At 56.0% G+C, this 54281-nt stretch carries 42 protein-coding genes and 4 pseudogenes (1 of these 46 cut by a window edge); 30 read left to right on the forward strand and 16 right to left on the reverse strand.

Translation table 11 applies throughout. From position 1 onward, the window contains the following. Nucleotides 1–608 (forward strand): annotated as a pseudogene (locus tag C3L37_RS07365) (IS4 family transposase) (it extends 667 nt beyond the left edge of the window). 225 nt (nt 609–833) lie between these two features. On the opposite strand, the gene C3L37_RS07370 reads toward C3L37_RS07365, so the two are convergent. Continuing rightward, a complete protein-coding gene (locus C3L37_RS07370; RefSeq protein ID WP_129113944.1) occupies nt 834–2060 on the reverse strand; it encodes a Tm-1-like ATP-binding domain-containing protein in 1227 nt (408 codons plus the stop codon). A 184-nt stretch (nt 2061–2244) separates the two neighbouring features. On the opposite strand from C3L37_RS07370, the gene C3L37_RS07375 reads away from it, so the two are divergent. Further along, nucleotides 2245–2652, forward strand: a complete 408-nt coding sequence (locus C3L37_RS07375; RefSeq protein WP_129113945.1) for a cupin domain-containing protein — start codon at nt 2245–2247, stop codon at nt 2650–2652. Nucleotides 2653–2687: 35 nt separating this feature from the next. Here the strand turns inward: C3L37_RS07375 and C3L37_RS07380 are convergent, their stop codons facing one another. Continuing rightward, nucleotides 2688–3521 carry a phosphoenolpyruvate hydrolase family protein gene (locus tag C3L37_RS07380; protein ID WP_129113946.1) on the reverse strand — a complete coding sequence of 278 codons (834 nt, stop codon included), beginning with the start codon at nt 3519–3521 and terminating at the stop codon, nt 2688–2690. A 149-nt stretch (nt 3522–3670) separates the two neighbouring features. On the opposite strand from C3L37_RS07380, the gene C3L37_RS07385 reads away from it, so the two are divergent. The 6 genes from C3L37_RS07385 (at nt 3671) to C3L37_RS07410 (ending at nt 12243) form a co-directional block, all read left to right on the forward strand. Further along, nucleotides 3671–4861, forward strand: coding sequence for an ABC transporter ATP-binding protein (locus tag C3L37_RS07385; RefSeq protein ID WP_129114014.1), 1191 nt, complete (start codon nt 3671–3673; stop codon nt 4859–4861). Between the two features lie 1091 nt (nt 4862–5952). Then, nucleotides 5953–7443 (forward strand): extracellular solute-binding protein, encoded by a 1491-nt coding sequence (locus C3L37_RS07390; RefSeq protein WP_129113947.1) that lies wholly within the window; start codon nt 5953–5955, stop codon nt 7441–7443. A gap of 22 nt (nt 7444–7465) precedes the next feature. Next, the gene (locus tag C3L37_RS07395; protein ID WP_394345783.1) at nt 7466–8425 is read left to right on the forward strand and encodes a carbohydrate ABC transporter permease; all 960 of its coding nucleotides are present in this window, start codon (nt 7466–7468) and stop codon (nt 8423–8425) included. 1 nt (nt 8426) lies between these two features. Further along, a complete protein-coding gene (locus C3L37_RS07400; protein ID WP_129113948.1) occupies nt 8427–9356 on the forward strand; it encodes a carbohydrate ABC transporter permease in 930 nt (309 codons plus the stop codon). Nucleotides 9357–10080: 724 nt separating this feature from the next. Further along, complete coding sequence (locus C3L37_RS07405; RefSeq protein WP_129113949.1) at nt 10081–11181, forward strand: Gfo/Idh/MocA family protein; 1101 nt, start codon at nt 10081–10083, stop codon at nt 11179–11181. Nucleotides 11182–11274: 93 nt separating this feature from the next. Then, on the forward strand, nt 11275–12243 hold the full coding sequence (locus C3L37_RS07410; protein ID WP_129113950.1) for a sugar phosphate isomerase/epimerase family protein: 969 nt from the start codon (nt 11275–11277) through the stop codon (nt 12241–12243). A gap of 455 nt (nt 12244–12698) precedes the next feature. On the opposite strand, the gene C3L37_RS07420 is transcribed toward C3L37_RS07410, so the two are convergent. Next, entirely contained in the window at nt 12699–14648 is a 1950-nt protein-coding gene (locus tag C3L37_RS07420; protein WP_129113951.1) for a glycoside hydrolase family 127 protein, read from the reverse strand. A 110-nt stretch (nt 14649–14758) separates the two neighbouring features. Here C3L37_RS07420 and C3L37_RS07425 point away from each other — a divergent pair, with 110 nt between their 5' ends. Continuing rightward, on the forward strand, nt 14759–14971 hold the full coding sequence (locus C3L37_RS07425; RefSeq protein ID WP_129113952.1) for a hypothetical protein: 213 nt from the start codon (nt 14759–14761) through the stop codon (nt 14969–14971). Between the two features lie 80 nt (nt 14972–15051). Here C3L37_RS07425 and C3L37_RS24260 read toward each other — a convergent pair whose 3' ends face one another. Next, nucleotides 15052–15291: a hypothetical protein gene (locus C3L37_RS24260; RefSeq protein ID WP_164974658.1), complete on the reverse strand. Its 240-nt coding sequence runs from the start codon at nt 15289–15291 to the stop codon at nt 15052–15054. Nucleotides 15292–15450: 159 nt separating this feature from the next. Between C3L37_RS24260 and C3L37_RS25740 the strand changes: the two are divergent. Continuing rightward, nucleotides 15451–17356: pseudogene (locus C3L37_RS25740) on the forward strand (type B DNA-directed DNA polymerase). Nucleotides 17357–17399: 43 nt separating this feature from the next. Here C3L37_RS25740 and C3L37_RS07440 read toward each other — a convergent pair. After that, nucleotides 17400–18385, reverse strand: a protein-coding gene (locus C3L37_RS07440; RefSeq protein WP_129113953.1) for an IS630 family transposase whose coding sequence is annotated in 2 segments (ribosomal slippage) — nt 17400–17905 and nt 17905–18385 — 987 coding nt in all. Because the reading frame shifts where the segments join, the coding sequence is not laid out codon by codon here. A 989-nt stretch (nt 18386–19374) separates the two neighbouring features. Beyond that, entirely contained in the window at nt 19375–20142 is a 768-nt protein-coding gene (locus C3L37_RS07445) for an IclR family transcriptional regulator (RefSeq protein ID WP_129113954.1), read from the reverse strand. Nucleotides 20143–20306: 164 nt separating this feature from the next. Here C3L37_RS07445 and C3L37_RS07450 point away from each other — a divergent pair, with 164 nt between their 5' ends. Further along, a complete protein-coding gene (locus C3L37_RS07450) occupies nt 20307–21404 on the forward strand; it encodes a Gfo/Idh/MocA family protein (protein ID WP_129113955.1) in 1098 nt (365 codons plus the stop codon). A 48-nt stretch (nt 21405–21452) separates the two neighbouring features. Here the strand turns inward: C3L37_RS07450 and C3L37_RS07455 are convergent, their stop codons facing one another. Further along, the gene (locus C3L37_RS07455; RefSeq protein ID WP_129113956.1) at nt 21453–22628 is read right to left on the reverse strand and encodes an enolase C-terminal domain-like protein; all 1176 of its coding nucleotides are present in this window, start codon (nt 22626–22628) and stop codon (nt 21453–21455) included. Nucleotides 22629–22775: 147 nt separating this feature from the next. Between C3L37_RS07455 and C3L37_RS07460 the strand changes: the two genes are divergently transcribed. From C3L37_RS07460 to C3L37_RS07495, 8 genes are all read left to right on the forward strand, one after another. Then, the gene (locus tag C3L37_RS07460) at nt 22776–24191 is read left to right on the forward strand and encodes an ABC transporter substrate-binding protein (RefSeq protein ID WP_164974712.1); all 1416 of its coding nucleotides are present in this window, start codon (nt 22776–22778) and stop codon (nt 24189–24191) included. 6 nt (nt 24192–24197) lie between these two features. Beyond that, the gene (locus tag C3L37_RS07465) at nt 24198–25142 is read left to right on the forward strand and encodes a carbohydrate ABC transporter permease (protein WP_129113958.1); all 945 of its coding nucleotides are present in this window, start codon (nt 24198–24200) and stop codon (nt 25140–25142) included. Then, nucleotides 25139–26002: a carbohydrate ABC transporter permease gene (locus C3L37_RS07470; RefSeq protein ID WP_129113959.1), complete on the forward strand. Its 864-nt coding sequence runs from the start codon at nt 25139–25141 to the stop codon at nt 26000–26002. Before C3L37_RS07465 ends, C3L37_RS07470 begins: the two co-directional genes overlap by 4 nt. A 72-nt stretch (nt 26003–26074) precedes the next feature. Next, entirely contained in the window at nt 26075–27214 is a 1140-nt protein-coding gene (locus tag C3L37_RS07475) for an alpha-L-fucosidase (protein ID WP_129113960.1), read from the forward strand. A gap of 50 nt (nt 27215–27264) precedes the next feature. Then, nucleotides 27265–28125 (forward strand): SDR family NAD(P)-dependent oxidoreductase, encoded by an 861-nt coding sequence (locus C3L37_RS07480; protein WP_228546151.1) that lies wholly within the window; start codon nt 27265–27267, stop codon nt 28123–28125. Nucleotides 28126–28129: 4 nt separating this feature from the next. After that, nucleotides 28130–29002 (forward strand): amidohydrolase family protein, encoded by an 873-nt coding sequence (locus tag C3L37_RS07485; RefSeq protein WP_129113961.1) that lies wholly within the window; start codon nt 28130–28132, stop codon nt 29000–29002. 68 nt (nt 29003–29070) lie between these two features. After that, nucleotides 29071–29415 carry an L-rhamnose mutarotase gene (locus C3L37_RS07490; RefSeq protein ID WP_228546152.1) on the forward strand — a complete coding sequence of 115 codons (345 nt, stop codon included), beginning with the start codon at nt 29071–29073 and terminating at the stop codon, nt 29413–29415. Nucleotides 29416–29457: 42 nt separating this feature from the next. Beyond that, entirely contained in the window at nt 29458–30627 is a 1170-nt protein-coding gene (locus C3L37_RS07495) for an ABC transporter ATP-binding protein (protein WP_129113962.1), read from the forward strand. A gap of 18 nt (nt 30628–30645) precedes the next feature. On the opposite strand, the gene C3L37_RS07500 is transcribed toward C3L37_RS07495, so the two are convergent. Beyond that, on the reverse strand, nt 30646–32058 hold the full coding sequence (locus C3L37_RS07500; RefSeq protein ID WP_129113963.1) for an alpha-L-fucosidase: 1413 nt from the start codon (nt 32056–32058) through the stop codon (nt 30646–30648). A gap of 785 nt (nt 32059–32843) precedes the next feature. On the opposite strand from C3L37_RS07500, the gene C3L37_RS07505 reads away from it, so the two are divergent. From C3L37_RS07505 to melA (C3L37_RS07520), 4 genes and pseudogenes are all read left to right on the forward strand, one after another. Beyond that, nucleotides 32844–33728, forward strand: a complete 885-nt coding sequence (locus C3L37_RS07505; protein WP_129113964.1) for an aldo/keto reductase — start codon at nt 32844–32846, stop codon at nt 33726–33728. Between the two features lie 14 nt (nt 33729–33742). Continuing rightward, nucleotides 33743–34462 (forward strand): class I SAM-dependent methyltransferase, encoded by a 720-nt coding sequence (locus C3L37_RS07510; RefSeq protein ID WP_129113965.1) that lies wholly within the window; start codon nt 33743–33745, stop codon nt 34460–34462. Between the two features lie 904 nt (nt 34463–35366). Next, nucleotides 35367–36041: pseudogene (locus C3L37_RS07515) on the forward strand (IS6 family transposase). 204 nt (nt 36042–36245) lie between these two features. Beyond that, nucleotides 36246–37568 carry an alpha-galactosidase gene (gene melA, locus C3L37_RS07520; protein ID WP_129114019.1) on the forward strand — a complete coding sequence of 441 codons (1323 nt, stop codon included), beginning with the start codon at nt 36246–36248 and terminating at the stop codon, nt 37566–37568. A 123-nt stretch (nt 37569–37691) separates the two neighbouring features. Here melA (C3L37_RS07520) and C3L37_RS07525 read toward each other — a convergent pair whose 3' ends face one another. Genes C3L37_RS07525 through C3L37_RS07535 form a run of 3 tightly spaced genes read right to left on the reverse strand, consistent with a single transcriptional unit; the run spans nt 37692 to nt 40858 of the window. Then, nucleotides 37692–38588 (reverse strand): carbohydrate ABC transporter permease, encoded by an 897-nt coding sequence (locus tag C3L37_RS07525; protein WP_228546154.1) that lies wholly within the window; start codon nt 38586–38588, stop codon nt 37692–37694. A gap of 34 nt (nt 38589–38622) precedes the next feature. Continuing rightward, nucleotides 38623–39534, reverse strand: a complete 912-nt coding sequence (locus tag C3L37_RS07530) for a carbohydrate ABC transporter permease (protein WP_129113966.1) — start codon at nt 39532–39534, stop codon at nt 38623–38625. Between the two features lies 1 nt (nt 39535). Further along, nucleotides 39536–40858 (reverse strand): ABC transporter substrate-binding protein, encoded by a 1323-nt coding sequence (locus C3L37_RS07535; protein WP_129113967.1) that lies wholly within the window; start codon nt 40856–40858, stop codon nt 39536–39538. A 945-nt stretch (nt 40859–41803) separates the two neighbouring features. Here C3L37_RS07535 and melA (C3L37_RS07540) point away from each other — a divergent pair. Then, complete coding sequence (gene melA / locus C3L37_RS07540; RefSeq protein ID WP_129113968.1) at nt 41804–43138, forward strand: alpha-glucosidase/alpha-galactosidase; 1335 nt, start codon at nt 41804–41806, stop codon at nt 43136–43138. Between the two features lie 184 nt (nt 43139–43322). Further along, entirely contained in the window at nt 43323–44459 is a 1137-nt protein-coding gene (locus C3L37_RS07545) for an ABC transporter ATP-binding protein (RefSeq protein ID WP_129113969.1), read from the forward strand. A 149-nt stretch (nt 44460–44608) separates the two neighbouring features. On the opposite strand, the gene C3L37_RS07550 is transcribed toward C3L37_RS07545, so the two are convergent. Continuing rightward, nucleotides 44609–45583, reverse strand: coding sequence for a deoxyhypusine synthase (locus C3L37_RS07550; RefSeq protein ID WP_129113970.1), 975 nt, complete (start codon nt 45581–45583; stop codon nt 44609–44611). A 92-nt stretch (nt 45584–45675) separates the two neighbouring features. On the opposite strand from C3L37_RS07550, the gene C3L37_RS07555 reads away from it, so the two are divergent. Together C3L37_RS07555 and C3L37_RS07565 are read left to right on the forward strand one after the other, a co-directional pair. Next, a complete protein-coding gene (locus C3L37_RS07555) occupies nt 45676–46413 on the forward strand; it encodes a uroporphyrinogen-III synthase (RefSeq protein ID WP_129113971.1) in 738 nt (245 codons plus the stop codon). Between the two features lie 930 nt (nt 46414–47343). Then, a complete protein-coding gene (locus C3L37_RS07565) occupies nt 47344–48759 on the forward strand; it encodes an ATP-binding protein (RefSeq protein WP_129113972.1) in 1416 nt (471 codons plus the stop codon). A gap of 135 nt (nt 48760–48894) precedes the next feature. Here C3L37_RS07565 and C3L37_RS07570 read toward each other — a convergent pair whose 3' ends face one another. Continuing rightward, nucleotides 48895–49167, reverse strand: a complete 273-nt coding sequence (locus tag C3L37_RS07570) for a hypothetical protein (protein WP_129113973.1) — start codon at nt 49165–49167, stop codon at nt 48895–48897. A gap of 115 nt (nt 49168–49282) precedes the next feature. Continuing rightward, on the reverse strand, nt 49283–49471 hold the full coding sequence (locus C3L37_RS07575) for a hypothetical protein (protein WP_129113974.1): 189 nt from the start codon (nt 49469–49471) through the stop codon (nt 49283–49285). 292 nt (nt 49472–49763) lie between these two features. Here C3L37_RS07575 and C3L37_RS07580 point away from each other — a divergent pair, with 292 nt between their 5' ends. Further along, complete coding sequence (locus C3L37_RS07580; protein WP_129113975.1) at nt 49764–51431, forward strand: acyl-CoA synthetase; 1668 nt, start codon at nt 49764–49766, stop codon at nt 51429–51431. Here the strand turns inward: C3L37_RS07580 and C3L37_RS07585 are convergent. Together C3L37_RS07585 and C3L37_RS07590 are read right to left on the reverse strand one after the other, a co-directional pair. Further along, nucleotides 51428–52753: a hydroxyacid-oxoacid transhydrogenase gene (locus C3L37_RS07585; protein WP_129113976.1), complete on the reverse strand. Its 1326-nt coding sequence runs from the start codon at nt 52751–52753 to the stop codon at nt 51428–51430. The genes C3L37_RS07580 and C3L37_RS07585 overlap by 4 nt on opposite strands. A 1-nt stretch (nt 52754) precedes the next feature. Beyond that, nucleotides 52755–53558, reverse strand: a complete 804-nt coding sequence (locus C3L37_RS07590) for an N-acyl homoserine lactonase family protein (RefSeq protein ID WP_129113977.1) — start codon at nt 53556–53558, stop codon at nt 52755–52757. 250 nt (nt 53559–53808) lie between these two features. Here C3L37_RS07590 and C3L37_RS07595 point away from each other — a divergent pair, with 250 nt between their 5' ends. Then, entirely contained in the window at nt 53809–54162 is a 354-nt protein-coding gene (locus C3L37_RS07595; protein ID WP_129113978.1) for a hypothetical protein, read from the forward strand. 39 nt (nt 54163–54201) lie between these two features. Further along, nucleotides 54202–54281 (forward strand): annotated as a pseudogene (locus C3L37_RS07600) (AbrB/MazE/SpoVT family DNA-binding domain-containing protein); the annotation flags it as partial.

Here is a 54281-nt window from a genome sequence, read left to right on the forward strand (position 1 = left end):
ATTCCCCTGGAAGGCGAGCAGATCCACGATGTGGTCGATGACCTCTCGCGGCAGTACATCGACGTGGAGGTCGAAGCGGAGTTCAAGCGAGGTCAGTGCGAGGGAACGCGGTCGCTGGATACGATGCGGTTCCGTGTCGTCGGCGTCCGCGATGAGGACGCCGACGACTACCATCTGTACATCACGAATCTGCCGAGAGAGAAGTTTCTCCCGTCGGATCTAGCAACGCTGTATCGGTGTCGATGGGAGGTAGAGACGTTGTTCGGTGAGCTGAAGACGCAGTACGAACTAGATGAGTTCGACACGAGGAACCCGGATGTCGTGGAAATCTTGCTGTACGCGGCGTTGCTGTCGCTGTTGGTGAGCCGTGAGTTGTTGGATCTAGTCACCGAGCAGGTGACGACGAGATCGTGTTTCCGCCGGAACGCTTAGCGGCGACCTTCCGGTCGCACGCCCAGCTCATCCTTCATGAACTCAGTGAGTACCTCGGCTACTCCCCACCGCCGCTGATGGAGCGTCTGATCGAAGACGCACAGAAGATCCACCAGCAACGACCGATCTTACAGGAAACGCTCGCCACCGCTACGCAGCCGAGGTGTGAGTCTTAGCTAAAGACGAATGGGTACCGACAGTGAGTCCGATGTGGACGCTCCGTGAGATCATCGCGTTCATCGGTACGAATCTCGACATTGAGATGTCCTCTCGCTCCTCGGGTCGTCGAAATGTAGAAACTCGATTGTGACCGAGGGTGCTCTCGACCGACGTTCGGTTTCACCAACGAGCGACTGCGTCCTATGTTTTTGATAATCGCTCATCCCTCTCGCGAAGTTACGTCATTCGTTGGAGACGACACCGGTAGCGTGCATATACTCGTCAATCTTGTCGACGATCGTCTTGGCGAATGCATCGTCGTTGATCGCCAGGTCACGTTCGAGTAACTCGACGTCATCGCTAAGATGTTCCCTAAGGGAATCGAAGAGGGCTGCATCTGCGTCGGGGTCGTGGAAATCCTCACCTTCGACGTCAATCATCGAAATTCCGGAGAGCGGTAGTACCAGTGCTGTCGACCCCGCCGCTGCGTTGAGCTTCTCGGCGATAATTCGGCCGACTTCCGCGTTCTCCTCGATAGTCGTCCGCATCAGGGTCACCTGTGGGTTGTGGATATGGAAGCGTCGCCCCTCGAACTGGTCGGGAACTGAATCGCGCGGGCCGAAGTTCACCATGTCGAGAGCGCCAGTCGAGACCACTTGCGGAATCCCGAGTTTTCCAGCAGCATCGAGCCGGTCCGGACCGGCGGACAAAACGCCCCCGACGAGTTCGTCGGCCCATTCGGTCGTCGTGACGTCAAGGACGCCGTCGATGACACCTTCGCTAATGAGATTCTCCATCGCTTGGCCTCCGGTCCCAGTGGCGTGGAAGACGATAGTTTCGTAGCCCCGGTCTTCGAGTTCGGCTCTCGCCGTTTTCACGCACGGGGTCGTGACGCCGAACATTGTAATTCCGATCGTCGGTTTTTCCTCCATTTCGATGTCGGGGTCGTTGGCGACCATTCCGACCATTGCGAGGGCGGCGTTCGCGATGACCATCCGCGATAGTCGATTAAGACCTTCGATGTCGGCGACGGAATACAGCATCATCACGTCTCGCGCGTCGACGTACGGTTCCGTGTCGCCGGAGGCCATGGTCGAAACCATGAGTTTGGGAACACCGACGGGCAGCGCCCGCATCGCCGTGGTGGCGATCGACGTGTTTCCGGATCCGCCGAGGCCCAAGATTCCGCTTAGGGTGCCGTCTCGGTGGAGGCGCTCCGCAATAGCGGCGGCACCCGCTCCCATCGTTTCCATTGCCATTCCACGGTCAGCGTTCTCTCGCAACGCATCGAGGTCTGTCTGTGCCGCGTCGGCAACCTCACCGGCAGATGTCTCAGGATCAAAGGGGGGGCCGTTCATGACGCCGACGTCGACGACGTGGACGTCGACCCCTTGTGACTCGATGACGTCCCGAGCGAATTCGATTTCCTCACCCTTCGTGTCGAGCGTGCCGATAATGACGATGGCCATACCACCTTGATATCGTCGAAGAGGAGAATAAATGTTATCAACCTGCAAATCAGAGCACCGTCGCCCGACACCGCTATTCGAATGGTCGTAACCGATCAACCGGCCCGGTGGACCTCGGAAGGTTTCTGCGATCAGACACCCACTTCACGAAAGAATATTATTGTCAGAGATGCCATTTCAATTCATGGCAAAGGATAAGCGCTTCGTCTCGCCGGACGATGTCGAGAGCCTGCAGTTCGATTGGGGTGTCTTGAAATGGATGTCGACTCCGGACAAGACCGGCTCGTCGCGAATGAGCTGCGGTGAGGTTCGCCTCGAACCCGGAAAGGGTCACGAACGACACACTCATACCGAAAGCGACGAGATGCTATACGTCGTACACGGTAAAGGGGAACAAGAGATCGACGATGAAACCAGAGAAATCTCTGCTGGGGATATGATTTATATCCCGAGAGGCATCCCGCACGGGACGGTCAACACGAGTTGGAAACCGCTGACTCTGATCGCAGTGTATACACCCCCAGGGCCCGAGGAGCAATTGCGTGATCTCCCAGACTGCGAGATCATCCCTCCTGGTAAATTCCCGGAGTGAGAGTTTCCAGGTCCGACGATAGAGATCTTTGTCGGTTAGAAATCGATCCGTTTGAACTCCTGAGCCTGTGTCTGGATGGCTTCTTCGGTCGGAAGTCGTTCGAGGCTGGAGGCACCAAAGAACCCGATGACTCCGTCCGTATTATTGAGGACAAATTCGGCATCGTCAGGCCATGCAATTGGGCCACCGTGACAGATGACCATGACGTCTTCGTTGACCTCCTTAGCGGCATCGTGGTGTGCCTGCACTCGGTCCGCGGCCGTCTCCAAGTTGAGGGCAGTTTCCGCACCGATGTCTCCGGACGTCGTAAGTCCCATGTGCGAAACGATCACGTCGGCTCCGGCCTCAGTCATCTCGTGAGCTTGCTCCTCGCTGAAAACGTACGGGCATGTCAGCAACCCCTGCTCCGAGGCCTCTCGGATCATGTCGACCTCTTTATCGTATCCCATCCCGGTCTCTTCGAGGTTTTGTCTGAACCCGCTATCCTCGTCAATGAGACCGACAGTTGGGAAGTTCTGAACGCCAGAGAAGCCACGTCGCCGCAGATCCTCGATAAACACGTCCATCTGCCGGAACGGATCGGTTCCATTCACTCCGGCGAGAACCGGAGTATCTTCGACGACCGGAATGACCTCATGTCCCATCTCGAGGACGATTTTGTTCGCATCCCCGTACGATAACAGTCCGGCGAGCGACCCACGCCCGTTCATTCGATATCGGCCGGAGTTGTAGATGATGAGAAGGTCCACCCCACCGCGTTCGGCGAACTTCGCCGAAATGCCGGTTCCCGCACCAGCGCCGATTACTGGGTCACCGTTTGAAACCGTCTCGTTGAGTCGTGCAAGGGACTCTTGACGCGTGAATTTCATACTTCGCTAGAAACTTCGCTGCGTGAGCCTATCAAAATTTCCCCGGACCCCGAGTCGTTCGTAACGATCGGCGAAAGTGTGCTACTGTCATTTATATCTACAGAAATAGGCGAAGATTTAAATAAAAATAACTGATGATATCGAACGTTATGGGTTCGCTCCGTTTAGACCAAGTGACAAAGCGATACGACGATGTGGTTGCAGTAAACGATATGAAACTTGACATTAGGGACAGCGAGTTCATCTCGTTAGTTGGTCCCTCCGGCTGTGGAAAATCAACCACGCTGAAGATGATCGGAGGATTAACTACTCCGACCAAGGGTTCAGTCCACATCGGAGACCGAGAGGTCACTCATCTCCCACCTAAGGATCGAAATCTTGCAATGGTATTTCAAAATATCGCACTGTTCCCCCATATGAACGTCTATGACAATATCAGCTACGGTCTCCGCGTTCGCAAGAGGGACAAGTCCGAAATCGACGAGCGAGTCAACCGAGCGGTCGGGATTCTCCAATTGGAGGGCATGCTTGATCGAATGCCGAGCGAACTCAGTGGCGGGCAGCGTCAACGTGTTGCCATTGGGAGGGCTATCGTCCGAAACCCAGATATCTTCCTGATGGACGAGCCGCTAGCGAACTTAGATGCGAAACTACGTGTTCACATGCGGACGGAACTCCAGCGCATCCAACGTCAGTTAGATGTGACGACGATTTACGTAACGCACGATCAGGAGGAAGCGATGACGATGTCAGATCGAATAGCTGTCATCAACGGTGGCGAACTCCAACAAATCGCCCCTCCACTGATCTGCTACAACGAACCCGCCAACCTGTTCGTCGCGGGGTTCATCGGTTCGCCCAGTATGAACATTCTTGAGGGAGAGACTCGCGACGGGACCCTCAGGCACAAGTCGTTCGACATCGTCATCGACACTTCGACGGCGAATATCCCACCGGATATCGAGGGCGTCACGCTCGGAATACGTCCGGAGGACGTGTATCCGGCCGCCATCGACTCCGAACTCGCATCACCTTCTCGCCGGTTCAGTGCGACTATTGACGTCCTCGAACCAGTCGGGGAAAAAATCTTTGTGTATCTCAAGGCGGACGACGGTGTTGAGGACTTCTCGGTGGGAGACGTAGACGACATCGAGGGTCGGCACGAATCGCTACTGATGAGCGTCGAACCGGATTACGACATTGAAGAGGGCGAGCGTATCGACGTGGTGTTCGACCGATCGAAGATCCATCTCTTCGAGACGATTTCCGGTAATGCCCTCGACCATGGTATCGATGATCGACCGACTACTGAATCGACACCCAACAAAAATGTATCGTAAGCGTCGGACGGTATGAGCACGTCGGATACCACGCTCGGCGAGTTCGTCTCACGTTTACGTCAGGAAATGTACACGGGATCGAATCGTTGTTGGCCCTGCACGGGGTTGAACGTCGGGTTACTCACCTGTCTTTCGATCCTCAGCAGCATCTTCATCACGCCTTTTTTCGGAATTGTGTCGTTTCTCATCGGCCTCACGGCTATCTGGCTATGAGGGTATCTCGTCCCGTACACGCCACAACTCACTCGTACACTGCTCACAGCACCACCCAGTGTCCGGAATGCTCCAGAACTGCCTCTTCACGAATCGATCGACGGACGCAGTGACGGCAGTAGAAATATCGATGCGCAGACCGTGTCAGGGATCATCGACGAACTCTTGGCAGCTGTCGTCCTCCGAGAGGACGAGCGGGGGTTATCACTGAACCCAGAGTTTCGCAGACAGTGAAGGTCAGAGATCGTCGGGGCACGACTGAACGAAAGGGACGAACTTGCGACAGCGCTACAGACGGCGGTTCCGTGGGTCGCCGAGGCGTCAGTCGTCACCGACGACGGCCGGTACTGGATCATACTCGCCGATGATGAAAATCAAATCAAAAACGAAACCTGGTTGTCGCCCTCAGCTGCTATAGCCGATCTCGCTGCAATCAGTACACTGACAACACGAACCAATTTCACCCCCCGGCGTAAAACGCTTTCTGCGCCACCACTCCGTCAGTTTCTGGAACAGTGTCCGGCGTGCGATTCGACGTTAGAAGTAACATCGCCCCACTCCTGCTGTGGCAGCCCTCGAAGCATTGCCAAGGGGATCGAATCAGTTCTCAGTTGCCCATCGTGCGATGAGATCGTTACCGCCTTCATGATACCAGGCGACGAGGACGCGTGATGTTCGAGGAGTGAGCAGTTTGAGCATTCCGTGAGCGATTTGATGGTCTCCGTCGTCCCGTCGCAACGGTTCCAGTCGGCGCATGAAAATAATAAAATATTTGGTATAGTAAACGAGCTTAAAACGTGTCTTATAAATCACCGCAATTCAATCTCAATCTTAGGACCCCACCCTTTATATACTATTACTAATTGGTAACTATATGCATGGCTTCCGAGAATGATAGTGGTAGGAACTCGATTTCCAACCACCGCTTCGTTCCCAGACGGAAATTTATGAGGTCGATCGGCGCAACAGGAGTCGCCGCGGGCGTCGCCGGCTGTTCGAGCGGGGGTATCGTCGGTAACAACGGCGATGGGACGGGGTCGGATGTCGGCGGTAGTGGCGGAACGACTATCGAATTCATTGTTAACGACGAGTGGGCAACTATTCAAGACCAGGTAAATAAGCAACTCCACAATGCAGGGATGCCCAAGAACATAACAGTCGAAATGTCCACCGCTGGGCAAACCACGGACGATCAACAAGTCCAGTATCGTCAGTGGCTAGCGGCCGGGCGGACTACGCCCGATATCATGTTCTTTGACAGTGGATGGACAATTCCGTTTATTGTCCGTGGTCAACTGCTCAATCTTGAAGAGGAACTCCCACAGGATCTTCTTGACCGAGTCCACAATAGATACTTCCCAGCGAGCGTCAACTCTGCAACGGCACCAAACGGAGACCTCTATGCATTCCCTATTTACCCAGATTTTCCGACAATTCAGTATCGAAAGGATTTAGTTCAGAATGCCGGGTATGACTGGGAGCAATACGCAACTCAACCAATGTCTTGGAAGCAGTTCTCCAACGAACTCAAAGACGTTTACGAACGATCCGACGTCGACTATGGGTTTAATACACAACACGTTGCTGCCGAACAGCTCTCGTGTTGTGTATTCAATGAGTATCTCTCCTCATGGGGAGGAGCCTTCTTCGGGAACCCTCAAAAGAATCTATATCAAAATATTGGAAAGCGGCCTATTACCCTCAACGAAAAACCAGTCGTCGATTCACTGAAGATGGCTCGTACATTCATTTATGGTTCGAATGTAACAAATACATTTGAAAGCTACGGAGGAAATATCGTACCTGAACCAACCCTCCAGTGGGATGTCGAAGCGGCACGGGCACCATTCACGAGTGGGAACGCCGTCGCACTCCGTAATTGGCCGTACTCAATCGCGATTAGCGGAAGTGAAGAAAATCTTGGAGACAAACAGGGCGTTATGCCGATGCCGTACGGGACGTCCAAAGGAAAATACCCCGGAACTGGCGGCTCAATTGCCGCACTTGGCGGCTGGCATGTTGGCGTCAATCCCAATACGGAGAAACTTGATGCAATCATAAAATTTTTACGAGCAATGACGACTAAACAATTTATGAAAGATACTTTCAAGACAGTTGGCTGGATGCCGCCTATCCCAGATGTGCTCACAGATTCGACTGACATTCCCATTATGGGGAAATTCGTCGACACGTTAGCTTACGCAGGCCAACATTCCATGCCTCGCCCAGTTACAGTGCTGTGGCCACAGCAGGCTGACGCAATTGAACAAGCCGCCAACTCCGCACTCTCAAACGATGGAAATCCGAGTGCTGCCATGAACAGTCTCAGTAACAGGATCGCTGCTATCGAAAATGACTTTCAAGGGTGATCTAATGGGGACCAAAAATCGTATGGACATGCTGCCGTACCGTGCAGATAGAGCCCTTCTTAATTGGATTGAGCGGCTCAGTGACACTCAGTTTGTCTACCTGATGCTACTGCCAGTGCTCATCTTATTAGGTTCAATGGCGATCTGGCCACTCGTCGAGACCTTTAGAATGTCTCTGCATGCTGACAATCTCACCAGTTCGAACGCAACCGGTATATTTGTCGGACTGGATAATTATGTGAAACTTTTATCTGGTGATGCGAATATACTCCTGCCAAGCCCCTTCTTAGATCTCTCGAAACCGTTAGCAAGCGCGGTGCCTGTAACGTTGATTTTCACTGCAATCGCAGTCGGTGTCGAGACGATTATCGGATTTGGAATGGCACTAGTCCTCAACAAACAATTCCGTGCTCGTCGGTGGGTAAGAGTGTGTTTGATACTCCCATGGGCAGTTCCGGTTGTCATTCAAGGGATGATCTTCTACTTGATGTTCACGCCCGGAGTTGGTTTTGCTGTTGAGCCACTTCAGCAACTCGGATTAATTTCCGGTGCACCCCTTTCTGACGGACAATCTACACTCATCGTTGTGATTCTATCGGATATTTGGAAACAATCGGCATTCATGGCGCTATTAATTCTTGCAGGACTGCAGAGCGTCGACCGAAGCCTCTATAATGTAGCGAAAGTCACCGGCGCATCGAAGTTCCAACAGTTTAGGACGATCACGTTCCCATTAGTTTTGCCGACACTTCTGATTGCTTTGCTGTTTCGTACGATTGCAGCGTTGAAAGTGTACGGGACGGTCGTAACAGTCGCAAATTGTAACACGCTTCCAACACTAACCTGTCTGGTCGTGACAACGTGGAACGCAAATCGGTTTGCATCGGCAGCTGCCATTGCCTTCATCATGGCTCTAGTCATTGGACTTTCACTACTCGGCTATCTGTTTAAGCTTCGTAACATGGACTACGGAGGGATCTAACATGGCAAAAGGACAAGTTACAGCCGATTCAGAGTCGAATAACGCCATCGAAACGCTCGCACAACGGATGCTCCAGAACCCAGAGTCGGTGTATCGAGTGCTGTTCTACGTCTTTACCGGCTTTTTTTTATGGATGTCGCTTTTTCCCTTCTACTGGCTCATGGTGCTATCGCTCACACCGATGAGTAACCTCTCCAATATGGGACTAGTACCAAATGGATTCAATCCCTCAGTATTCTTGACAGTTTTTGAGACGGTTCCATTTCACCACTATATCTTCAATAGTATGATAATTGCTGGATTGACTACAATTGTAGTTCTATTCATTGGCAGTATCGGCGGCTACGTCTTCGGGAGATACGAATTCCCAGGCCGGACGGTGCTAATGTTAGGTGTTCTGGTGATCTCGTATTTTCCTCCTGCATCGTTCCTGATTCCGTTGTTCAAACTTTTCACAGGTAATGTCGATCTGTTCGGGCTTCAATACCCTCAGATATATTATACTCCGGGAGCGGTCGTCTTTCCTCTAAGTGCATTAATTATGCCACTCGTGATATTCATTCTTGCTACATTTTATGGGCAGATTCCCGATGGCTTAGAGGACGCTGCCCGAATAGAAGGATCGACTCGGATTGGTGCATTGTTTCGAGTAATTGTTCCGCTGTCAGCACCCGGTGTCGCAACTGCCGGGATCTTGACGTTCATTATCGTCTACAATGAATTCTTCTTCTCGTACATGTTCCTCGGAAGCAATCCTCAAGAGTGGGGAGTAATTCTTCAAGGTATTCTCCGCTTCCAAGGGACTCGTGCACAGGCGTACAACATGATGGCTGCTGCGAGCCTGATCGGTGTGCTTCCGATGGCGGCGGTCGTCGCCCTCGCCCAGGACAAGGTCGTCAGTGGCCTCACACAGGGGGCGCTCAAGGAGTAATCCATCCGCAGAAATTTTCTTATCACTGATACCCGAATCCCTTATGACGATGATTGGCACGATGGACGTTATATATTTGGCATTCGGAACGTACCAATTCGGCTTCTGACTTTACGGTATCATCTCGTTCTACTACGACATGAAGCGGCAATACCCCCGTATCTCCGTGCACGTTGAGAACGAAGTCAGCGCAAACGTGAAGAACGGGAAGCAGCCGTCGATAAACTAGCGAAGTTATATGATCCAGCCGACGACGAATGACCGACGGTTATCGAGGAGATGCAGTATCCAGGGAAATAGTGGGCGAGATGTACGATGGTAGTCAGCGTTCTCCCACCGAATGTCGAAGTCGACATTCTCTCCCGAGAAACCAATTGTCGTCGTGTAGGAGACGCCGAGAATGGAGAGTGGGCGGACGCGAAGATAAGATCGACGACGAACTATCGCTTCGATCGGAGGAGTTACGATCACTGCCCGCGTCAGACCGAATCCAGACCCCCCATTGCACCTGGGTCCCGACTGTCCCACGCATATAGAGAATCGCCTTGAGCGGGACGGGCGTCGAGTCCGTCCGTTCTGCCCACGTGTACAACCTATTCGTCCACGACGCGATTGTGAGTTATCGAAGACAACGGTCATCTCGTTTTTCGGCAAACCCAACCGCAGAGGCAGAATAGACAAGAGTTATTAGATACCCATGTTCTGTCTTAGTCGATTTCTAACTATGACCTGTCGAGTTATCCAAGTAGGTACCGGTGGACAGGGCAAACACTGGTGTTCGACGTTCCTCCGCGAAAACGTGGACGACGAGCGTATCGAGGTGGTCGGCGCTGTCGATATCGATCCGAATCAACACGAGAACGCCATCGAACATCTTGGCCTCACCGAGGATCAGTGTTACACGGAGGTCGAGAAGGCCTTCGAGGATGTTAATGCTGATTTCTGTACGGTCGTCATTCCGCCGTGGCTTCACGAGGAGGTGGTAGACGCGGCCATTGAACATGACCTCGACATCCTGAGCGAGAAACCCATCGCGGATACGCTCGAGGCGTCCGTGCGAATCGCGGAGAAGGTCTCCCGCGCCGATGTGAAGATGGGCGTGACAATGAGCCATCGGTTCGACCAAGATAAGACATCGCTCCGTCGCCACATTCAAGGCGACGAGTCCGGACCGCTTGATTATATCGTCGGCCGGTTCACCTGCAATGCGCGATCGTACGGGGCGTGGGGCGCGTTCCGCCATGAGATGGAGGACGTACTCATGATCGAAGGTGCGGTTCACCAACTCGACTTCATCGCCGACATGGCCGGAAGCGACTGTGAGACGATTTACTCGGATACGTGGTGTCCCAAATGGGCTGAGTACGAAGGTGACGTACAGGCGCACGTCCACCTTCGGTTCGAAAACGGCACGCGGGCGATATGGGAGGGCGCGAAGGCGAACGCGGTCGGGTTGAACGGCTGGCAGAGTGACTACGTCCGCGCCGAGTGTCGGGACGAGACGCTTGTCCTCGATGACCGCGAATTGGTCCGGTATTCGTACGACCCCGAAGAGGAGCAGGTCGTCGGCGGACGCACGGCGGACGGCGAACCCGTAGCCCTCGACGAACAGGAAAAGTGGGGCAACACGTGGCTCGTCGAGCAGTTCGTCGATTGGCTCGACGGCGGCGAACCGATGGCGACCAATGTGCACGACAACCTGCAATCGATGGCACTGGTAGAGGCGGCGATACGGAGCAGTCGAACCGGGGAACTTGTGGACGTCCAGTCGTTGCTTGCAGATACTCGGGTCTCTGTGGAAGCTCAACTCCCACAAGTCGAGTAAATCAGGACCGAGACACTCGCCGGACCGACAGACGAGTGGTATTCACTGTTCCGACACCGCAAATTATATGGCTAAACCGTGAGATCCTCCCACATGGATGTCGGAGTCCTAACGGTCGCATTAGCCGACAAATCGATCGAGGACACGTTATCGTATCTCTCCGACCTTGGCGTCGGAGCCGTCGAACTCGCTTGCGGCGGATTCGTCGGCAACACACACCTCTCGAGAAAGGAGTACTTGGATGAAGAGGGTGCCCAGTCCGAACTACAATCATTGCTTGTCGAAAACGACTTGTACATCTCGGCGTTGGCGACGCATAACAACCCGCTGCATCCCGTTAAGGAACGCGCGGCCGAAGCGGACGAAGAGCTTCGTGAGACAATCCGTCTTGCGCGCCAGCTCGACGTAGACGCCGTAACGACGTTCTCGGGTCTGCCGGCTGGGGATCAGGATGACTCCGTCCCTAACTGGATCACCGCGCCCTGGCCCAACGAACACCATGAGGCCCACGAATATCAGTGGCAGGAGGTCGCTATCCCCTATTGGCAGGAAATTGAGACGTACGCAGACGACCACGGTGTGGACATCGCCATCGAGATGCACCCCAACATGCTTGTCTACGAACCGCACGGAATGCTCGAACTCCGCGAGGCCACGGGCGATCGCATTGGTGCAAACTTCGATCCGTCCCACCTACTATGGCAGAATATCGACATTACCAGCGCGATTCGTCTGCTCGGCAAAGAAGACGCCATTCACCACTTTCATGCCAAGGACACCAAGGTGTACGACGCGAACGCCCGCGAGAAAGGGGTGCTTGACACGACACCGTATACAGACGAAATCGACCGTTCATGGATCTTCCGCTCAATCGGCTACGGCCATGGCGAGGCGTTCTGGAAGGACGTCGTCTCTGCCCTCCGAATGGTCGAGTACGACGGTACACTCTCCATCGAACATGAGGATTCACTCACATCATCGACGGAGGGATTGGAGAAGGCAATCGACGTACTGGGCCGAGCGGTGTTCAAATCGAATCCCGGCGACGCGTACTGGGCCTAAGGTAGCGCGATGGAGAAACCACTCTCTATCGGGTCCTCGGCTACCGATTCATTGGCAAAGCCCACGCGAACACGCTCGAACGCCTTCCGATGTTTTTCCCCAACGCCCGGCAGTCAAACAGTCGGTCTTCGTCGGTTGCGACAAAGAGTCAGTCACTGGGACGGCCCCGACCAGCTCGGGTACGAATCGTACGGGACCGACTGAGAGACGGTTGTGGACGATGTCGACGTTTACTATAATATCCGTCATATGGCGGGTTCATCAAGCAGTGGCTTGCCGAGATTGAGAAGTCGTCTCCAGTCACGATATTGAGGCCGAAATCCACTAGATCTCCCGCAAGTGAAGGTATACAACCGCTGTTGCTCCCTCGGACCATGTGCACCTCTTTGAGGAAGACGGCGAAACCGTCCACAATCCGCCCGTCTACACTACCTGAAAGCGGGTCGCAATCGATTTTACGCCGGCTGCAACCACACCGTCATCGCACCGGGTTCGCGGTTATCCCACGCGAAGTACGGGATCGCGGTAATCGCTACATCGTTTTCCTCAACATCATCTCGCGGCCGATACAGCAACTCAGCCCACTTGTCGGGGTCGCTCGCACGACCGTCCGCGGTGAGGACTGTCAGGCCGTCGAGAAGGTCTGCGTCGTACTTTGCTTCGACCGCGGCACTGGCCGGTAGCGCGAGGTGTTCGACGGGGACCGAATGATCGACCGCTTCGACACAGTACACGAGCGGGCCACGCCGGAGCGCTACGCGACCGGCAATCTCGCGAACCTTTGGGTGCGCCGTCAGCACATCGACTGGATGCGAGAATGTAAGTCGGAACTGGTCGCCCGCTGTCCACGAGCGTTTGATGGAGATATACCTATTGTCGTGGTCGGCTTCGATCGGTTCACCGTTAACAGTCGTGTCGACATCGTCTGCCCACTCGGGAACGCGGACACGCAGGTCGAACGCGACTGGGTCCTCATGCGTGAACTCGATGGTTGTCTCCCCCTCCCAAGGATAGTTAGTCGATTGAGTAAAGGAGATGGTCTCGCCGTCGAGCTCCGTCGCTACGTCACTCCCGACGAACTGGTTCACGTATAGCGCGTTCTCGGCGTCGGATCGGGCGTAGAGGTAGCGGCCGAGCGAGGCGAGTAGCCGTGCGGCGTTGGGCGGGCAACACGCAACGTAAAACCACTCCTTCCGGTGGTGGTCCCCCATCGTCTCAAGCGGATTGACATAGAAGAACCGGTCGCCGCTGACACCGATACCAGCTAGGAAACCGTTGTACAGTGTCCGTTCGATTAGCTCAGCGTGCGCCGCGTCTCCGGTCAATTCGAACAGGCGGCGGTTCCAGAAGATGCTCCCGATGGCCGCACACGTTTCTGCGTACGCCGTCTGGTTAGGGAGGTCGTAGTCCTCGGTGAATCCCTCATGTTCGTGTTCGGACCCGACCCCTCCGGTGACGTACATCCGCTTGGTCGTCATGTTCTCCCAGAGACGCGTGACGGCCTCGAACAGTTCATTGTCCGCTCTCTCCTGGAGGAGCGAGGCCACGGCCGTGTAGTAGTAGGTCGCACGCACAGCATGTCCCTCGATGGTCTCCTGCTCCCGGATTGGACGGTGGTCCTGCGCGTAGCTCCCGTCATACTCATGGTCCACGAGAAAGTGCTTCCGCGCGACGTCGGCAGATCGCTCGCCGTGGTGGACGAATTCCGCTCCTGCGATCTGGTCGATGTTTGCAAGTTCGTCCGCCAGCGGGGACGGGTCCTGTCCCCGGGCATCGACGAAGTACTCGGCGAGATCGAGATAGCGCTCCTCGTCGGTGACGCGGTAGAGTTTGATCAGCGCGAGTTCAATCTCCTGGTGCCCCGGCACGCCGCTGTCGGCGTCGGGACCGAACTGTCGGTCGATGAGGTCCGCAAACCCGCTTGCGACATCGAGCAAGTCCTCGGAACCGGTTGTGTTGTTTTGTGCGACTGCGGCCTCGATGAGATGGCCGGCACAGTACAGTTCGTGCATAATACTCAGGTTCTCCCACCGCCGTTCAGGCTCCTCCAGCATGAAGTACGTGTTGAGGTAGCCGTCCTCGGCTTGGGCCGCCGCGATCAGATCGATAACCTCCTGGATCCGCTCTTCCAGATCCGGGTCGTCATCGCACGCGAGAACGTAGCTCGCCGCCTCGAGCCACTTGTATGCGTCTGAGTCGATAAACATTGGCCCTTCGAACCCGCCAGTCTCGCCGTCGACGACGCGACGGAAGTTCTCTAGGCACCCGTTCTCTTGGAGCTGCTCGTACTGGTGTGCAATCGTCACCTCGCGGTTCGTTTCCAAGCGCGCGTTCCAGAACTCATCGTCTATCTCAACGTCACCGAGTGGTAGCGACTCCGCTGTCGCCCGTGGTCCGGCTGGCATAGCGTATGAAAATCACTGGTAACCGACTAATAGCTATCCCATGTACCCGACCCGGTCGAGCGCGAGTGTAAAAATTTGTATTCTTGTGCTATGTGTGTGATTGTTCATCTATGACCGCTCCGCAGGATTCGGTCCGTATCCAAGACGTGGTGATTAACGACGACTTCTGGACACCCGGGGTGACCAGAAACCGCGAGGTGACGATCGAATACCAGTACGACCAGCCTGAGGAGTCGGGCACGCTGGAGAACTTCCATCGCGTCGTCAAGGGGAAGACTGGCGGCTTCCAAGGGTGTGGTTTCAGGACAGTGAGAACGGGGTGATAGACTGCGACATTCAGCCGAGGTATTCGATCAGCCGGTCGACCAAAGCGTCGCAACTGGGACATCTCCGTAGAAGTCGGTCACACGGAAAGTGCAGTAGCAGACTGGACCTGGCCCTGTGCGCGGACGACCAGGGAACTCCCCCAATTCACAAACCACCCCTCGACGGATCCAACATCGACATCGTCCCCGGTGGTGAGATTTCTCACGAGATCAAACGGGAACAGGTCCCTATTCGCGCATTCGAAAATGAGTGGGCAGCCTACCGACGCGGACTCCGTCGCGAAGACCAACAGCAGTTCGACCAGCTGTTCGAGCATATCCGAGCACACGCGGACGCCAGTGGCTATCTGAACCACACGAACCCGTTCTATCCAGCGATGATGTCGATCGCGCTCGCTCACGAGCGTCGACTCGATACCCTTGAAAGACGACTCGCACAGCTGGAAGCAGCGAATGCGCACGAGGAGGAGTGAGCGATGGTCTACGAAATCGATTACCTGGACGATGTGTACGAGTGGTCGCTCACACCCGACGGTCCCGAATACAGACGTGTAACCGACTACACGCCGACGCTGTACGCAATCTACGATGGTCAGGGTGAGGATGGACTCGCTGCTCTCCGTGCTCGACTCACATCTTCTCCACGTGTTGAATTGCTCTGCATCGGAAAGTGGCGACGGGGATTCCGCCACGACCACGAAGATACCCCCACGATTGAGGTCACCAACCTAGATGCAGTACTTCCGATTGCCCACCAGATTCGCAAGCTCGGACGACCGGGCGAGTACAAGTGCTTCAATGTCGACTTCTCGCGCGAATTCCGCTATTGCCTTGAGAACGATCTTGATCCGACTCCAGCACAGACTCCATCGACACTCTCAATCGAGGTCGAGCCAGTTGAATTAGCGAATCCACCGATCACGGAACTCACGATCGACGATGAGACAGTAAGCGGCTCACCGACAGCCATCCTGCACGCTGTTTAGCATCGAATTGAACGAGCAGATCCGGACGTGCTGATCCTCTCGTCGAGCGAACTCATTCCCGTTCTGTACGAGACCGCCGACGCACACGAGATGGATCTCCAACTCGGACGCCTGCCCGGCTGGCAACAGTTAGCCTCGAAATCAACATACGAAAGCTACGGGAACGTCGGCCACTCACCCGCGCGATGCAACATCCCCGGTCGGGCGATCATCGACAAATCGAATACGTTCTTCTTCGCCCAGTCGGGGTTAGACGGCTGTCTCGACATGGTCCGACGCTCAGGCAAATCATTGCAAGAAGTCGCGTGGGCGTCGATCAGCAACGTGCTCACAGCAATCCAGATCCGCGAAGCTCGTGAGCAGGATGTACTCGTCCCGTGGAACTCCTGGCGTCACGAGTTCTTCAAACCACTCACAACGCTCGATGACGCCGATCGGGGGGGCTTCACGTTTTCACCGGAGGTGGGCTTTCACGAAGACGTCCACGAGCTCGACTTTTCGAGCCTATATCCGAACATCATCTGTGAGTTCAACATCAGCCCCGAAACGATCCGCTGTGAGTGCCATGCAGATCGTGAGGATGTCCCCGGGCTCGGGTATTCGATCTGCGATGAGCAGGGGTATCTCGTTGACGTGCTCCAGCCGCTGATCGACGCCCACGACGCGTTCAAACGCGAGATCTGTGAGACAGATGATCCTGAGTGGACCGCAACCCTGCAAGCTGGTCAGATGCAATAAAGTGGATTTTGGTGAGCTGCTTTGGGTATCAAGGCTTCTCAAACGCGAAATTCGGCCGGATTGAGTGCCACGAGGCGATTAACGCCTACGCACGGAAGATTCTCCTCGACGCAAAGGAGATATTCGAGGCGAATGAATGGCGCCTCGTTCACGGAATTGTTGATAGTCTGTGGGTGACCGCAAATGACGATGAAGAGCAAACGCCATTAGAGGAACTTGCTACCGCGATTACTGACCGTGTGGGCACTCGGCTTGAGTATGAGACAGCATTCGAGTGGGTAGCGTTCGTCCCGCTGCGCGATAGCGAGCAAGGCGCGCTCACCAAGTAGGAAAGGTTGCAGAGACGGATGGCGAAGTGCGTCGATGAGTATCAACAGTACACGCGGACGGTTGCCGCCTCGAACGGGCCGACGACGCGGGATTAGATCCGCAGCCTGGCCAAGACGTCTCCTACGATGTCGTCGACGAGTCGAAGCGCTCCCGCGACCGCGTTGCGCTTGCGCATGAATTGCCAGAGGGGTATGATGTGGAGTTTTATGTTGAGCCGTTGCTTCGAGCGGCAGAAAGTGTCTGTTCGCCACTTGGCTGGCGTCGTGACGAAATTGCAGAGTACTTAGCGGAGCGGACGACGTCGACGCTGTCAGCGTTCCACTCGTGATGAGTGCCTCGCCGAGGTCGTCGGATGACTTCTATAGTAGTCGTCAGAAGTAGTTGCTCATATCTGGAATAGAAAGTCGGCCAAGTGCAGTGTCGATCGCTGTGTTGAGTTCGTCGAGAGACTCAAAGAATCGGTTGCCAAGAGCGTCTTTCAGTTGTCTCCAATACTCTTCAACCGGGTGTAACTCCGGTGAGTACGCCGGCAATCTCACGAGGGCGAGGTCGTCACGGGCCGTAAGGTCCGTGACGGACGACGCTCGGAAATACGATGCTCCATCGAGTACGACAATCAAATCTTCTTGGAATTTTTCACACAATGCGAGAATGAAGTGTTTCGCGTGATCGGCAGGTACGTACTCCTCGAATCGTGAGAAGAAGCGATCACCGAGAACGGTGATCGCACCGAGTAAGCAGGTCCAGTCACGTTGCCCAGAGAGTTCGACTGATGGACGCGTGCCGCGCGGAACCCACGCGACACGCGGCTCAACTTGCACGGATTTCTTGGTTTGGTCGATACAAACTACCGTGGCGTCCATCTCTCGTCGCTTTGTTTGAGGTCGTCGTGAAACCCGTCTCGGTCTTCAGGCTCGGCTTCGGCGGCTGTTCGACGAGGTTTTTGGTAACTCAATCCCGCTTCTTTCATCAACCGTCGGCAGCTGGGGGTTGAGCAGTCAACGTCGAACGTTTCTTCGAGGAAATCCTCGAGGAGCGCCGGCGCGTCGATCCCTGCTTCAGTTGGCGGTTGCTGAAGCGTTTGTTCCAACTGGTTCTGTTGTTTTTCGGTGAGCTTACGCGGTCTTCCTGACCAATGATCGTCCTGAACAGCCTGCTTAAGCGGCTCTGTTTCGAGCCGCTTGAGCCAGCTGTAAATCGTTCGTCTCTGCACACTGTACCACTCGGCAAGTTCAGTTTGTGTGACACCGTTTTTGTACGCAATCGCTGCGGTAAGCCGTTGTGTCGGGTTGTTTTCTTCAACTTCGTTGAGCGCCCGCTGAAGTTCCTCGACAGAGAGTTCGTCGAGATGGTCCATGAGTAACCACAAACGCTTGGGTTGAAAGTTCTAACATCTATTATAGTTGCTCATGTTGCTCGTAGACTTGCTCAAAGAGATTTAGACACGCGAAAATGGCTCAAAATTCTCGATGTGCACAGTAAGTGACTCCTTTTCGTATCATGCCGTGTCCGTGTAATCGTCCCATGGAGCACGGTCTAAGTTACGGCCGAAGCTAGTCTATTTCCTAATATAGAACGAGCTGTCTCAAGAGGTGAACCATGTAGAACGAGCTTTGTCATGAAGGTGCGCAGCAAAAATGGCAGAACCAGGGCGCTGAACTGCATGTTGATACTCGCTTCCAACGAAGATGCCACCATCGAGGAACCAGATAGCGTGTATCGAAGTCTTCTGAGTAGAGGACCTGGTTATTTGCTATCGCGCGGATTAGATTTGTCCGGAGACTGTACATCGGTTTTAAACTACCTCTTACAGACATACGGTTGTCAAAGGTTCTTTTCAGGCCAGTTATGTGTACTGATCCTACGAAGCAAGAGCTTACAAGTACAGAATCGTGATAGCAATGATCTGCATATCGTGTTGTTATCTTCTGTATTCCCTTTTCTCCCCCATATCCTCTAGAATTAGACGCCTCGTTCTCATTAACCCTCAATAATAGACCAGCAATTATGGAATTAGGTGCAGTATTAATCGATAAACTCAGTTTCAATACAAATTCGACTTTGTCCTGACTTCCCATTCAAAATTTGCAGATTTTGCTCTAGTAGTTGGTATTATTAGGAATTATTTGCCCAGTTCGCACTCCATACATCTCCCTGGTTGCAAGGGTGAGTGGCGATCAATACTGATCATAGTCCAGTAATACTAAAATAAAGGTTTATTATCGCTTTAGATGTGTTTAGAAGCTTTGAAGATTCCAGTATTACTGGAGATCCGTTGATATATTTGAGATGTCAAACAAGTCTCTGTACCCTGTTGATCATTACTAGAAAGTACTAGCAATATAATTATGTATAATTGATGTTGAGTTCGATCACGTTAGCGGCGGACTTGAGTTTCTCTGGAAACTTTTCTCGGTATAGGTCGCCCTGAAATCGACTCGTCGGGCCCGAGATGCTGATGGCACCTTCAACTTCACCGTCCTTATTAATAATCGGAGTAGCGACGCATCGGAGTCCTTTAAGCCGCGCCTCGTCATCGAAAGCTACCCCTTTTTCTCGTACGTGTTCTAACCGCGAAAAGAGCGTATCACGTTCTGTAATCGTATTCTCCGTCGTTTCCGGGAGTCCATATCGATCAATGATTTCGTTGACGCGTTCACTGGATAAGTGTGCGAGGATTGCCTGTCCGAGGGCCGTATTATGCAGGTAAACGCGATGACCTATGTAAGAATCAGATTTAACTGCGTTTTCCCCGTTCGCTCGGTAGAGGTAGATCCCACGACCGTGTTGTTCAACGAGTAAATTAGTCATCTCACCAGTTTCTTCGGCGAGTTCGGTTACTTCGTCTTTGCTGGTCTGGTAGAGTAGTTCTTTGTGTCGAGCGTATCCTCCGAGATCAAGGAGTCGGAGTCCAACTTGGTACGTATTGCCATTCTTGACGACGTACCCGTCGTGTTCGAGCGTGTTTAGGTAGTTATGGATACTACTTTTCGAGAGCGAAAACACATCTGTCAATTCGGTCACTGTTGCTTCGTCGCGTGCTTTGATCGTTTCCAAGATCTTGAAGGTTGTGCGGGCTGTCTTGACCATTGTTTTGTTGTTTTGGTCGGCCATAGTTACTCTGCAGTGTCAAACCATAATAAATCTTCATTAAGCTATTCTGGATAACAGTGTTTCTTCCCTCGGACGCTTTTCGAGAGATACCACTGTTGTATTACGAGACATTGTGAGACACAATATTGATATTCCCTCAGTGAAAATTGATATTCGAATTACCTATGAGTTATCGCGCAGCGATTATCGGCACAGGCGGAATTGCAGGTATGGGAATCCTTGGTATGCACGACACGGATGCAATTGGCAAGGAGAAGATTCGAGCCAGTCACGCGGGAGGGTACGATGCCACGTCTGATATCGAGTTAGTCGCAGTGGCTGACGTTGACGAGGAAAACTTGACGACGTTCGGTAACGCGTGGGGAATTCCCCCCGACCGGCAGTACCTTAGCCACGAATCGATGCTGAGCGAGGAAAACCTCGATGTCGTCTCGGTGTGTACACCGTCATTCCTTCACCACGACCACGTCGTCAGTACCGCGCGCTCGGCAGCCGCTCCCGATGTAATCTGGTGTGAAAAGCCAATCGCCTCGTCGGTTTCTGACGCCGAAGAGATGATCGATGTCTGTGAGGAGGAGAACACGAAACTTGTGGTCAACCATTCGTTCCGGTTCACAAACAAGCTTCAACAGCTGTACGCCCTGCTCCAGGAGGAGCGACTGCTCGGTGAGGTCCATTCCGTCTCGACCCAATTTCGGATGGAACTGTTGCGCAACTCCACGCATCTGCTTGACACGCTCGTCTATCTGCTCGACTCACGTGCAGAACGTGTCAGTGGCTACATCTCCGGCGAGAATGAGGCAGTCGAATCGCTCAACGTCGGTCTCGAAGTTGACGACTCGGCCGGCGGTGGGTTTGTGCTAATGAACGACGGGACGTTCGCCACCATTGACTGCACTATTCCGCGATCCCATTCATCGATGACTCTCCAGTTCATTGGGAGTGATGGGAAGCTCTATATGAATAACGACGACGGTGAGTGGCGCTACTGGCGACTGGAGGACAGCGACCACATCGAGACACCGCTCCCCGGGATTGAGAGCGCTTGGACGTGGAATGAGGACTACCAGGGCGCGTTCGCCAACGCCGCCTGCCACGTCCAGTCGCTGCTCGACGGGACGGCAACAAATGCGTCGACGGGTCGCGAAGCGTTGCGTTCACTCGAAATCATCGTCGGCTTCTACGTTTCGCACTACACCGGAAGTCAGGTCAATATCCCGCTGGAGCGACCGCTCCGCGATGTCGAAATCACGTCCTGGTGAATCAGTGGTCAGCTAGCTGGTGCGAAAAAGCAGTGTCGTCGCGGAGCGTTACTCGTAGACGTGGACGCTACCGGTCTGGTTGTCCATGATGTAGTCCCAGGCGTACTCGACACCGAGTCCGGGGCCGTCGGGCACCGTGACCATGCCGTCGTCGTCGATGGTGTCGATCATGTCTGAGTAGTCACCCTCGTACACTGGCGGCTGAGTGTTTGGACAGTCGGGGTGAACAAGTGCGAGTTCGTAGTAGTTGGTGTTACGGATCGCGGCGATACATTGACGTTGTGCCGGGCCTAGTGCGTGGAATTCCGTGTCGATACCGAAGGCTTCAGCGACATTCGCACGCTTCATCGCGCCTGTGATGCCTGCGTCGTACTCAGGATCGGCCCGCAGGAAATCCGTCGCCTCGTTGGCGAGGAAGCCCGTGGCTGGCTCCAATCCGCGAACGTGCTCGGTCTGGAGGATCGAAATATCGATATTTTGATAGATCTTTCTGTGAGCGTGTTGTGAGATACCGTCATCGCGGTAGGGGTCTTCATACCAGAAGAAACCGGCCTCATCGAGCGTGTGGCCGAGTTTCAGCGCGTCGACAAGCGTTTCGAGTTCGCAAGCCGGGTCGCACATTAGGTCCACTTTGTCGCCGACACGACCACCGAGCAGCAGTGCGGTTTCAATCTCACGGTCGAGGTCGCGTGAGCCTTCGCTGCCGCCCCAGCCGTGGATCTTGAACGCCTGATAACCCATTTTCAAACACTCCTCGGCGAACTCGGCGAACGCTTCGGGAGAGTCTAGTCCGCCGTTTTCGTCGCCGTGGTAGGTTGAGGCGTATGCGGGGAACTCGGTACGGTAGGTTCCTAGCAGTTCGTGAATCGGCACGTCGTAGTACTTGCCAGCCAGGTCCCACAGCGCGATGTCAATCGGATCCACTCCCATCCGGTCGTACTTTCGCAGCGCACGTTTGATCTCACTCCAGTGTTTCTCACGTTCGATCGGGTTCTTGCCCACGAGGTAGTCGGCAAACATGTTAATCTGAGCTGCGCCAGGGGAGTTGCCGCCGACGTACTCACCCGTGATGCCTTCGTCCGTGTGAACTGTCAATGCGAACAGTTTACGCTCCGTGACTTCGCCCGGCTCGTACACGAGGTTGAAGCCGTGCTGGTCGGTGCCAACGTTTGCGATCGGGTATGCAAACTCCACCGATTCGATCCTGGTAATTTCAGGTGCCATATCAATTCCAGATATAGCACAGGATTAAATCTCTGTGTTTCGACCGGTTGACGACCGGTGTTTTGAGAAAAATCATAGACAATTATTAAATATTAATTACATCTTGGGAAAGCTTCATCTACCACTATGCCGAAGTTTCACACGGTCATGATTGACGAAGAAAGGCGGCGAACCCTCAGAATTATTGGCGCAGCCGGAATGACCGGACTTGCAGGATGCACTGGTGGCGGTGGAAATAATGAAAGCAGCGGCAACGGTGAAGGTGATAATCCCAATGCGATATCGTGGTGGAACATCGACGTCCAGGGCACTGCCAAAGAGGCGGCTGCAAAGCTTGAGAGCATGTTTGAAGAGCAGACGGGCATCCAGGTTGAACAGACAAAATACGAGAACACGCCCTACAAGCCAGCTGTCTCGAACGCGCTGGGAACGGACGATGCCCCGGATCTGTTCTACATCTGGCCCGGCCCGAATCGACTCGGCCGATACGTTCGTAACGGGAACGTTATTCCACTTGACGGCGCCCTTTCAAAAGAGCAGAAGAATGCCCAGATTCCGGACGCGATTCGCGGAGCACAGTACAAGAAAGATGAAATTCTGTCATGGCGAGATAATAGCGGAGAGATGTACAGTATCCCGTACGACCTGGCGGGCATCCCGATCTGGTACAATAAGAATGTACTCAGCGAAGCTGGTGTCGACCCAGAACGACTTAAACACGCGACGGACATCACGTGGAGCGAGTTCCTCGACATCTGTTCGAAGCTGTCCAACGCTGGCTACACGGCGATCGAGTGTGGGAACCGGAACAGCTGGACTATCGGTCACTGGGTCTCGGCGTTCATGATCAAGGCGGCAGGCGTCGACCACTACTACAACGCGGCATTCGGGCTGGAAGGTGCGTCGCTCACCGACGAGCCCTTCCAGACGGCCCTCTCGCGGCTCAAACAGTTGTACGACAATGGCTACTTCAATCAGGACATCAACTCCCTGAATAACAACGAAGCTGCGGCCCTGTTCTTCAGTGGACAGGCCGGCTTCTGGTCCCAAGGAACGTGGGTCAGCGAGGTTATCTCCTCACAGGCTCCCGACGACTTTGCTGGGATTCCTGACGTCATGGACTACATGTGGTGGCCAGCTTTCCCAGACGTATACGAGAACAGCGAGAACGAGCGGATGAGTGTCGTGCCCAATTCCACGGTTGCCATCAGTTCCCAAGCTGCCAAACGTGGCGACGAGCACCTTACCAAGGTCAAAAAATTCGCGAGCTTCTTCGGCAGTCTCGACGCGCAGAAAGCCTTCTTCGAGATTACGGGGTCGCCCGTTACGCGAACCGACGTGTACGACGAGGTGGATATGTCGCCAAGTCAGCAGACGACCACCGCCACGGTCGGCCAGCTTCAGTCTGCCGATGAGGTTGGGATGGTGTTCGACGTTGCCTTCCTCCCCGAGACGACCGAAGCGTTGTTATCGGGCGGTCAGGAACTGTTCACCGGTACCTCCCCGTCGAAGGTGTTGCAGAACGTTCAGAAAACGAACCAGGATGCACTCTCAAACCTCTAGTGAAGCATGAGCACCGAAAAATCACGGAGCGATGTTCGGGTCACCGTCTCTTCAGCGCTAGATGCGACGAGAGATTTTATCGAGGATCATCCCCACTGGCTGTTCCTCCTGCCCGCACTCCTGATCTACCTCCCGTTCCTGGTAATACCAGCACTGGGCGTCTTCGGGCTTAGTACGTTCCAGTGGTCTGGCCTGGGCGACATGTCGTTCACCGGCACCGAGAACTTTATCGGAGCTTTGACTGATTCCGTTGTTAGAACATCGCTGTGGCACAATGTCGAGATTGCATTCTGGAGCCTCATCCTGCAAGCGGGTATCGGGCTGGCGTTGGCACTCGCCATCTACCGCCTCTCGGACCGCCTTCGGCAGTTCTTCCAGGTCGTGTATCTACTCCCGATGACGCTCATGGCGGTGGCCGTCTCAATGATCTGGGGATATATGTACAACCCGTCATACGGGGTTCTGAACACAGTCATAGAGGAGATCGGTATCAACTGGAATCCGCTGTGGCTCGGCAGTAAGAGCCTCGCGTTGTACGCCATCATTATCGTAGCGACGTGGCAGTGGACCGGATTCCGAGTCGTCCTCTGGCTCGCTGGACTCGATAGCATCGACAAAAGCTTGCTCGAAGCGGCACGTATGGACGGTGCCGGCCCACTACAGCGGTTCCGTTACATCACGCTGCCCCTGCTTAAGCCGGTCGCCATCTTCATCACCATCTACACCGTTATTGGCTCGTTCAACTCATTCGTGTATGTCTGGGTCATGACCAGCGGTGGTCCCGGACACGCCAGCGAAGTGATGGTCACGTGGATCTACAAGAACGCGTTCCTCCAGTCGAACTTCGGGCAGGCCGCGGCCATCAGCGTTCTGCTGTTCGTAATCGTCCTCGTACTCTCTCTGGTGAACATGCGCCTCGGTGATCGCGAGGCTGGAGGCGTGAACCCATGAGTGTAGGTTCCGACTACGCAGATCCGATTCGAGAGACCGCCGCGGAATTGTCCGGTAAGCTCTCGGCCCTGTTCGTGTTCGTTGTGGCGGGTGTGTTTCTCGTCCCGATACTGTTGTTACTCGTAACGAGTGTCAAATCGAAAACCGAGATTTTCACCAGTCCGCTGGCGTTACCTCAAGAGCTTCAGATCGAGAATTACGCCAATGCCTGGACGACCGGCGGATTTGACCAGTACTTCATGAACAGCGTTATCGTCGTCTCGATTAGCCTCGTGTCGATCCTGCTGTTGGCGAGTCTGGCAGCGTACGCGCTCGTCCAGTTCGACTTCCCGGCAGACGACTTCATGCTGGTGTTCTTCCTGGCAGGGTTCATGATCCCGCCTCAGGTGTTACTCGTTCCGCTATATACCATCATGAACGCGCTGAATCTATTGAACACTTACTTCAGCCTCATCTTCGCGTATGTGGCGTTCGGGCTTCCGTTCTCGGTGTTCCTGTTGCGGCAGTTCTTCGTTACGATTCCGGACACCTACGCCGAAGCCGCGCGCATGGATGGCTGTACCGAGTTACAAGTATTCTTCCGCATCTACCTGCCGCTGTCGATGCCGGCACTGGCTGCCGTCGCTATCTACCAGTTCGTGTTCCTCTGGAACGAGTTCCTGTACGCAATTATCTTCATCACCGACGACGCGAAGCGGACATTACCGGCCGGTCTCATGGCTTTCCAGGGCCAGTACGCCGGTGACTGGGCGCAACTCGCTGCTGGGATCGTCATTGCGGTCACACCGACCGTACTCTTCTTCCTGGTCTTCCAGCGGCAGTTCATGCGCGGCATCTCGATGGGGGCGACGAAGGGATAGGCCTCCTCGGCGTCTCGTTATCGACGTCCTTCGTTCTTCGCTTCTCGTCTCTCAATTAGCTGCAGAACCGGAATGACTATTGAGACCGCCTCACATTATTCGGACGTGACTTCGTCAGCCCCAAGTTACCTCGACGAGTACGAACAGCAGTATGAAGAGGACCCACGACAAGCAGCGCGCGAGTGGTTCGCCGACGCGAAGTATGGTCTCTTTCTTCACTACGGATTATACTCGCTGCTGAGCAATCATGAGTGGGTCCAGTATCACGAACGAATCGAACCCGCCAACTACGCGCAACTCCAGCACCACTTCACTGCGGAGTCGTTCGACGCCGAGCATATCGTCGAGTTTGCACAGGATTGCGGGATGAACTACATCACGTTCACCGCACGCCATCACGAGGGATTCTGTCTCTTCGAAAGCGACTACACGACCTACTCAGCTGTCGAGGCTCCGGCGGGCCGCGACCTCGTAGCCGAACTGTCTGATTCATGTCAGGAAGCTGGCCTAGGACTCTTTCTATACTACTCGCACGGGTACGACTGGCATCATCCGCACGCCCCGAACCGTGACGAGTGGGGTGATCCGGTCCGCCCCGCCTACGACGAGCAACCTGGATGCTATGCCGACGCTGGCCACGATCTCGACATCTACCTCGACTACCTCGAGTCCCAGGTCGAGGAATTGCTCACCCAGTACGGTCCAATCGCCGGCATCTGGCTCGATCCGTCCTATCTTCCGCAAAGAGATCCAGAGAGATTCGCCAAGGCGTTCCACCTCGAATCGTTGTACAAGACGGTCCGCGACTCTCAGCCCCAGACGCTGATCAGCTACAAGGAAGGCGTCACTGGAACAGAAGACTTTGTCACGCCAGAACATGAGACGGGTGCACGCGACGTACTCGGCGAGGTGTGTACGACGATGATTCCCGGTGAGGCATACCGCGACGAGATGGCCGGACAGTGGGGCTACGGCGGCGAGGGCGGCCAAAACCAGCAGCAAGTCTCGACCTCGTGGGGCTATGCGAAGGCGGCTGAGGGGATACATCGCGACGCTGATGAGGTCTGGGAGAAGCTTTCGGCGACGCTGGCCGATGGGTACAATCTGCTATTGAACGTCGGGCCGCTCCCCGATGGCCGTCTCGACCCGGAAGATGTCGAGACGCTTCGTGCGGTCGGCGATCGAATCGAGTGCGAGGGGTATCCTGACTGATTGCCACGCGTAGCTTCCACTGGCGACCCTGTTGTATCGCAACTGACACCGTGTTCGACCGGCCGCACCGGTGGATTCTTGGAAACCCACACTATGCATTCAGTATGGTCGGCCACACTACGTACGACTACCGCGGTGAATCGGCTATCGTCACTGGCTCAACGAAAGGAATCGGTCGTGGGATCGCAGAGGGGCTCGCAAACGTGGGCGCGAACGTCGTCGTCAATTCTCGGACGGAAGACGACGTGACCGCGGTCACCGAGGAACTCGATGAACGAAGCGAGGGCGAGGTAATCGGCGTCACGGCGGACATGGCCAAGCTAGACGAGATCGAGAACCTCGTCGAGACGGCCATCGACGCGTTCGGTGAGATCGACCTGTTGGTCAACAATGCCGCTGTATGGCCACGGGAGGAGTCTTTCGCCGAGGCGTCGATCGAGGACTGGGACTTCACCATGAACGTGAACGTCCGGGCGCAGTACTACGCCTCGAAGCTCATCGCGGCTCACATGATCGACCAGGGCGTTGAGGGTTCGATTATCAACCACACCAGCCAGACTGGAGACCGACGAACAGGTCACCGTGGCTTATACGGTATTTCAAAGACCGCGATCAACGGTCTTACTTGGCGGATGGCCCACGAACTCGCCGAGCACGGCATCCGGATGAACGCCATCTCGACGGATGTGACTAAGACCTACCAATTACGCTACGAGGCTGAGATGATCGCCGAGAACGATCCCGATCGGACACCCGAGGACGTACTCAGAGAGTGGGGCAAGGCGCGCCCGATTGGCCGGCTCGGCCAGCCCGAAGACCTCGCGAACGCGGTGCTGTACCTCGCCAGCGACGCGTCGTCCTACGTCGTTGGTACGATCCTGCGTGTAAGCGGAGGCGGCAATCTGGAGTGATCCAATGCGATTTATTGACACACATACGCACGCTTGGGGCGTGAACACCGACGAACTCCCGTGGCAGGCCGAGGTGTTACCACCGGGGTGGAACGGTCCCTACACTGGACGTGATCTGGTCACGGATATGGATGCAGTCGGCGTCGACGAGAGCGTCGTTGTTACGACGCCACTGTACGGACGTGGCGTTCGCGCCAACGAGTACACGATGCGAGTAATCGAGGCCTTCCCTGACCGACTGTGGGGTGTCTGCCTCATGGACTTCTTTCAGGACAATCCCGAGCAGGTACGCGCGGACCTCCGGCGCGTCACCGGCCATGATCGGATATTGGGCGTGCGTATGCACGCCTGTCTCGAATACGCCAAGTACCCAGCCGAGTTGAACCGGACGGCCGACTGGATCCTCGACAATGCGCTCGAACCGGTCTGGGAGGAAGCTGCGGCACTCGACGCGGCCGTGTTCATCTTCCCGAAGGCAGAGCAACTGCCGATGGTCGCAGAAATCGCCGATGAGCATCCGGGCGTGCAACTCATCGTCGATCATATGGCGTTCCCGGACGAGATGACCGCGCCTGACGAGGCTCCGTGGAGGGCCTTCGAATCGGTGGCCGAGTGCGAAAACGTCGCCGTCAAGGTAAGTTCCCTTCCACGATCGGCCGAACGCGAGTGGCCCTACGAGGACTTGCACGGTTATGTCCGCGCTCTCGTCAAGTGGTTCGGTCCCGAGCGAATGATGCTCGGCTCGGACTACCCGTGGATGGACGACTGGGCAAGTTACGAGGACTGCCTTTCGTGGATCGAGGAGACGCCGTTTCTCTCCGCGCGCGATGTCTCGTATCTCTCGCACCGGACGTTTGAACGAATTCATGAGGTGTAGTTCGGCCGGACGAATTGTATTTATTGCCCAACATAATCTTCTTTAGCGACTCTACCGTTACCGTTGGTATGTCATCAGACACAGAACGAGCGGTGTATATTCAGCACATCGACTCCGAGCACAGAGACGAGTACCTCAAAGCACACGAGGACGTTCCTAAGGGTGTCTCACAGGCGATGAAACGAGGCGGGGTCACGGAGTTCGAACTGTACGTTAGAGACGATCTTGCCGTCTGTATTCTCGAAGCGGAGGACATTGGTGTCTACCTCGACGAAGTCGACGGCGACGAGGCGGTGGAGGAGTGGGAACGCTATGTCGCCCAATTCAAACGCGAGGGCGTCGACGTGGATGACGATGAAGAACCGATTCCGTTCATGGAGCGCATCTGGACGCTTTCGCGCGCGTCGGTGTAACAAGGAACAAGATTTATCATCGAATACGGTCACCTGTTTTCTATGGGCGACCTAGAGATAGCGAACCTGACCAAACAATTCAGTGACGGGTCCGGGACAGCGATCGTCGCCGTTGACGACCTCTCGATTTCGATCAAAGACGGCGAATTTCTTGTCCTCGTCGGTCCCTCTGGCTGTGGAAAATCGACCACGTTGCGCTGTATCGCCGGTCTCGAATCAGCGAGCGAAGGCACCATCTCGCTCAACGGGACCGATATCACACACCAGCGCTCTCGTAACCGAGACATCGCGATGGTGTTCCAGAACTACGCGCTGTACCCCCACATGACCTCGCGCAAGAACATGGGGTTCGGGCTAAAGATGGGGACGGACCTTTCCTCCGATGAGATCAACGAGCGCATTGAGAAGACTGCCAAGATGATGGGAATCGAGCAATTGCTCGACAAGAAGCCCAGGGAACTCTCCGGCGGCCAGCAACAGCGCGTGGCTCTTGGGCGCGCTATTGTCAGAGATCCGGAGCTGTTCCTGATGGACGAGCCACTGTCGAACCTAGACGCCAAGCTCCGCACCCAGATGCGGACCGAGTTACAGAATTTGCAGACAGATCTCGACGTAACGACGATCTACGTCACCCACGACCAGACGGAGGCGATGACGATGGGCGATCGGATCGCCGTTCTCAATGACGGTGAGCTCCAGCAGATTGGGACACCCTTGGAGTGTTATCACCTCCCCGCTAACCGCTTCGTCGCCGGATTCATCGGGTCGCCGTCAATGAACTTCTTCGAGATGATTCAGGACCGAGACGTAGGGACACTGGTCAACGACGAGTTCGAGTACTCCCTTGACGCCACGACCGCCAAGTTCATTGCTGAGGTCACGGACACCCTCACGCTGGGCATCCGTCCCGAGGACATCCGCGTCGCAGCCAGCGGGGACGAGAATGTCCTCACCGTCGAGGTCGATGTCGTGGAGCCACTGGGCGACCAGTCGTTCGTCTACTTCAAGGTCGGCGACCAGACGTACACGGCGAGTATCGACGGCGAGGAGTACATTCGAGAAGGGACAGAAATCAACGTGGTGTTCCCCCAAAAGCGGGTTCACGTCTTCGACCGCCAGACCGGTGAAGCAATCAAAAACCGTGAACCACCTGAGGCGGCCCAGGCCGAGGCGGTTGAGTTCCAGGACTCAACTTCGTTCGCCGTTAAGTAGTGCGACGGTTGGGTCGTCTCAGTGCGTGTTTTCAACGCTATTCAGTCGGATTGTGTATGCATGGTCGTGGTCGGGACGTTCCTGGAGTTCGATCGCGAGTCGGTCATCCGCGAGAGTGACGGTGAGTGAGCGATGTCCGTCAGCGGTCAGCAGTGTCGTTTCCGGTGCGTCGTCAAGGTCGATGTGGGCCGGCACCGACAGAGTTAGTTTGTCACCGGGCCAGCCGAGCGCGATTGCATAGAGATCACCGTCGTGGTGGGTGTAGCGCACTTTGGTGTCGCTGACATCGTCCTCGGCAACGAGCCAGGGGCGTGATCCGAAAATTGCCTCGCCGTTCACGTCGAGCCACTCACCGAGTGCCTGAAGGCGGTCCTTCTGTATGTCCGGAATCGTCCCGTCTGCTTTCGGACCGACGTTGATGAGGAGGTTGCCGTTCTTCGAGACGATGTCGACGAACGATTGGATCAATTCTTCGCGCGAGAGGTGATCGTCCTCGTCTTCCCCGGCGTTGTAGCCGAAAGAGTGGCCGATACCGCGATTACCCTCCCACGGCTCGTCTCGAAGTTCGTCGAACGTCGCGTACTCGGGCGTGATGAAATCGCCGTGCGTGTCCTCCGTCTCACGATTTTCGAGATCGATGGTCGGACCGATGGCGTCAGTCGAAGCTCGGTCGTTGACGGCGACTTCCTGGCCACGCTCGGCGGCGCGGTTGTAGTAATCGGCGATCAGCTCCTGAGTGTGCAGATGCTTGCCGTCAGCCTTGGGTACATCGAACCAGAGCATGTCGGGGTTGTATTTCCGGATCAACTCTCGATGCTTGGCGTTCATGAAGGCGACGTACTCCGAACCCGGTCCGCCCCGTTCTTCGCTAGGTCCACCTTTCTCGTAGTCGGGGTGTCCAAATTGGCCGTCGAAACCGGGCTGATAGTAGTTATAATTGGCGTGGTAAGAGGCAGCGAATCGAAGTCCCTGATTGCGAACAGCATCCGCGAGGTCGCCGACGAGGTCGCGCTCGGGTCCCATCTCAACGGCGTTGTACTTCGTGTAGTGGCTGCCCCACAGCGGGAAGCCGTCGTGGTGTTCGCCCGTGAGAACGACGTAGCCGGCTCCGACCTCGTCGAAGAGTGACGCCCATTCGTCGGGATCCCAGTTTTCGGCAGTGAAGTCATCGACGAAGTCGATATATTCGGCGTCTTCGCCGTAGGTTTCCTCGTGATACTCTTTCGTCGGCGACCCCTTCTCGTACATGTAGTAGGGGTACCACTCGGCGTACGGTGAGGCGTTCTCGCCACCGATTTCGGCGCCGGTCGGAGCCCACGCCGGGACCGAATAAATTCCCCAATGAATGAAGATACCCAATTTTGCGTCACGGAACCACTCCGGTAGCTCGTGAGAGTCTAACGACTCCCAAGACGGCTCATATTCAGCCATGTGATGAAAATCCACGCGGTGCAGGAAGTAGCTTTCGTTCGCGGTTTATTTCTCGATGTCGGTAAACTCACCTGGGAGACAATCTTTGAAGTGATCGCCGATATCACGAAGACCGTCTTTGGACCGACGTGTTTACTCACACGGAACATAGAGTTTTAAGAATCCTATTAATTGAGATTGGTGAGATGATGACGCTGAACTGATTGCTTGCTGTTTTCCAATGAACATGCTTGCGATGTGATCTCGAATATCAAGTACAAATTCGTCAAATCACAGTTACTGAGAGTCTATATCGCGAGAGTCAATTACTAACAAGAGGACGTGCGACCATAATGAACCGTACCGGAATTTTGATTACAACCATGCGGGTGTAATCGACAACGAAAAGAATGGAAATGAAGCTCGTCCTTCGGAATTAGTTCGTGATCGTAACCATTTGTAATCTCAAGTGTGCGTACTCTCCGTCTATCATCGTCGAACGTATAATCTGCGATCAGGCATTCGCGCTCCGTGTTCGCCCTCTCTCTCTGTCGGAACAAAGACGTTGAACTCCCATTCTGGCCACCTCGCTCCGACCACACCGTCCGCCGTCCGTAACCTCAACCAAACGAACGAGAGAACTGCGATCGGAACTGTCACTTCGTCCGGGCAACCGTCTGACACGTCACGGTACCAGCGGGCAGACTTCGCCGACGGCAGCAAGTAATCCGGTTCCTCAACCGGTAGAATATCCTGATAGGTGGGTCGTCCCCAACTATTATGCGCGCCCCCCTTGATGCACAGGTATGAAAACGCGTTCACTGGGCGAGACCGGGCACGACAGCACTGTGATGACGTTCGGTGCGATCGTGCTGAACTGGCTCGAACAGGAGGGGGTCGATCAGATGGTGGAACTCGTCCTGGATCACGGAGTCAATCACTTTGACGTGGCCCCGGCCTACGGCGACGCCGAACTGAAGCTGAGACCGAAGCTCCACCAGCACCGCGAGGACATCTTCCTCGGGTGCAAGACCCAGGAGCGGGGCTACGAGGGTGCGAAGCGGAAGCTCGAACAGTCGCTCGACCGCCTTGGCGTGGACACCATCGACCTGTACCAAGTCCATGGTCTGGAGTACGAGCACGAAATCGACAGGATCACGGCCGACGACGGTGTCCTCGAGGCGATGCGGGAGGCTAAGGCCGACGGCGTCATCGATCACATCGGGCTGACCAGTCACGGGAACCCCCAGCTCATCCTCGAGGCGATCGACCGCATCGACGACCTCGAGACGGTGATGTTCCCGCTGAACCCGGTTGTCGTCGGGAAGGACGACGAGGATCACGACTACCAGGCGGTGCTCGAGCGCGCGAACGAGGAGAACATCGGCACGCTCGGCATCAAGGCCTTCGCGAAGGGGTCGTGGCCGCCGACCGAGGAACTCCCCGAGCGGGACCGCCCGTACGCGAATTGGTATGAGCCCGTCGACACGTCCGAGAAGATCCGTGACCGGTTCGACTTCGCTGCCTCGCAGGGCCTGACCAGCGTCGTCAGTCCCGGCGACCCGAAGCTCGTCGCGATGGTGCTTGAGGCCGCGAGCCGGTATGACGGCATGGACGAGGCGGCCCAGCGATCGCTCGTCGAGGAGGCTCGCCACGACGAGAGCCCCGTCCCGGAACAGCTCCACCACTGAACCTGGAGGTCTCGATGGACGTTCCCCAGACAGTGACGGCAGCGCTCGAAGACCGCCCCGTCGACGGGGCGACCTGCCTTGAGGCCGGCGCCGGCGTCGGGAACGCGACCACCGGATTGCTCGCAAACGGTGGCCGCCGGGTCTACGCTATTACTAACGACAGTGACCACGCGACGACGGTCCGCGAACGAATCGGACGTACCGAGGCTGACCGTACTGCCGTGATCGAAGCAGACCTCACGAACACCCCGCTCGCGGCCGACTCCGTCGACGTCATCACCGCCCACACGCTGTTCAACGTGCTTCTACCCGCGGCGCTCCCCGCAGTCATCAAGGAACTGACCCGCGTCGCGGCTCCGGACTGTCACCTCGTCGTCGACGACTATGAACCGCTCCCCGAGGACGCCGCGGTGAGCGACCTGTTCGCCGTCGAGAACGCGGCCGCCGAGCTCGTCACCGGCCGTCCGGCGCTGACCTTCTACCCGTCGGCAGTTCTCCGACGCCTCTTCGCCGGGTACGGCTGGGAGTTCGATCGGGAACTGACGCTCCTCGATCCCGTCCCCTGGACCGCAAGTCACGTCGAGGCACACGCGAACGCGGCCCGATCCAGAGCCACGGAGTTGGCGGCAGAACTGGGCGATCCACTGATCGCTGAGGTCGATCGCCTCGTCGATGCGATCGGTTCGGAGTCCGCGGGAACGATGTACAGCGTCGCCATGCGACGCCCGAACTGATCAGTTGAGAGGGTTCGGACCGGGCGACGGCCCCTCGAACTTTGTGGGGGAGCGCGGACTTTCATCCACCGACGTCGACTCTATGACCGAACAGGCTAAGCTCGATCGGTTAGACGAATATCTCGCAACGAACGAACTCAAGTCGGTGCGGTTCGATTCTTAGAGCCAGCAATGACCGAATTTCGCTCTCAACGAGTGACCTCCTGCGGATCAACAAATTAGCGTGTTTATCTCCGCCAAACGATCTATTTTCTCGGAAGGCGAACTCAGAGAACCAGCAAAACCTTAGTGAAGACCGTATTCACTATTGTTTTTAGATAATTACATTAGAGATACGAACCTAGAAAGAGAGCAGTTGATTCACTGATTCGGCTACGCTGAGGGCCTATATCGTGGGACGTATTATCTGCCATCAAGCAGTGCACCATAGATGAACCATCAGTGGACGATGTTTACAAGCGTATGACTGTAATTAGCCGTAGGAAGAAGGCAATAAAAAACAGTTGACACGAGCCGTTCTGGACACAACGCCGATCGGTATCTGCGTAATCACGATTCCGTCTAGTCGGCTCGCGGGGGCTTCGATGGGAGGATCATCTGTACTTACACGGGGCAGGTAAGTACAATGAAACTGTGGTAGTTGTTCACTATTGTCGGACGAATATTCCATGGTCAAGAAGGGATAGTCAGTGTGTACTATTGGCTTTCTACGGTGATTTAAGTGATGTTTTTCCCATAACGTGAATTTTGTCGCTGTTACGCACGAGATGCTAAGGTAGTCCGAAATGGAATTCTCTCCCGAACGTTCATCATCAATAAACTCCCGTCGTCAAGGTGTATCTGTATGACAGGCACTGTCTAGTTAGCCAATTTGAGAAGCGAGGAGTTCTTGTTTCGAATGTCTATGGCTCTACAAGAATTCCTCAAGAAAACGTTAGACGGGGAGGCTTTTCAGTGTTAGCAGCGGGAACGGACGGCGAACGCCCTGACGGGCGTCGCCATCCGTCTCCACGCTGCTGGCTTATCGTTCAGGGAAACAGCGTCAATCCTAGAATTGCTTGACGTAGATCGGTCACACCAAGCGATTTGGCAGTGGAAAGAACGGCTCGCTGACAGCGGGTCGGACCCGCCGACGGCGAAGCCGTCGCGGATCGCTGTCGATGAGACCGCTGTCAAAATCGGCGACGAGAAATGCTGGGTCTACGCCGCAATCGATGTCGATTCAAAACTCCTGTTGGACATCGAAATCTTCGGCCGCCGCGAGGTCAGTCCCGCGGCGGCCTTCTTGCATCAACTCATCGAGAAACACGACGTTTCAGACGCCGAGTTTCAGGTTGATGGTGGTGGCTACCTGACTGCCCTCTATCGATTGGGGCTGAGCGGTCAACTTGAGTATCGAACCCGAAACTACATCGAAAAGCGGTTTCAGACACTGCAAATCAGGACTGACCGCTTCCATACGACGTGGGTCGCCAGTCGGCGGGCTGTCCGAGATTGGCTCAAAACCTCCAAACGATACTATAACCACCCTAGACCGCACCAATCGCTCAACAATCAACCTCCTGTTGAGGTTATCTAGACAGTGCCGCTCGAATCGTTTCGAACGTGATTCAGGCGCAGCTACGGCCTCGGTTCACGCCGTCCACCTGTCAGCGTACTCTCGCTGGTCGTCTCGGAGCGTAAATCGACGCGAGTACAAAGACACTCGATGGGTGATGTCACCCCTATCAAGACCGTTGCCGCATTACTCCATTTTATCACACGGCATCGCCTGATGGGATCCATGCCGAAGATCACGTTCATCGGTGCGGGAAGTATCATCTTCGCCCGAAACCTAATGGGAGACGTCCTCTCGTATCCGGAACTGCAGGGAAGTACTCTATCACTGATGGATATCGATCCAAAGCGTCTCGATCGCACCGTCGTGTCGGCCGAGGCGATGCTCGAGCACAACGACGTGGAAGCGACGATCGAGGTGACCACAGATCGTCGAGAGTCACTGGAAGGCGCCGATTACGTCCTCAACATGATCCACGTCGGCGGCCGTGAGCCGTTCGAGAACGAGATCCGTATCCCACAGGAGTACGGGGTTAATCAGGCCGTTGGGGATACCCTCGGTCCTGGCGGTATCTTCCGGATGCTTCGTACCAGCCCAGTGATGCTTGATCTCGCACACGATATAGAAGAACTCTGTTCGGACGCCCTCCTACTCAATTACACCAATCCGATGGCGATGCTGTGCTGGGCGATCGACGAGGCGACCGACGTCGAAGTTGTCGGCCTCTGTCACAGTGTTCAACACACCGCCGAGGCCGTTTCGAACTACGCCGGCGTTCCCAAAGAGAAACTGGAGTATTGGGTCGCCGGCATCAACCATATGGCGTGGTTTCTGGAAGCCAAATGTGACGGCGCGAGTATCTATCCCGAACTCTACCAGGCGATGGACGATCCCAACATCTACGGGCGCGACAACGTACGCTTCGAGATGCTCCGCCACTTTGGGGCCTTCGTCACCGAGTCGAGCAATCACATGAGCGAGTATGTGCCCTACTTCCGCACCGAATCGGAGATCATTGAGGAGTTCATCGTCGAAGAGGACTATGACGATTACTTCGTCGACTGGATGCCAACGGGACGGTACTTCGAGCACTGGTGCTCGTACCAGCAGGAGGCCGCCGAGATGGATGTCTCGGAGATCGATCCCGAGATCGAACGCTCGGAGGAGTATGGCTCGCGCATCATCCACTCGATGGAAACCGGACGACCTCGTCGAATGAACATCAACATCCGCAACGATGAGGGCACGATCGCGAACCTCGCCGAGGACGCCTGCGTCGAAGTACCCTGTTTGGTCGATGACCGAGGGGTTAATCCGTGCACTGTGGGCGACCTTCCACCACAATTGGCTGCGCTCAACCGGAGTAACATCGATGTCCAGCGGCTCGCGGTGAAGGCTGCCCTTGAACACGATCAGGATGCGTTGCGGCAGGCGATCAAGCTCGATCCGTTGACGGCGGCCGCGTGTACGCTCGAGGAGATCGACGACATGGTGACCGATCTCCTCGACGCCAACGCCGATTTCCTCCCCGATGAATTACTCGACTGAAACGTGACGCCGGCAAACTGTTCGATCAACTTTCAGGGGCGTATTCTCGGTGTGAGAACTCTTTCATCTCACTCCTTCAGATCGCCGATCAAGAAAACGATTTGTACGTTGCTCGAAAAGCCATCACATTCCTTTCAATCCGCCGCTGGCGAGTCCTTCGACTAGTCGGTTCTGGATGAGGGCGAATAGGACGACGACCGGAATCATCGTCAGGAACGCCGCTGTGAGCACCAGTCCCCAGTTAACCTGGTTTTGTGATTGGAAGAGCTGAAGCCCGAACGGTAGCGTCCGCGTCACAGCAGTCTGAGACAAAACCGAGACGGCGAGGTAATCGTTCCATGATAGCACGAATGTGTAGAAGCCGGCCACAGTGATCCCTGGCAGTGAAAGTGGGAGCATGATCCGGCCGAGGATATCGATCTGTGAACAGCCGTCCATCTTGCCCGCGTCCGCCAGAGAATCTGGGATATTGTCGAAGTAACCCTTGAGGAGCCACACCGCGAAGGGGAGTGCGAAAGCGGTATGAGCGAGGATGATACCTGGATACGTATCGACGAGACCTAGACTCGACATCACCAGGAAAAACGGGATGAGTACCAGCACCCACGGTAGCATCTGCGTGGCGAGGTAACTCAAGAGGAGCGGCCCTCGCCCTGGGAACTCGAACTTGCTAAGCGCATAGGCGGCGAACACACCCAGTACGAGCGTTAGCACGGTAGTGCTCGTGGCGACTGTGATCGAGTTGATGGCGTATTGCTGGAACTCCCCGCGTGTGAGGACCGTCACGTAGTGCTGTAGTGTAAACTGTCCCGGTGCCGGAAGGAGCTGACTTGAGTACATCACTGCTTGTTCTGAGACCGTCGCGATAAGGAGGTTAAAGATCGGCAGCAGGAGGAATCCGAAGTAGAGTGCGAGTGCGGCGTAGACCACCACGCCCATTCGCGGGCTCACTTCTTCACCGAGCCACTCGTCGAACCGCTGGACGAAGTTGTTCGGCTTATCGTCTGACTCTACTGCCATGCGTGTACCTCCATTCGCGTTCGTTGTTGGATCATTAGTCGATTTCCTCCAGCTTGACGTAAACCACGGTGAACACCATCAGCAAGATGAGCATCACGATCCCGATGCTGGCGGCGTACCCCAGCGTGTATTGATTGAACGCCAGCTTGTAGACGTACGTCGCTAACACTTCCGTGGAACCGAGTGGGCCACCACCAGTCGCAAGAAAGACGATGTCAAAATTGTTGAGCGTGAAGATGACGTGCAACACGATCATAATCATCGACACGTACGAGATGTTGGGAAGAGTGATGTAACGAAACTGCTGGAGCTTGCTCGCTCCGTCCATCGCAGCCGCCTCGTAGTAGGACTCGGGAATGGATTGCATGCTCGCCATCAGCGCGATGGCGAAAAAGGGCGCGTTCCGCCAGACGTGCATTACGACAATAAGGGGGAACGCCCACGTTGGAGAGCCGAACCAGTAGGTCGTTGGCAATCCGAGTGAACCAAGAATGACGTTGAGAAATCCGTAATCTGGCTGGACCAGCCACCGGAAGATGATAACCATCACGATGATAGGCAACACCCACGTCACCATCGCAATGCTCCGGAAGATCTTGATCCCCGGCACCTTCTGTTTGAGCACCAGCGCCAGTCCCAAGCCGAAGAGATACTCGAGCGAGACCGCGAGAACCGTTAGTAGAACGGAGTTCTTCATCGAGACCCAGAACGCCGGATCTGCCGTCATCTCATAGAAGTTCCGGAGACCGACGAATTCCACCTGATTCGGCTGGAGTAGCGACAGTTCCTGAAACGCCATTGTGATGCCCCGAACAGTCGGGTACAGGACGATAAGCATCAGTACGATTGTCGTGGGGATGACAAACGCGTACCCGAGCCACGTCTCCTTGAGGAGGGCGGTGAACTCTTTGATATACCTGTTATCGGTCCGTGTTTCTGTCGCCATTCTAGACCTCTGATTCAAGACCTTTGAATGCAGAGTGCAGGTCCTTACCGGCCTGCATTGGGTCCTTTCGCCCGTAGACAACTTGCTGCAACTCACCGTATAGCGCGTCCATGACCGGCCCCCAGCTGATCTTCGCAAGCGGTTTGCCTGCCTCCATCACGTCGATGAACGGCTTCCAGGCGTCAACGTCCATGGTCGTCTCAAGGCCCTCATGGACCGGCGTGACCCTGATGTCCGGTGGCATCTTGTTCATGGACTCTGGGCTGCAGAACTGCGAGACCATATCGAATGCCTCGTCTGTATTATCGGAGTGTTTGTTCACCATTACCGGCTTTACTTCCAAGTAGGTGCCGACATCGCCGCCCTCGGCGTACGGGAGCTGGGCGACGCCAGTGTTTTCCTTGAGAATCTGGGTCGTTTTCTCTTCGTTGTTGATGTCCTCGCCGGTCATCCAGCCAAGGAGCCAGGTCCCGCACTCGATCATCGCGATGTTCCCGTTCAGGTAGCCGGGATCGTTCTCTTGGTAGCCAGTCCCACGCTTGTCAGGATCGGTGAACGGGTCGTCACTGGCCCATGGTTCGTGGTAGAAGGCGTCGAAGACCGTTCCGAGGGTTTCAGGAGTAGCCTGAAGCTTCCAGTTGTCTCCGTCCGGAACGTACAGGTTATCGTGAAATTGGAAGACGTGTGAAATCCACTCCTGGAAGACACGAACGTCCCCTTCCTTTGTGCAGTTATTGAAGGGGATTATATCCTCGTTCTCCTTGATTGTGCGTGCAACCTCGTGGAACTCCTCGGCCGTTTCCGGCGGTTCGAGGCCATTCCTCTCGAAGATGTCTGTCCGATAGACAAGCCCGCGGCCGTTCCCGAAGTACGGGAGCCCGTACACTTCGTCCTTGAACGTCATCGCATCCCAAGCTCCCTCAATGTACCCGTCGGTAAAGTTGAGGTCGTTGACCTGGTCCGTGATCGGTTCGAGGAGGCCGGCGTTGATGTACTCGGGGAGGTTTTCGATTAACCCCTCGATCGCGTCGGGATCACCCTGACGTCCACCGCTGAGGAACTTCTGCCGCATGTCCTCGTACTCGAATGGGGACAGTGTCACGGACGAGTCATGGTTTTCCTGCCACTTCTCTTGGAACCACTCCTTCCACGGATCCCACTCTTTCTCGTCGAACGGCGCAGCCCACAGGAGAAGCTCGCCACCCCCGTTTCCGCCAATACCCCAACCAGTACAGCCCGCGACCGACGCAGCACTCGCGCTCGCTCCGACGCCTTTGAGGATGTTTCGCCGGCTAATGTAGTTCGACTCACTATTTTCATTCATGTGAACACACTGCATTCAGACGAATTCAGTTGTTAAAACTCTTGGGTCTATAAGGCAATTATACCTACTTTTGATACGGCGGTATTCTAATAATACATCAAGCGTTAGAAAAGAACCGCAGGGTACCTAAGGATGAAGAAGTCGCGGGTCACAGAACGCAGTCCTTATACCGTCAGACGAATTCAGCGTGCAACATCGCTAGACTGGCGATCGGGCGTAGAACCGGACAGCCGATGGTACATAATTCGTCAAATGTACCGACCTAGAGGTCGCCTTTTGGTGACTCTCGGTCCCTATCCATCGACTCAGTGAGCAATTGCTAGCGCTTTTCTGTGTCTCCCATCTGCCAGAACATCGGTCGGCATCAGCACACCGTCGTCCGGTTTTGATCACGACAATGTCGGTCGCTAAATTGACCACAGGAAGGCCTCGCTTCGAGTTTGGTTTATAGAGATTAGGCGGGAAAACCCACGACTTCAGTCGTGGGATGAATCGCCGCACAGTTCACAACCACTGAAACCGCAAAGTATGAGTGCCTACACCGCGTATCTGTGGTTGTCGTTGCGACGGACTTCCGTCGTAATTGACTGTCCGAGAACTGGCAGTTGACTTGGTGTTTGCCTCAGCAAAACGTAAGCCTTCGGACAACCAAACCGACGTTAAACAACCAGATACCTCCGATTCCTTCACGGGATAGGAGTAACGGGGGCGTGGCACTCCCATCGGCGTGTCGGGTCGGAAACGTACGTTCCCAACCCAGCGCAACGGGCGTGGGAAGCCCACGACTGTAGTCGTGGGAGGATGTCACGTAGCGAAAATGGTTTCACCGGTGATTCTCCGAAGCTGAATCCACTGTATGCGATGGTGAATGCTTCGCCGAAACACGGGCGGCTCAGCACACATCAACCCAAAATGTTTTCAATCCCTGTGTGTATCAAACCACCAATGCCCAAGCTAGTATTTATCGGAGCCGGGAGTATGGTGTTCGCAAAGAACCTCCTTGGCGATATTCTTTCGTACTCGGAACTCGCCGATAGCGAGATCGTCCTAATGGACATCGATGACCACCGCCTCGAACAGACTAAGCGGGCCGCCCAGACGATGATCGAAACTGGTGGCGTCGAGGCGACCGTCCAAGCGACCACGGACCGCCGAGAGGCGCTGGAGGGCGCCGACTACGTCCTCAACATGATCAACGTCGGCGGGACCGAACCGTTCGAGAACGAGATCCGCATTCCCGAAAAATATGGCGTCAAACAGGCGATCGGCGACACCCTCGGTCCCGGGGGGATTTTCCGTGGACTTCGAACGATCCCGGCCATGCTCAACATCGCCGCAGACATGGAGGACCTATGTCCTGACGCCCTACTGCTCAACTACACCAACCCGATGGCCATCCTCTGCTGGGCGCTGGAGGAGGCAACCAACGTGGATGTCGTGGGTCTTTGTCACAGCGTTCCTCACACCGCTGAGGCCCTCGCGAGCTACGTCGGCGCCGACGTCGAGGATCTGAGCTACTGGGTCGCTGGCATAAATCACATGGCGTGGTTCCTGGAGACCGAGGTCAACGGTAGGGACGTCTACCCTACCCTTTACGAGGCCATGGAGGATCCCGAGATATACGAGCGGGACACTGTTCGCTTCGAACTACTTCGCCACTTCGGGGCTTTCGTCACTGAATCCAGCCACCACATGAGCGAGTATGTCCCCTACTTCCGTACCGAAGCGGAGATCATTGAGAAGATGACCGGAACGAACTACGCTGAACGTATGCCGACCGCCACCTATCTAGAAGGGTGGAAGGTACGTTCTAAGGAACGCGATCGGGCTACTTTCGACGACGAAGACCTCCGGATCGAGCGCTCCGAGGAATACGCCGCGCGCATTATCCATTCGGTGGAGACCGGTCAGCCCCGTCGGCTCAACCTGAACGTTAGCAACGCCGGGGGAGTTATCGGAAATCTAGCTGAGGACGCCTGCGTCGAAGTACCCTGTTTGGTCGATGACCGAGGGATTAATCCGTGCACTGTGGGCGACCTTCCACCACAATTGGCTGCGCTCAATCGAAGTAACATCGATGTCCAGCGGCTCGCGGTGAAGGCTGCCCTTGAACACGATCAGGATGCGTTGCGGCAGGCGATCAAGCTCGATCCGTTGACGGCGGCCGCATGTACGCTCGAGGAGATCGACGACATGGTGACAGAGCTCCTTGACGCCAACGTCGATTACCTTCCGGACGGACTTGTGCAGGATGTTCACAAAATGACGAGATCGCATTAAGCACGGTATTCGTCAGATTGATCGTTTCCGTCGAATCGACCATATTCATAGTAACTATTTCGTCGACGAGAGGTACTCTGTTGACGGGCTGTTGCTCACCTTCAGTCGATCACAACTCGGTCGGGGGACAGATAAGATGATACTAACACGCACACCTATATGTGAAGAGTCGATACATCAGAGTATGGGTGAGCTAAATATAAATCACCTAACCAAGGTGTTCGGGGATGACGACGGCGAGATCGTGGCAGTCGACGATCTCGACATCGCGATCGAGGACGGGGAGTTTCTCGTGCTCGTGGGGCCGTCGGGCTGTGGAAAGTCAACGACGCTCCGCTGTGTGGCAGGTTTGGAGTCGGTTACGAGCGGGAACATCATTCTCGACGATGAGTCGGTGACGAACCGAAAACCGAAAGATCGGAACATGGCGATGGTGTTTCAGAACTACGCGCTCTATCCGCACATGACCGCCCAAGAGAACATGGGATTCGGTCTGAAGATGACAACCAATCTCTCGAAGGCGGAGATCAACCAACGAGTTGAGGATACAGCCAAGATGATGGGAATCTCTGAATTACTGGACGACCGTCCTGGTAACCTGTCCGGCGGTCAGCAACAGCGAGTGGCGCTGGGTCGGGCCATCGTCCGCGAACCGGAGGTTTTCCTGATGGACGAACCCTTGTCGAATCTGGACGCCAAGCTCCGCACCCAGATGCGGACCGAATTGCAAGAGCTACAACAACACCTCGACGTGACAACAATATATGTCACGCACGACCAGACAGAGGCGATGACGATGGGTGATCGCATCGCCGTCCTCAATAGAGGCGAACTTCAGCAGATCGGTACTCCTCTCGAATGTTATCACCAGCCAAATAACCGCTTTGTCGCCGGTTTCATCGGTTCTCCGTCTATGAACTTCCTGGCTATGCGTTGGACAGGCCAAACGCTCGAACATACTACGTTTGAGTATCACCTCTCAGAACAAACTATGCAACAGGTAAGGGATATGGGTGTCGAACAAGTGACGCTGGGTATTCGTCCTGAAGATATCCAACCCGAAGCCAACGATCCAAACGCGATCACTATCACAGTGAACGTCACCGAACCTCTTGGAGACATGACATATGTGTACTTCGATATTGGCGACACCGCCTGCACCGCAAGTGTGCCGGGCGATCTCTCGATCAGCGAAGGTGATCGACTGTCGGTAACGTTCCCCCAAGACCGAATTCATATCTTCGACGGGAACACCGGAAAGGTAATCACAAACCGAACGTTCCGACCCACGGATAAAGCTAACCAGAGTGTTAATACCTAACAACTGTTCTTTATTGATAGGGTACAACGGTCCAAGATGCGATATTCCTATCGGGACCTTCGACCGGTGGGACAGTAAAACCGCTGGAGCATGAAGTTTGAATTAGGAATTTGATATTTCTCAGATTGTACTTTGTCGGTCCAGAATAGCTATGACTTGAATGCACCCGCCACAAGTAATGGGAAGACCAGTGTCGCCTCTGCTTCGACCTGGGTATAGTTCGCTCGTTCTTCCTTGATTTTGCCCCACGAAACCGCCTCATTTGGCGTTGCGCCCGACAACGATCCGTCCCCCTCCATTCCAGTCGAGATATAGACGACGTAGTCTGCCCCGCCACGGAAGAGGTTCGTCATAATCGCATGGTGTTTCGGGACGCCACCACCAACCGCGATGAGGCCTGTTGCGTCTGCAAGTAACCCGTCCTCAATGAGTGAATCGTAATCATCCAGAATCTCGATACCGACGTCAGAATCGTAGCCCTGCCGATAATAGTAGAGGAAGTTTCCAACCTCGGCGTCCGTCAGCGCTGGACAGTACACCGGCACGTCGTTGTCCGCCGCTTGCTTCAACACCGAATCCTCGTCGTCAAGCGTCTCACCTAGCTCGCGTGCGAACGCCGTCGGCGTCCGAATTTTCTCCTCCGCAAAGAGATCTTCAAAGAAGTCATAGAGATATTCCTCTAACCACACATACCGATCAGAGGGAACGAAGAGATTACCAAGCCGATTGATGCCACGCTCCCGGAGCATTGCTTCGTCTGCGTCCCATTCGCCCATCTTAAACGGTTTCGCTGTCTTGATGACGTCCTCAGTTAGTGAGCCAGACGTCGTGATGAGAACATCCACATAGCCTTCCCGCACGAGGTAGGCAACGGTCTCGCGTAGTCCCGAGGAGATGATGTTCGACGTGAACGTAAGATAGACAGTGGCGTCCGCCTCCTGCATGCGCTCGGCGATGTCGATGGCCTCCGCGAGCTGTGTCGCTTGGAATCCTGTTGTCGCGTAGGAGTCAAGCATCTCGTGGAAGTCGAACTCGCCGCGAAAGTCGTAGCCACGAACGTCAGGGGTATTGAGTTCCTCTTCACTCCCGGGGACGACGTGGTCGTGCGAGTCGTCGTTGTCCATACAAGTGGATATCCGGACGAGTGATTTGAAGAACTCGGAATCATCGCGCAATTCTCGGTACATCCAAGGCCATCAACGATGGAGCATCCACTATGCCTACGCCGAAAGTGGCTGTTCTCCGCCCTGATGACACCCGTATTGACGAGGCAATCTGCTATCTTCAATCACTGGATGTTATACCGATTGCAGATCCAATGTTGACCATCTGTTCGACAGGAAAGCGGCCTCGTAAGGCGGAGTATTGTATCTTCACCAGTACGACAGGAGTCGAACTCGCTGTGGAACACGGATGGGAACCGGCCGGGACAACAGTGTGTGCTGTCGGTCGTCAGACTGCGACCGCGTTACGAGGTTGCGGATACTCTGCAGATGTGATTCCTTCGACGTTCACTTCCACAGGCCTTGTCGAAGAGTTGGCAGATGAGGTTGAAGGAAAGACTGTCGAGATCGCCCGAAGTGCACATGGAAGTGATGTCTTGATTCAGGGATTGAAAGAAGCTGGTGCAGCTGTCCATGAAACGCATCTCTATTGCTTAGAGCACCCGAGTACTGCAGGGCGGTCGGTCTCACTTGCTATAGAGGGCGAGTTGGATGGGATACTGTTCTCATCGCCGAAGACGGTCGATCACTTCTTCGAGATCGCTACCGAACGTGACGCTGTCGGTCCACTTCAACGTGAGTTGGCGGAAACGGTTATTGGTGCAATCGGAGCACCGACAGCGCGTACCGTCCGCAAAAATGGAGGCTCTGTTGACGTCGTCCCAGACCAGGCCGATTTTAATCAGCTTGCTGATACTACGGTCAACCGTATACGAGAGAGACAGCAATAGAAGAACTCCGCCTTCAGCTAAGAAGGTGCGAACGATATTACAGAAGTACAGGAGAACGCCCACGACTGTCGTCGTGGGATGAATCCGTACATTTTAAGCGCCGTACCGCCGTATCTCAGGGTATCGACGTTCCCCGGTTTCGAGTCTCGGTCTTCGACCGCTCGACGGCTTCGCCGTCTCACTCGACCGGGTAAGAAAGTCGAATCCCACTCCACCACGTCCGGGCCTACGGGTCGTCTGACGCTGATGGTGGTACCCAAGAGGCTGAATACCCTCTCGCGGAGGGACGGACCGGTATTCCGTCCCGGTGAAACGCCGGCTACATGTCGGTGGGAAGGCCGCTTTGGCACGGCTACACGCACTGCAAAGCACGTCCTTGGGAATAATTGGACGGCAACCGTCGAGGGGGGACGCGAAAGCGCACTTCGCCCCCGAGGAAACGTGCAACCGTGAACTCCCCTTCGGGGAATCCCACGACTGTAGTCGGGTGGAGGATGTCAAAGTCGTTTAACTGTAAACCAAGTTACTCCGAAGAGGAAAACGCTAGCGCCGGAAACTAACAGAGTTTGGCGATAGCCTGACACGGTTGCAGCCCCGACTGTGAGCGGCGGGCCGATCGTCTCGGCGTGTAAGTCGATATCGACGTTTTCGACGCGAGCGCCGTCCGTCGGGGCGAGCACGGTTACACCGTACCCATTCGGTCGCTTCAAGATAATTCGTGAATCCTGTCAGGTTCGGCAGCACCGCTGTCGGAGGGTGTCTGTGGGATCTGTGGGTTGGAGTTCGAGTGGACAGTCAATACCCCGTGAACGACGGCGAAGCCGACGAGACCTGAGCCTCGGATTAGAGATTGAAATATTATAGTTTGAGCTATAATAGTTTGAATCCTAATCTCGAAGAGCATATGTACCTCTCACGACGACTGCGGGCATGGACCAGTTCGTCAATCGTACCGAAGAACTTGATCGGTTACAGACCCTCTATGAGAGCGGTGTTGCAGAACTCGCAATCGTCTACGGGCGGCGACAGATCGGTAAGAGCGAACTCGTCCGCCAGTCAATCATCGACCGAGATGACGCGGTGTACTATCAGGCAGTCCAAGGGACGGCAACGACACAACTCAGGCGGTTCATCGAGGCGGCTGCCGCGACGTATCCCGATATAACGGCCGTTAAAGAGGAATGGGAACCCCTCTTGACACATCTCGTTGACAGAGACGCCATTATCATCATCGACGAATTTCCGTACCTTATCGAATCGAACGAGGGTCTCCCATCGATCATTCAACACCTCTGGGATACGGCTGTCGACGAGAGCCAGGCAACCCTCGTACTCACGGGCTCTGCGATCGGCATGATTTATACACACGTCCTCGATGGGGGTGCTCCACTCTACGGGCGCGTGTCACAGACGCCGAATGGTCGTCTCGAACTCACGGAGCTCCCATTTCGCTCCACCCAGGAGTTCGTTCCAACGTACGATCCCGAAGAGCGAGTGTTCGTCTATGGCGTCTTCGGAGGGACGCCCAGATATCTCAGTCCCCTCGATCCATCACAGAATCTTGGAGAGAACATTACGCGGTTGCTGTGTGATCCGGATGGAGCACTCCACGACGAGCCCGAAACCGTCCTCCAAATGGAACTCAGCGAGGTAAACACGTATTTCTCGGTGCTGGAATCGATGGCCAGCGGGAATCACAGTCGGAACAAAATCGCCCAAGGTGCCGGCATCGAGAGCACGAACACCTCCTACTACTTCGACCGGCTAGAAACACTCCAGATCATCGAGAAACACCATCCAGCGCTCGCCGATCCGGCGCGCAGCAAGCGGACCCGATACCAGATTCGGGATCCCGTGTTTCGGTTTTATTTCCGGTACCTCTATGGGCGCGGTGGGCAGTACGAACTCTACGGCGAAAACGCCTACGAGGACCTCATCGAACCGAAATTGCCCGACTTCGTCAGCGAGACGTTCGAATCGCTTTGTCATCAAGCAGTGCCGGCACTCTATGCAGACTACCAGCTCACGCAGGTGCCGAGTCAGTGGTGGTACAAGGGTCGCGAGGTGGATGTCGTCGCACCAACCGACGAATCGACGCTGATCGCTGGGGAAGCAAAGTTCACCAGCGCACCCCTCGGCTATGACGTGCTCTCCGATCTCGAAGACGACGTCGAACATATCGACTGGACGCCCACAACAGGTGGTGATCCGGTGTATGAATTCGCATTGTTCAGCCGGTCTGGGTTCAAACGCTCCGTCGAAGAAGCTGCAGACGAACGCGAGAACCTCCGCCTCTTCGATCTGTCCGATATCGTTGCCGTTCTCGAGAGTGGGGACGAAAGCTGACGCTGGGGATCTAACAACGGGGGATGGTTTTTCGACCCCCAGGAAGGGTGTGGGGCATCCGAAGTCTTGCATTCAACCTATGAAGACAGATCCGAGCAACCATCCACAAGCAGCACAGAACGGGAGTGAATGCGGTCAGGCAACACCAGACTGCGTCGAGTACGTCGGGATGCGCGTCAACGGGACGTCGTCGAGCAACACGTCAGAAAAGTCACCCTGGCCGATGAGCGCGTTCGTCCGCGACTCATCGACGCCGAGAGTTCGAACGCGGAGGCAGTCGACGGTCGCGTTCTCCCCGTTGACGATGAGGCCAATGGTTTCGGCGTGCAGGTCGATATCGACGTTTTCGACGTGAGCGCCGTCCGTCGGCGTGAGCACGGTCGCGCCGTAGCCGTTCGGTCGCTTCAAGACAATTCGCGAATCCCGTGGAAAATCGGCGCACCTTCGTAGAGGCGGACGTCGCGCTAATTGTGAAACGTCGACTTGTCGAGCAGGCGATCGACGACGCCGAGACAGTTTTGAATCACCAAGTGCGGGAAGGTCGTTCCTGTTCCTGTTCCTGTTCCTGTTCCTGTTCCTGTTCCTGTTCCTGTTCCTGTTCCTGTTCCTGTTCCTGTTCCTGTTCCTGTTCCTGTTCCTGTTCCTGTTCCTGTTCCTGTTCTCCGTCCCCGTCGCGTTCTCGATTGCGAGCTCCGCCTCCCGCGACACTCACGTTCTCGCTGACGGGTTCGGCGCGTTCACTTTCATTTCCAGTGTCCCCGTCCTCGCTTCCGTCGATCCCGGGGACGAGGCGCCAGGCGTCGCCGCCGTCGATTTGGATGTTCGTGGCGTCACCCAGAGACGATCTTCCCCCCCCTCCCCTCGCAGACGTACAGGCCGTTATCCGGCCATCCCCCGGTTTGGATTCGCGAGAAGAGCATCGTTCCCTCTTGTCCGGGCGCGCCGGGACGAACGTTCAACCCCGCTACATCGGTTTTATTGCACATGGCATGCAGATTGATATCATGGATCAAAAGACGCGACTCGACGCGTACCACTTCTACGAAGAGGAGTGGGACGACTACGATCGACTCCACGACTCGTTCGAATGGGAGGTGCCCTCGACGTTCAACATGGCCGAGTACGTCTGTGATCGGTGGGCCGACGAGCGCGGCCGCGTCGCGCTGTTCGCGGCCGACGAGGGCGGGCGGGAACGGACGTACACATTCTGGCAACTTCGAAACGCGTCAAACCGCCTCGCGAACCACCTCGCCGACCGGGGCGTGGGGCCCGGCGACCGGGTCGGTGTGAACGCCCCGCAGAAGCCTGAGACGGTGATTGCGCACGTCGCGGCGTGGAAACTCGGCGCCGCCTCGGTGCCGCTGAGCACGCTCTTCGGCGTCGACGGCCTCTCGTACCGCCTCGACGACTCCGAATCTGTGGCCTGCATCATCGACGAATCGAACGTCGACACGCTCCGCGAGGTTCGCGACAACCTCGACGCGTTGGACGCCGTACTGACCATCGAAGTGGACGATCCGCAGGACGACGAGACCGACCTCTGGGCGGCGACGGCGGACCATTCGCGCCACTTCGAGACGGCCGAGACGGACGCCGAGGACGACGCGATCGTCATATACACCAGCGGGACAACCGGCGACCCAAAGGGCGTCCGCCACGCCCACCGAATGTTGCTCGGTCACCTCCCGCTGTTTCTGACCACGTTCTGCAACCTTGAGATACGGCCGACCGACGTCGCGTGGACACCCGCGGCGTGGGCGTGGGTCGCCTCGCTGTTCGACGTGGTGTTCCCTTCCCTGTACTACGGGAGGCCCGTCGTCGCCTACCAGGGAGGCCAGTTCGATCCCGACGAGGCGTTCGAGGTCATCGAGCGATTCGGCGTCTCGAACTTCTTCGCGCCGCCGACTGCCCTCAGGATGATGATGGAGGTCGAGGACCCGTCCGACCGCTATGACGTGAACACGGTGCGCATCATTCCCAGCGGCGGCGAGTCGCTCGGACAGAGCATCGTCGACTGGGCCGAGGAGACCTTCGACGGTGCGGCGGTCCACGAAGGATACGGTCAGACCGAGGCCAACCTCACCATCGGCGACTGCACCGCTCTCACCGAGTTCCGCGAGGGGAAGATGGGATTCGCCGCCCCTGGTATGGACGTGCGGATCGTCGACCCCGACACCGCCGAGCCGACCGTCGAAACGGGGACGGTCGGAGAGATCGCGGTCCGCTACGACGGCAACCCCGTCTGCTTCAAGGAGTACCTGAATCAGCCTGAGAAGACCTCCCGCAAGGTCCGAAACGGCTGGCTCTTGACCGAGGACCTCGGAACCCGAGACGAGGACGGCTACTTCTCGTTCGTGTCGCGCAAGGACGATGTCATCATCAGCGCCGGCTACCGCATCGGGCCTGAGGAGATCGAGGAGTGCCTCGCGGGTCACGACGCCGTCGCCGACGCGGCCGTCGTCGGCGCTCCCGATGAGGAGCGCGGCGAGGTCCCTAAGGCGTACGTCGTCCTCGTCGACGGCTACGTTCCGGACGAATCGCTCGCAAGCGAACTCAGATCCCACGTGAAAGAGCGTCTCGCGAAGTACGAGTACCCCCGCGAGGTCGCGTTCATCGATGAACTGCCGAAGACGACGACCGGCAAGGTCCGGCGCGCCGATCTCCGCGGTTAGACGACGTCGGGCTCCCAGTTGTACAGTGCGTCCACGAAGATCCTTCGAACGTCCTCCTCCGTCACGGGTCGTGGGTTACACCGGAGCAAGCGTGTCTGCGTGTCGACTGTCTGCTTCGCCAGCCAGTCGACATCGTCCTCGGTGATCCCCGCCAATTCGGTGAGGCCGCTGGGCAGGACGTTCAGGTCGCGCTGCAGGCGAATGTACTCTCCCTTGAGGGCGTCCGCCGCCTCGTTGGTGCTCATCCCCGTCGTGTCAACGCCAAACCGGCGAGCGAGCGAAGTGAACCGTTCGGGATCGCTTCCGGCGTTGTAGTCGAGCGTGCTCGCGGGGGTGAGTGCCGCGATGGTCTCGCCGTGGAATGTATGGTACCGGTTGCCGACCGGGTAGGCCATCGCGTGACAGAGGCTCGCGCCGGCGGTCAGTCCCGCTATCGCACCGAACAGCGCCCCTTGCAGCATGTTGGAGCGTGCCTCCAAGTCGTCGCCGTTGTGCACGGCCGTGCGGACGTTGTTCGACAGCAGGTCGATCGCCTTCTCGGAGAACATCTCCGTGAGAGGAGTCCGTCCGGCGTACACCGGACGATCGGCGGGGTCCGTCGGCCGCAGGAGCGAGTCGTACTCGTGGGTGGTGTACCCCTCGATGGCGTGGCCGAGGGCGTCCATCGCCGTCTTCGCTGTCAGATCCGGCGGGAGCGTCGTCGTGAACGTCGGATCGAGGACCGCGGCGTCGGCGCGGACGTGGTTGCTGGAGATCCCCTCCTTGATCCGTTTTTCCTCCACTGAGAGGATAGCGACCGGCGAGATCTCCGCGCCGGTGCCCGCCGTCGTCGGCAGCAGGACGAGCGGCGGACCGGATTCGTCAAGTGATTTCCCTTCGCCGGTCGGTTCGGCGATGTAATCCAGCGGCCCACCCCCGTTGGCGATCACTGCGCGGGTCACCTTCGCGGTGTCCATACAGCTTCCGCCGCCGAGACCAACGTAGAAGTCGTACCCGTCCTCGCCCTTCTCGTCCCGGACAAACGACAGACATTCCTCAACGGCCGCGATCGACGGTTCGCGCTCTGACTCGTCGTACACGTCCACGGTGTACTCGGCGTCCGAGAGGTGGTTCACGACGCGGTCAACGTGACCGATGTCGGCGAGCGTCTCGTCGGTGACGACGAGGCCGTGTGCATCCCCGTCAACGCCGAGGTCGCGCAGCTGGTAGGCCAGTTCCTCCGACGCGTCCCGACCGAACCGGATCTGCGGCATCTGGACGTGCCAGACGGTTTCAGACGAGAGTTCATGCGACGGCGCAGAGACGGAGCGTTCAGAGCTCATCTCAGGGCCACCCCTCTCTGATGGTTTCGAACTGCTCCGGATCGTGGCCGTACACCACCTCGGCGTCGTGCCTGCGTTCGATCTCCTTTAACTTCTTCAGGCTGTCGAACCAGTGGCGGTGACTCCAGAGGAGGCCAGCCCCAAGCGGAACCTCCTCGTCGTAGTTCTCCGTCTGGTAGATCTCGTCGCCCGCAAAAGCGACGGTGCCGGCTCCGTCGAGGTGGACGACAGTGCCCATGAGTCCCGGCGTGTGGCCCGGAAGGTGGACGAACTCGACGTCCTCGAAATGCGTCTCGCGATCGCGGTGGAGGACCCGCCAGTTCAGGTCGTGGTCGAAGTCGTTGAGGACGTACGCGCTGCTTCCTTCGTCGGTCTTGGCGCTGTAGTAGGCGAACTTCACCTCCTCCTCGTGGACGAACACTGGCGTGTCCGTGCCGTCGAAGTGGTGAAGGCCCCCCGCGTGGTCTAGGTGCAGGTGGGTCTGGAACACGTAGTCGATGTCGCTCAAGTCGTACCCCGCCTCCCCGAGGTCGTCGCGCAGGTCGTGGTCCTCGACGTCGTGTGGGTAGAACGCCTGCCTTAGCCCCTCCGGCCAATGTCCGTCGAGGGCGTCCTCGTGGTTACCCGTGTCCCAGAGGATGGCTCCCTCCGGGTGGTCGATGATGAGGTTGAACACCGGAATCTCGACGTAGTCGGTGTCCGGATTTGGCTCGTCGTGGCTCCCGAGCGTGTTTCCCTCAATGAGGTAGTTCAGGTCGCACTCCAGCCTCCCTCGGTCGATTATATCTATCGTTGCTTCGACCATGGTTAATCGTTAACCTCGAGCGGTATTGTATTATCTTAACCTGGTTGCCATGTCACCGTGAGATCGAACCACCGACGCGATCGAAAAACCCGCGGACGTAGAGGCCGTTATCCGGCCATCCCCCGATTTGGATTCGTGAGAAGAGCATCGTTCCCTCTTGTCCCGGTGCACCGGTGATTCCCGACGTGCTCCAGGACGAGTGTGTGCTTTCCGGCCCGGAGGTCGCTCGCGTATTGATGGCATCCTCGTAGTGCCGTCCGCCGGCTCGCATATCGATATAATCGACAACCGCCGTCGATTCCGGCGAGCAGGTCGTGAGGCGGAAATTGCCATGCATGCCGAGCGAGTGGGTGCCGTTGAAGGCGACGTTTCGCACCTCGAGGTGGCCATCGACGAAGCCGGCAAGTGCTTGCATGCCGGCGTTTTCGTGCCATTCCCAATCGAAGATGAACCCGCGAAAGACGAGCTGGCCCGTATGCGGATCATCCGGAATGCCGAGTTTGAAGAGGATGCTCTCGCCGGTGTACTGGCCGTCCGTTATCTCATGGTCGTGAATCGCGTCGACGCGCCCGTGTGGTTCAACAGATCATCCCTGACTACATGAGGCGCAACATGTATCCCGTAAGCACCTGTACTGCCAAGTATGGCAACCGAAGAACCTCCGGAAGAAACCAAGGTCAGCGACCGGGGAATGGTTACAATTCCGGCGTCGCTTCGCCGACG

Source organism: Halegenticoccus tardaugens (assembly GCF_004116405.1).
In the GTDB taxonomy this organism is placed as follows: Archaea; Halobacteriota; Halobacteria; order Halobacteriales; family Haloferacaceae; genus Halegenticoccus; species Halegenticoccus tardaugens.

What these genes read in the sequence shown, in the direction of transcription:
- C3L37_RS07370 (WP_129113944.1), bottom strand. Translation starts at nt 2,060, where the DNA reads ATGGCCATCGTCATTATCGGCACGCTCGACACGAAGGGTGAGGAAATC.
- C3L37_RS07375 (WP_129113945.1), top strand. Translation starts at nt 2,245, where the DNA reads ATGGCAAAGGATAAGCGCTTCGTCTCGCCGGACGATGTCGAGAGCCTG.
- C3L37_RS07380 (WP_129113946.1), bottom strand. Translation starts at nt 3,521, where the DNA reads ATGAAATTCACGCGTCAAGAGTCCCTTGCACGACTCAACGAGACGGTT.
- C3L37_RS07385 (WP_129114014.1), top strand. Translation starts at nt 3,671, where the DNA reads ATGGGTTCGCTCCGTTTAGACCAAGTGACAAAGCGATACGACGATGTG.
- C3L37_RS07390 (WP_129113947.1), top strand. Translation starts at nt 5,953, where the DNA reads ATGGCTTCCGAGAATGATAGTGGTAGGAACTCGATTTCCAACCACCGC.
- C3L37_RS07395 (WP_394345783.1), top strand. Translation starts at nt 7,466, where the DNA reads ATGGACATGCTGCCGTACCGTGCAGATAGAGCCCTTCTTAATTGGATT.
- C3L37_RS07400 (WP_129113948.1), top strand. Translation starts at nt 8,427, where the DNA reads ATGGCAAAAGGACAAGTTACAGCCGATTCAGAGTCGAATAACGCCATC.
- C3L37_RS07405 (WP_129113949.1), top strand. Translation starts at nt 10,081, where the DNA reads ATGACCTGTCGAGTTATCCAAGTAGGTACCGGTGGACAGGGCAAACAC.
- C3L37_RS07410 (WP_129113950.1), top strand. Translation starts at nt 11,275, where the DNA reads ATGGATGTCGGAGTCCTAACGGTCGCATTAGCCGACAAATCGATCGAG.
- C3L37_RS07420 (WP_129113951.1), bottom strand. Translation starts at nt 14,648, where the DNA reads ATGCCAGCCGGACCACGGGCGACAGCGGAGTCGCTACCACTCGGTGAC.
- C3L37_RS07425 (WP_129113952.1), top strand. Translation starts at nt 14,759, where the DNA reads ATGACCGCTCCGCAGGATTCGGTCCGTATCCAAGACGTGGTGATTAAC.
- C3L37_RS24260 (WP_164974658.1), bottom strand. Translation starts at nt 15,291, where the DNA reads ATGCTCGAACAGCTGGTCGAACTGCTGTTGGTCTTCGCGACGGAGTCC.
- C3L37_RS07445 (WP_129113954.1), bottom strand. Translation starts at nt 20,142, where the DNA reads ATGGCCGACCAAAACAACAAAACAATGGTCAAGACAGCCCGCACAACC.
- C3L37_RS07450 (WP_129113955.1), top strand. Translation starts at nt 20,307, where the DNA reads ATGAGTTATCGCGCAGCGATTATCGGCACAGGCGGAATTGCAGGTATG.
- C3L37_RS07455 (WP_129113956.1), bottom strand. Translation starts at nt 22,628, where the DNA reads ATGGCACCTGAAATTACCAGGATCGAATCGGTGGAGTTTGCATACCCG.
- C3L37_RS07460 (WP_164974712.1), top strand. Translation starts at nt 22,776, where the DNA reads ATGATTGACGAAGAAAGGCGGCGAACCCTCAGAATTATTGGCGCAGCC.
- C3L37_RS07465 (WP_129113958.1), top strand. Translation starts at nt 24,198, where the DNA reads ATGAGCACCGAAAAATCACGGAGCGATGTTCGGGTCACCGTCTCTTCA.
- C3L37_RS07470 (WP_129113959.1), top strand. Translation starts at nt 25,139, where the DNA reads ATGAGTGTAGGTTCCGACTACGCAGATCCGATTCGAGAGACCGCCGCG.
- C3L37_RS07475 (WP_129113960.1), top strand. Translation starts at nt 26,075, where the DNA reads ATGACTATTGAGACCGCCTCACATTATTCGGACGTGACTTCGTCAGCC.
- C3L37_RS07485 (WP_129113961.1), top strand. Translation starts at nt 28,130, where the DNA reads ATGCGATTTATTGACACACATACGCACGCTTGGGGCGTGAACACCGAC.
- C3L37_RS07490 (WP_228546152.1), top strand. Translation starts at nt 29,071, where the DNA reads ATGTCATCAGACACAGAACGAGCGGTGTATATTCAGCACATCGACTCC.
- C3L37_RS07495 (WP_129113962.1), top strand. Translation starts at nt 29,458, where the DNA reads ATGGGCGACCTAGAGATAGCGAACCTGACCAAACAATTCAGTGACGGG.
- C3L37_RS07500 (WP_129113963.1), bottom strand. Translation starts at nt 32,058, where the DNA reads ATGGCTGAATATGAGCCGTCTTGGGAGTCGTTAGACTCTCACGAGCTA.
- C3L37_RS07505 (WP_129113964.1), top strand. Translation starts at nt 32,844, where the DNA reads ATGAAAACGCGTTCACTGGGCGAGACCGGGCACGACAGCACTGTGATG.
- C3L37_RS07510 (WP_129113965.1), top strand. Translation starts at nt 33,743, where the DNA reads ATGGACGTTCCCCAGACAGTGACGGCAGCGCTCGAAGACCGCCCCGTC.
- melA (WP_129114019.1), top strand. Translation starts at nt 36,246, where the DNA reads ATGCCGAAGATCACGTTCATCGGTGCGGGAAGTATCATCTTCGCCCGA.
- C3L37_RS07525 (WP_228546154.1), bottom strand. Translation starts at nt 38,588, where the DNA reads ATGGCAGTAGAGTCAGACGATAAGCCGAACAACTTCGTCCAGCGGTTC.
- C3L37_RS07530 (WP_129113966.1), bottom strand. Translation starts at nt 39,534, where the DNA reads ATGGCGACAGAAACACGGACCGATAACAGGTATATCAAAGAGTTCACC.
- C3L37_RS07535 (WP_129113967.1), bottom strand. Translation starts at nt 40,858, where the DNA reads ATGAATGAAAATAGTGAGTCGAACTACATTAGCCGGCGAAACATCCTC.
- melA (WP_129113968.1), top strand. Translation starts at nt 41,804, where the DNA reads ATGCCCAAGCTAGTATTTATCGGAGCCGGGAGTATGGTGTTCGCAAAG.
- C3L37_RS07545 (WP_129113969.1), top strand. Translation starts at nt 43,323, where the DNA reads ATGGGTGAGCTAAATATAAATCACCTAACCAAGGTGTTCGGGGATGAC.
- C3L37_RS07550 (WP_129113970.1), bottom strand. Translation starts at nt 45,583, where the DNA reads ATGGACAACGACGACTCGCACGACCACGTCGTCCCCGGGAGTGAAGAG.
- C3L37_RS07555 (WP_129113971.1), top strand. Translation starts at nt 45,676, where the DNA reads ATGCCTACGCCGAAAGTGGCTGTTCTCCGCCCTGATGACACCCGTATT.
- C3L37_RS07565 (WP_129113972.1), top strand. Translation starts at nt 47,344, where the DNA reads ATGGACCAGTTCGTCAATCGTACCGAAGAACTTGATCGGTTACAGACC.
- C3L37_RS07580 (WP_129113975.1), top strand. Translation starts at nt 49,764, where the DNA reads ATGGATCAAAAGACGCGACTCGACGCGTACCACTTCTACGAAGAGGAG.
- C3L37_RS07585 (WP_129113976.1), bottom strand. Translation starts at nt 52,753, where the DNA reads ATGAGCTCTGAACGCTCCGTCTCTGCGCCGTCGCATGAACTCTCGTCT.
- C3L37_RS07590 (WP_129113977.1), bottom strand. Translation starts at nt 53,558, where the DNA reads ATGGTCGAAGCAACGATAGATATAATCGACCGAGGGAGGCTGGAGTGC.